55 protein-coding genes (1 of these 55 cut by a window edge) are annotated in these 56266 nt (G+C 70.6%); 47 read left to right on the top strand and 8 right to left on the bottom strand.

Features of this window, described 5'->3' with window-relative positions; translation table 11 throughout:
* The 10 genes from GXY35_01740 to GXY35_01695 form a co-directional block, all read left to right on the top strand.
* Positions 1-651: the 3' portion of a DNA-directed RNA polymerase subunit alpha gene (locus GXY35_01740; GenBank protein NLW93322.1), read on the top strand. It extends 348 nt beyond the left edge of the window; the window shows 651 of its 999 coding nt (coding positions 349-999); the start codon falls outside the window, past its left edge; it ends in the stop codon at positions 649-651.
* A 33-nt stretch (positions 652-684) separates the two neighbouring features.
* Positions 685-1104 (top strand): 50S ribosomal protein L17, encoded by a 420-nt coding sequence (gene rplQ, locus GXY35_01735; GenBank protein NLW93321.1) that lies wholly within the window; start codon positions 685-687, stop codon positions 1102-1104.
* 453 nt (positions 1105-1557) lie between these two features.
* Complete coding sequence (locus GXY35_01730) at positions 1558-2082, top strand: hypothetical protein (protein ID NLW93320.1); 525 nt, start codon at positions 1558-1560, stop codon at positions 2080-2082.
* A 76-nt stretch (positions 2083-2158) separates the two neighbouring features.
* Positions 2159-2527: a hypothetical protein gene (locus GXY35_01725; protein NLW93319.1), complete on the top strand. Its 369-nt coding sequence runs from the start codon at positions 2159-2161 to the stop codon at positions 2525-2527.
* 123 nt (positions 2528-2650) lie between these two features.
* Positions 2651-3064, top strand: coding sequence for a DUF1844 domain-containing protein (locus GXY35_01720; GenBank protein ID NLW93318.1), 414 nt, complete (start codon positions 2651-2653; stop codon positions 3062-3064).
* Complete coding sequence (locus tag GXY35_01715; protein NLW93317.1) at positions 3064-3603, top strand: hypothetical protein; 540 nt, start codon at positions 3064-3066, stop codon at positions 3601-3603. The genes GXY35_01720 and GXY35_01715 overlap by 1 nt, the downstream gene beginning before the upstream one ends.
* Positions 3604-3692: 89 nt before the next feature.
* Positions 3693-5501, top strand: coding sequence for an AAA family ATPase (locus tag GXY35_01710; protein NLW93316.1), 1809 nt, complete (start codon positions 3693-3695; stop codon positions 5499-5501).
* A complete protein-coding gene (locus GXY35_01705; protein ID NLW93315.1) occupies positions 5498-5953 on the top strand; it encodes a hypothetical protein in 456 nt (151 codons plus the stop codon). Before GXY35_01710 ends, GXY35_01705 begins: the two co-directional genes overlap by 4 nt.
* Positions 5954-6005: 52 nt before the next feature.
* Positions 6006-6311: a hypothetical protein gene (locus tag GXY35_01700; GenBank protein ID NLW93314.1), complete on the top strand. Its 306-nt coding sequence runs from the start codon at positions 6006-6008 to the stop codon at positions 6309-6311.
* A gap of 60 nt (positions 6312-6371) precedes the next feature.
* Positions 6372-7631 carry a tetratricopeptide repeat protein gene (locus tag GXY35_01695; protein NLW93313.1) on the top strand — a complete coding sequence of 420 codons (1260 nt, stop codon included), beginning with the start codon at positions 6372-6374 and terminating at the stop codon, positions 7629-7631.
* 48 nt (positions 7632-7679) lie between these two features.
* Here the strand turns inward: GXY35_01695 and GXY35_01690 are convergent, their stop codons facing one another.
* Positions 7680-8237, bottom strand: coding sequence for a polymer-forming cytoskeletal protein (locus GXY35_01690; protein NLW93312.1), 558 nt, complete (start codon positions 8235-8237; stop codon positions 7680-7682).
* Positions 8238-8542: 305 nt separating this feature from the next.
* Here GXY35_01690 and GXY35_01685 point away from each other — a divergent pair, with 305 nt between their 5' ends.
* The 11 genes from GXY35_01685 (at position 8543) to GXY35_01635 (ending at position 15836) form a co-directional block, all read left to right on the top strand.
* Positions 8543-9286: a nucleotidyltransferase family protein gene (locus GXY35_01685; GenBank protein NLW93311.1), complete on the top strand. Its 744-nt coding sequence runs from the start codon at positions 8543-8545 to the stop codon at positions 9284-9286.
* 37 nt (positions 9287-9323) lie between these two features.
* Positions 9324-10490, top strand: coding sequence for a methionine adenosyltransferase (locus GXY35_01680; protein ID NLW93310.1), 1167 nt, complete (start codon positions 9324-9326; stop codon positions 10488-10490).
* Between the two features lie 30 nt (positions 10491-10520).
* Positions 10521-11789: an adenosylhomocysteinase gene (locus GXY35_01675; protein ID NLW93309.1), complete on the top strand. Its 1269-nt coding sequence runs from the start codon at positions 10521-10523 to the stop codon at positions 11787-11789.
* A gap of 32 nt (positions 11790-11821) precedes the next feature.
* Positions 11822-12577, top strand: a complete 756-nt coding sequence (locus GXY35_01670; protein NLW93308.1) for a ComF family protein — start codon at positions 11822-11824, stop codon at positions 12575-12577.
* Between the two features lie 148 nt (positions 12578-12725).
* Positions 12726-13331: a M23 family metallopeptidase gene (locus tag GXY35_01665; protein NLW93307.1), complete on the top strand. Its 606-nt coding sequence runs from the start codon at positions 12726-12728 to the stop codon at positions 13329-13331.
* Complete coding sequence (locus GXY35_01660) at positions 13319-13507, top strand: hypothetical protein (protein ID NLW93306.1); 189 nt, start codon at positions 13319-13321, stop codon at positions 13505-13507. The genes GXY35_01665 and GXY35_01660 overlap by 13 nt, the downstream gene beginning before the upstream one ends.
* Before the next feature lie 40 nt (positions 13508-13547).
* The gene (locus tag GXY35_01655) at positions 13548-13799 is read left to right on the top strand and encodes a hypothetical protein (GenBank protein NLW93305.1); all 252 of its coding nucleotides are present in this window, start codon (positions 13548-13550) and stop codon (positions 13797-13799) included.
* Between the two features lie 10 nt (positions 13800-13809).
* The gene (gene folE, locus GXY35_01650) at positions 13810-14364 is read left to right on the top strand and encodes a GTP cyclohydrolase I FolE (GenBank protein ID NLW93304.1); all 555 of its coding nucleotides are present in this window, start codon (positions 13810-13812) and stop codon (positions 14362-14364) included.
* Positions 14365-14410: 46 nt separating this feature from the next.
* Positions 14411-14725 carry a divalent-cation tolerance protein CutA gene (locus GXY35_01645; GenBank protein ID NLW93303.1) on the top strand — a complete coding sequence of 105 codons (315 nt, stop codon included), beginning with the start codon at positions 14411-14413 and terminating at the stop codon, positions 14723-14725.
* Entirely contained in the window at positions 14701-14928 is a 228-nt protein-coding gene (locus GXY35_01640) for a NifU family protein (GenBank protein NLW93302.1), read from the top strand. The genes GXY35_01645 and GXY35_01640 overlap by 25 nt, the downstream gene beginning before the upstream one ends.
* A gap of 68 nt (positions 14929-14996) precedes the next feature.
* Positions 14997-15836, top strand: a complete 840-nt coding sequence (locus GXY35_01635) for a HesA/MoeB/ThiF family protein (protein NLW93301.1) — start codon at positions 14997-14999, stop codon at positions 15834-15836.
* Positions 15837-15931: 95 nt separating this feature from the next.
* Here the strand turns inward: GXY35_01635 and GXY35_01630 are convergent, their stop codons facing one another.
* The 4 genes from GXY35_01630 to GXY35_01615 all read right to left on the bottom strand — a co-directional run bounded on the left by GXY35_01630 (position 15932) and on the right by GXY35_01615 (position 20137).
* Positions 15932-16117 carry a hypothetical protein gene (locus tag GXY35_01630; GenBank protein NLW93300.1) on the bottom strand — a complete coding sequence of 62 codons (186 nt, stop codon included), beginning with the start codon at positions 16115-16117 and terminating at the stop codon, positions 15932-15934.
* Between the two features lie 313 nt (positions 16118-16430).
* Positions 16431-16871 (bottom strand): ATP-binding protein, encoded by a 441-nt coding sequence (locus GXY35_01625; GenBank protein ID NLW93299.1) that lies wholly within the window; start codon positions 16869-16871, stop codon positions 16431-16433.
* A gap of 4 nt (positions 16872-16875) precedes the next feature.
* Entirely contained in the window at positions 16876-18201 is a 1326-nt protein-coding gene (locus tag GXY35_01620) for a SpoIIE family protein phosphatase (GenBank protein NLW93298.1), read from the bottom strand.
* Positions 18191-20137 (bottom strand): adenylate/guanylate cyclase domain-containing protein, encoded by a 1947-nt coding sequence (locus tag GXY35_01615; protein NLW93297.1) that lies wholly within the window; start codon positions 20135-20137, stop codon positions 18191-18193. The genes GXY35_01620 and GXY35_01615 overlap by 11 nt, the downstream gene beginning before the upstream one ends.
* A 176-nt stretch (positions 20138-20313) precedes the next feature.
* Between GXY35_01615 and GXY35_01610 the strand changes: the two genes are divergently transcribed.
* Positions 20314-21786 (top strand): FecR domain-containing protein, encoded by a 1473-nt coding sequence (locus tag GXY35_01610; protein NLW93296.1) that lies wholly within the window; start codon positions 20314-20316, stop codon positions 21784-21786.
* Positions 21787-21817: 31 nt separating this feature from the next.
* Complete coding sequence (locus tag GXY35_01605; GenBank protein NLW93295.1) at positions 21818-22552, top strand: DUF3307 domain-containing protein; 735 nt, start codon at positions 21818-21820, stop codon at positions 22550-22552.
* Positions 22553-22698: 146 nt separating this feature from the next.
* On the opposite strand, the gene GXY35_01600 is transcribed toward GXY35_01605, so the two are convergent.
* Entirely contained in the window at positions 22699-23130 is a 432-nt protein-coding gene (locus GXY35_01600) for a thioesterase (protein ID NLW93294.1), read from the bottom strand.
* Positions 23131-23344: 214 nt separating this feature from the next.
* On the opposite strand from GXY35_01600, the gene GXY35_01595 reads away from it, so the two are divergent.
* From GXY35_01595 to GXY35_01505, 19 genes are all read left to right on the top strand, one after another.
* Positions 23345-24295 carry an NAD-dependent epimerase/dehydratase family protein gene (locus GXY35_01595; GenBank protein NLW93293.1) on the top strand — a complete coding sequence of 317 codons (951 nt, stop codon included), beginning with the start codon at positions 23345-23347 and terminating at the stop codon, positions 24293-24295.
* 31 nt (positions 24296-24326) lie between these two features.
* Positions 24327-25091: an undecaprenyl-diphosphate phosphatase gene (locus GXY35_01590; GenBank protein NLW93292.1), complete on the top strand. Its 765-nt coding sequence runs from the start codon at positions 24327-24329 to the stop codon at positions 25089-25091.
* Positions 25088-25723 carry a hypothetical protein gene (locus GXY35_01585; GenBank protein ID NLW93291.1) on the top strand — a complete coding sequence of 212 codons (636 nt, stop codon included), beginning with the start codon at positions 25088-25090 and terminating at the stop codon, positions 25721-25723. Before GXY35_01590 ends, GXY35_01585 begins: the two co-directional genes overlap by 4 nt.
* Positions 25724-25869: 146 nt before the next feature.
* A complete protein-coding gene (locus GXY35_01580; GenBank protein NLW93290.1) occupies positions 25870-28299 on the top strand; it encodes a dihydropteroate synthase in 2430 nt (809 codons plus the stop codon).
* Between the two features lie 166 nt (positions 28300-28465).
* Positions 28466-30709 carry a sodium-translocating pyrophosphatase gene (locus GXY35_01575; protein ID NLW93289.1) on the top strand — a complete coding sequence of 748 codons (2244 nt, stop codon included), beginning with the start codon at positions 28466-28468 and terminating at the stop codon, positions 30707-30709.
* Between the two features lie 30 nt (positions 30710-30739).
* Positions 30740-30943, top strand: a complete 204-nt coding sequence (locus GXY35_01570; GenBank protein NLW93288.1) for a hypothetical protein — start codon at positions 30740-30742, stop codon at positions 30941-30943.
* A gap of 25 nt (positions 30944-30968) precedes the next feature.
* Positions 30969-31877, top strand: coding sequence for a hypothetical protein (locus GXY35_01565; GenBank protein NLW93287.1), 909 nt, complete (start codon positions 30969-30971; stop codon positions 31875-31877).
* Positions 31874-32290, top strand: a complete 417-nt coding sequence (locus tag GXY35_01560; protein ID NLW93286.1) for a response regulator — start codon at positions 31874-31876, stop codon at positions 32288-32290. The genes GXY35_01565 and GXY35_01560 overlap by 4 nt, the downstream gene beginning before the upstream one ends.
* 103 nt (positions 32291-32393) lie before the next feature.
* Positions 32394-34988: an ATP-dependent chaperone ClpB gene (clpB, locus tag GXY35_01555; GenBank protein NLW93285.1), complete on the top strand. Its 2595-nt coding sequence runs from the start codon at positions 32394-32396 to the stop codon at positions 34986-34988.
* A gap of 249 nt (positions 34989-35237) precedes the next feature.
* Positions 35238-37409: a tetratricopeptide repeat protein gene (locus GXY35_01550; protein NLW93284.1), complete on the top strand. Its 2172-nt coding sequence runs from the start codon at positions 35238-35240 to the stop codon at positions 37407-37409.
* Complete coding sequence (locus GXY35_01545) at positions 37406-39187, top strand: hypothetical protein (protein ID NLW93283.1); 1782 nt, start codon at positions 37406-37408, stop codon at positions 39185-39187. Before GXY35_01550 ends, GXY35_01545 begins: the two co-directional genes overlap by 4 nt.
* Positions 39188-39285: 98 nt before the next feature.
* The gene (locus GXY35_01540) at positions 39286-39942 is read left to right on the top strand and encodes a hypothetical protein (protein ID NLW93282.1); all 657 of its coding nucleotides are present in this window, start codon (positions 39286-39288) and stop codon (positions 39940-39942) included.
* 10 nt (positions 39943-39952) lie between these two features.
* Entirely contained in the window at positions 39953-40684 is a 732-nt protein-coding gene (locus tag GXY35_01535) for an ABC transporter ATP-binding protein (protein ID NLW93281.1), read from the top strand.
* The gene (locus GXY35_01530) at positions 40681-42339 is read left to right on the top strand and encodes a hypothetical protein (GenBank protein NLW93280.1); all 1659 of its coding nucleotides are present in this window, start codon (positions 40681-40683) and stop codon (positions 42337-42339) included. The genes GXY35_01535 and GXY35_01530 overlap by 4 nt, the downstream gene beginning before the upstream one ends.
* Positions 42340-42397: 58 nt before the next feature.
* A complete protein-coding gene (ispH, locus tag GXY35_01525) occupies positions 42398-43324 on the top strand; it encodes a 4-hydroxy-3-methylbut-2-enyl diphosphate reductase (GenBank protein NLW93279.1) in 927 nt (308 codons plus the stop codon).
* A gap of 61 nt (positions 43325-43385) precedes the next feature.
* Entirely contained in the window at positions 43386-43898 is a 513-nt protein-coding gene (locus GXY35_01520; GenBank protein NLW93278.1) for a hypothetical protein, read from the top strand.
* Between the two features lie 93 nt (positions 43899-43991).
* On the top strand, positions 43992-45335 hold the full coding sequence (locus GXY35_01515; protein NLW93277.1) for a tetratricopeptide repeat protein: 1344 nt from the start codon (positions 43992-43994) through the stop codon (positions 45333-45335).
* 37 nt (positions 45336-45372) lie between these two features.
* Entirely contained in the window at positions 45373-46311 is a 939-nt protein-coding gene (locus GXY35_01510) for a hypothetical protein (GenBank protein ID NLW93276.1), read from the top strand.
* Positions 46308-46769, top strand: coding sequence for a hypothetical protein (locus GXY35_01505; GenBank protein NLW93275.1), 462 nt, complete (start codon positions 46308-46310; stop codon positions 46767-46769). The genes GXY35_01510 and GXY35_01505 overlap by 4 nt, the downstream gene beginning before the upstream one ends.
* A gap of 8 nt (positions 46770-46777) precedes the next feature.
* Here the strand turns inward: GXY35_01505 and GXY35_01500 are convergent, their stop codons facing one another.
* Complete coding sequence (locus GXY35_01500; protein ID NLW93274.1) at positions 46778-49165, bottom strand: tetratricopeptide repeat protein; 2388 nt, start codon at positions 49163-49165, stop codon at positions 46778-46780.
* 303 nt (positions 49166-49468) lie between these two features.
* Between GXY35_01500 and GXY35_01495 the strand changes: the two genes are divergently transcribed.
* Entirely contained in the window at positions 49469-51526 is a 2058-nt protein-coding gene (locus GXY35_01495) for a hypothetical protein (protein NLW93273.1), read from the top strand.
* Between the two features lie 127 nt (positions 51527-51653).
* Complete coding sequence (locus GXY35_01490) at positions 51654-52679, top strand: tetratricopeptide repeat protein (GenBank protein ID NLW93272.1); 1026 nt, start codon at positions 51654-51656, stop codon at positions 52677-52679.
* Between the two features lie 118 nt (positions 52680-52797).
* Here the strand turns inward: GXY35_01490 and GXY35_01485 are convergent, their stop codons facing one another.
* Positions 52798-53451, bottom strand: coding sequence for a tetratricopeptide repeat protein (locus GXY35_01485; GenBank protein ID NLW93271.1), 654 nt, complete (start codon positions 53449-53451; stop codon positions 52798-52800).
* A 189-nt stretch (positions 53452-53640) separates the two neighbouring features.
* Between GXY35_01485 and GXY35_01480 the strand changes: the two genes are divergently transcribed.
* The 3 genes from GXY35_01480 to hypD are packed head-to-tail and all read left to right on the top strand — an operon-like array spanning position 53641 to position 56091.
* Positions 53641-54816: a carbamoyltransferase HypF gene (locus GXY35_01480; protein ID NLW93270.1), complete on the top strand. Its 1176-nt coding sequence runs from the start codon at positions 53641-53643 to the stop codon at positions 54814-54816.
* Complete coding sequence (locus GXY35_01475; protein ID NLW93269.1) at positions 54792-55013, top strand: HypC/HybG/HupF family hydrogenase formation chaperone; 222 nt, start codon at positions 54792-54794, stop codon at positions 55011-55013. Before GXY35_01480 ends, GXY35_01475 begins: the two co-directional genes overlap by 25 nt.
* Complete coding sequence (gene hypD / locus GXY35_01470; GenBank protein ID NLW93268.1) at positions 54970-56091, top strand: hydrogenase formation protein HypD; 1122 nt, start codon at positions 54970-54972, stop codon at positions 56089-56091. Before GXY35_01475 ends, hypD begins: the two co-directional genes overlap by 44 nt.
* The last annotated feature ends 175 nt before the right edge of the window (positions 56092-56266 follow it).

Genomic DNA, 56266 nt, shown 5'->3' with positions numbered 1-56266 from the left:
ATCGTCACCGACGGGACCGTCGAGGTCGTGAACCCGTCCCACCATATCGCCACCCTGAACAAGAAGCTCTCCTTCGGGGCCGAGCTGACGGTCGAGATCGGGAGGGGCTACCGCCCGGCGGAGGGGAACAAGCGGGAGGGGCAGCCGATCGGGATCATCCCCATCGACTCGATCTTCACCCCGGTGACGCGGGTCGCCTACCATGTCGAGGATACGCGCGTGGGCCGGATCACCGACTACGACAAGCTGATCCTGGAGATCTGGACCGACGGCAGGGTCAAGCCGGTGGATGCCCTGATCCACGCCGCCTCGATCTTGCGGGAGCACCTCACGGTGTTCGTGGACTACACCGCGCATCCGGTCCGGATGGAGGACGAGGAGCAGCAGCAGAAGGAGAGGGTCGAGGAGTTTGAGCTCGATCGCAAGCTGAACACCCCCATCACCGAGATCGAGCTCTCCGTCCGCGCCGCCAACTGCATCAACGCCGCCGGGATCAAGACGATCCGGGATCTGACGCAGAAGAGCGAGGCGGAGATGCTGAAGTACAGGAACTTCGGGAAGAAATCGCTCGCCGAGATCAAGAACAAGCTCGGCGAGATGGGGTTGTCCCTCGGGATGGATTTTGCGGCGAAAAAGGAGCTGCCGGAATAGGGCGGCGCCGGGAGAGGGGATGGGATATCGACGATGAGGCACAGGAAGCGGACGCTGAAACTCAACCGGAAGCCGGCCCACCTGCGGGCGATGCTCTCGAACGCGGTCTGCAGTCTCCTCACGGTCGAGCGGATCCAGACGACCGAGGGGAAGGCGAAGGCGGTCTGCCGGCTCGCCGAGCGGATGGTGACGCTCGGGAAGCGCGGCGACCTTCACAGCCGGCGCTTGGCGATGCGCATCCTCGGCGACGGGCCGGCGGCGGCGAAGCTGTTCAAGGAGCTCGGGCCGCGCTACGCCGCGCGCGCCGGCGGGTACACCCGGGTGATCAAGACCGGGTACCGGCGCGGCGACGGCGCCCCGATGGCGGTCTGCGAGCTCGTGGACACCACGCGCCCGGTGAAGGTCAAGAAGGCGAAGAAGGAAGAAGAGAAGAAGAGGAAGGCCAGGGCGTGATCCCCCGCGCCCGCCGACGTTCGTGCGGGCGCTTCGCCACGGGGGGAAGGATATGGGCCGGACGCTCAGCCACCTGGGCTGCGACGGGCGGGCCCCGATGATCGGCATGGGCGGCACGCCGGATGCGGGCCGGGAGACGGTCGCCCGCGGCGCGGCCGCGACCCTCTCCCCCGCCGCGCGCGGCCGCGGCCCCGCGGGCGACGTCTTCGACGCGGCGCGCATCGCCGGCATCCCCGCCGCCGTGCGCCTGAACCAGCCGATCCCCCTCCGCCTCCCTTCGCGATCGCGCACGCCGCGGTCGACATCTCCCCGCGGCGGGGCAGAGAGGCGCCCGGGAGGCGATCGGGGCGACGGGGCGCGGAACGGAACGACGGGGGCCATGCGACGAGACGACCGCGGGGCGTTCACAAGGCCCCGGCGCCTTCTCCCGTCCGACATTGTTCGTCGAAAGCTATGGTCAACATCGCGATAAACAGGGCGGTGCATCTGGCGCGGCGCGACGCCCACTACCGGTGCTGCATCCGGCTCCTCGAGCAGCGTTTCGAGGAGACCCCGCTGGTGAAGAGACGCAGACGCCTCGAGGGGATCCTCCACCATATCGCCGAGGCGATCCGGGAGGCGACGTGCGCCCTCCGGGGGAGCCGCGGCTGGCGCGACGAGCGGATATTCCTGAAGTACCTTCTCCTGGTCTGCGACGGGGTGAGGGCGGCGCTGGTGATGCTGGAGCACGAGGCCCTCCTCAGGGAGGAGAAGGGCTTCCTCAAGCGGCTCCTCGGCGGCGGCGCCGCGATCCTCGTGACGTTCGAGGAGCGAAGCCGGAGCATGGAACAGGAGATACTGGACCACGTGGCGCAGCTCGTCCTCTACGCCAGTTCGACCTACAGCGCGCTCAAGAAGGCCAACCACGATTCGCTCCGGGGCGCCGACCGGGAGCGGTACCGCATCGCCTACGAGGCGGTGTTGCCGGAGAGCCGCTGACCCCGTCGCCCGGGACGGCGCGCACCAGCGCGGGGTGTGCGGCGGCGTGTCGCAATGCGGGAGGGGATCGAGACGGATGGGCAGGAAGAAGACGGCGGAACAGCTGGTGCGGGAGATCGTCAGGCGCGACGACCGGTACGCCTTCGACGCCTACCAGTTCGTGATGGAGGCGCTCGACTACACGTACCGGATGCTCGGCGAGAGGAGGCACGTGAGCGGGCGGGAGCTGCTCGAGGGGGCGCGCCGGCACGCGATCGAGCGCTACGGCCCGATGGCGAGGACCGTTCTCGAGCATTGGGGGGTGCGCCGGTGCGAGGATATCGGCGAGGCGGTGTTCAACCTCGTCAACGGCGGCCTCCTCAACAAGACCGAACAGGACAACCTCGACGATTTCCGGGGCGGCTACGACTTCAAGGAGGCGTTCGACCGCATCTTCGACGACTAGCGCGAAGAGCCGGTTGTTTCACCCCGGGGGGGCACGGAACGAAACGGAGGGGGAGGGGAGAGGCCCTCCGGCGGGGTCGTCTCCCCGCGGACTCCGCGGCGGGGCATCACACAGGGGGATGCAATGGACAGGGAAAAGGAGAAGGTGCACGAGGCGCGCTTCCTCTCGCTGCTGATGGGCATACACGGCTCCGCGTGGGTGGCGCTGGGCAAGGTGGCGAACCCGGTCTCGGGGAAGACCGAGAAGGACCTCGAGGCCGCGCGGGGCAGCATCGACCTGCTCGAGACCCTGCAGGCGAAGACGAAGGGGAACCTGACGAGGCAGGAGGAGCGGGTGCTCGCCAACGCCCTGAGCACTCTCCAGCTCAACTTTGTCGACGAGGCCGCCAAGGAGCCGAATGACGCCGCGGGGAGGCGGGATGCCGCTCCCGCGTCCGCGGCGGGGGGGGCGGAGGAGGCCCCCTCCCCCGCGCGGGGCGAAACGAAGGGGGAGCCGGGGAAGGCGTCTGGGGAGGACCCTGCGGCGGGCGCGGACTGATGGCCAGGAACCCGCAGGAGTGGCACAGCATCAAACGGGCCAGGCGGTGCGCCTGCTGCGCCCGGGAGTTCGCGGACGGGGATCGGTACGAAACCTTCCTCTTCGCCGTCGACGGGTCGTATCAGCGCGAGGATTATTGCGCGGCCTGCCGGGCGGCGCTCGACAGTTCCGCGGGGCCGGATCGCGCGGCGGAGGCCCTCTCATCCTGGAAGGGGCGCTTCAAACCGGAGCCGCCGAAAGAGAAGGAGGAGCCGATCGCCCGGAGCACGGTCGAGCGGCTCCTCAGGAAGTACCTCGATTCAGGCGAGCCCGCGCACGTGAACTTCTCGTACATCCTCGCCCTGATGCTTGAACGGAAGCGGAAGCTCCTGCCGCGCGACAGGATCGTCGAGCCGGGAAGCGGGCGCCGGCTCGTCGTCTACGAGTTCGCGGGGAGCGGGGAGACGCTGCTGGTCGAGGACCCCGGGCTCGCCGTCGGGCAGGCGAGGGAGGTGCAGAAGCAGGTGCGCGAGCTCCTCTCCCTCGAGGGCGTGCACTGACCGCGGGGCACGGCGGCCGCCGCGGGTGAGTCCGGATGAGCGCGGGAGGGCTCCGCGCGGCGCCGCGGCGAGGGGAGGGCGGGCGGCGGATGTACACCAACTTCTACAACCTCAAGGAGCGGCCGTTCAACCTCACCCCCGACTCCCATTTCCTCTACCTGAGTCCGTTGCACCGCGAGGCGATGGGGCACCTCCTCTACGGCATACGGGAGCGCAAAGGATTCATCCTCGTGAGCGGGGAGGTCGGCACCGGCAAGACCACGCTCTGCAGGGCGCTCATCGCGGAGATCGAGAAGGAGGCGGAGGTCGGGTTCATCATCAACAGCTTCCTCTCCGCCGAGGAGCTGCTCAAGAACATCAACGAGGATCTCTCCTGCCACCGCGGGGCGTCAACCCGGAAGGGGCTCGTCGACGAGCTCAACCGGTACCTCCTCTCGCAGCATGAGGCGGGGCGCAGCGTCGTCGTGCTGATCGACGAGTGCCAGAACCTCGCTCTCCCCGTGCTCGAGCAGCTCCGGATGCTCTCCAACCTCGAGACGGAAAAGGAGAAGCTGCTCCAGATCGTCCTGGTGGGACAGCCGGAGCTGCGGGATATGCTCGCGATCCCCGCGCTCAGGCAGCTCGCCCAGAGAATCGCCGTCACCTGCCATCTGAATCCGCTGACACCGGCGGAGACGGCGCGCTACATCCGGTACCGGCTCGCGGTTGCCGCCGGAGACGGGCCGCCCGCCATCCGCATCACCGACGCCGCCATGCGGAGGTTCTACCGCTACTCGGGAGGGATCCCCCGCAGGATCAACGTCGTCTGCGACCGGGCGCTGCTCGTGGGGTTCGTGGCCGGAAGGAGGAAGATCACGGGCCGGATCGCGCGGCGCGCGATCGAGGAGCTCCGGGCCCACCCGGGCCCTCGAGGCGCGGCCGCCCGGCGCCGCTGGATGCCGGCGCTGCCGGCGGGGGCCGCGGCGGCCGCCGTCGCGGCCGCCCTGGTGTACGCGACGCGGCCCGCCCCGCCGCCCCTCCCGGGTCCGCCCGCGGGGGGAGCGGGGGATGCAAAGGCTCCTCTCGCCGAAGCGGCGGCGGAGGCCGGGGGAAACGGGGCGGACGCGGAGGGGCTCCTCGGCACCGTCCTGGGGCCGGTCGCGGAGCGGCTCGACGAGGAGGCGGCGCCGGGTGCGCCCCCGACGCCCGTTGTTTCGCCGCTGGAGGCGCCGGCGCCGGACGACACGGCGCCGCTGGAGGAGGCGCAACCGCAGGCCGCCTCCGCTCCCATCGCCGTTCCCGTGAACCCCGAGGCGGAAGCCGCGGCGCGGCTTGCCGCCCTGTGGGGGCGCGGGGACACTGAACCGCCCGAGTTCGGCGAGAAGCGGGATCTTCACCGCCTCGCCGGATGCTTCGGGATGCAGGCGGTCGCGTGCTGGGGGGGGGTCGATTTCATCCGCCGGATGGACCTCCCCTGCATCCTGTTCCTGCGCGCGCCGCGGGGCGGGCGCCTCGCGGCCGTGCTCTCGGGCGTCAGGGGGGAGCGGGCGGCGCTCCGCATGCAGGGCGGAGAGACGCGGCTGCTCGCCGAGCAGGAGCTCGAGGAGGCGCTCTGCGGGCGGGCGGTCTATTTCTATCCCGCCGGGGTGACCCTCCCCGGTCTCTGCGCGCCGGGGATGCGCGGGCCGGCGGTAGGCGAACTGCAGCGGTCCCTCGCGGCGGCCGGGTTCCCGCCAGACGGGGAGGAGGGCGGCTACGGAGCCAAGACGACCGCCGCCGTGAAGCGGTTCCAGGAGGACCGCGGCCTCCCCGCGGACGGGGTGGCGGGCGCCGCGGAGTGGATGCTGCTCAGGAGCGCGGAGGCAGGCAGGGAGGTGCCGCGGCTCTTCGCCGGCGCCGCGGAGGGGAGGGGCGGATGAGCACGATCCTGAAGGCGCTGAAGAAGGCGGAGAACGGGAGGGCCAAGACGATCCTCCAGGAGCGGCTCGTCGCCGAGGAGCCGCCCGCCGCTTCCGCGCGCCGCCGCGCGGCGATCGCCCTCGCCGCCCTGCTCCTCGCCGCGGCGGTCGTCGCGGCGGCGATGCGGCTCCGCCCGCCCCGCTTCGCGGCGGATGCGCCGGCGCGCCCCGCGGCGCCGCACGGGGCGCGTTCCTTTCCGCCGCGCGCCGCATCGAACACAGCGGCGGCGAGCATCCCGTCCCTCCGCCTCTCGGGGGTGATCTGGGACGAGGAGAGTCCCCTCGCCATCGTGAACGGAAGGCCCGTCGCCGTCGGCGAGGAGCTGTCGGGGATACAGGTGGTGGGGATCAGCGTGGACGGCGCGACGTTCAGGCGCGGCGCGGAGGAGTTCACGCTCACGGTCGAGGAGTGACGGGGGGCGCGGGACACGGGATGCGGGCGAGGGCGGTGCGATGCGCGGGAAGATGAAATCGCGGGTCCGAAGGTGCGGTCTCCTCGCCGCCGCGCTCCTGGCCGCATCGGGCGGCTATGCCCGGGAGCGCTCCGCGATCGACGCGGAGCATGCCCTGCGCGCCGCCATCGACCTGACGGGGCGCGGGATGCGCCTCCTCGAACGGGGCGACGCGCGGAGCGCCGCGATGGAGTTCGAGAAGATCCTGCTCCTCGATCCGGCCAATAGCGCGGCGGCGGCGCTTCTCGCCGGGTGCGCGGAGGCCGTCTCCTGCCCCCCGGAAGAGGGGACCGCCGGCAGCCCCGAGGGGATCCGCTGACAAGGGGACGATTGTTTCTGCGGCGGGCCTGGAACCGGCGATGCGGGATACGGATAGGGGATGCGCGATCCGGGAGACGGGATCTGTGACGCCATCCGTGCTACACTGGTGCCGCCGATGAAGAGCCGCCCGTTCCGACACCTTGTCGCCGCCTGCCTGGCCGCCTGGTCCGCCGCGACGCCGGCGGCGGGAGAGCCGCCCGAGGCCGCGCAGAACGCGGAGTTCTACATCCGGCTCGGCAACACCTTCATCGACGGGGGGCAGTACGAGCAGGCGCTCTCGATGTACACCAGGGCGGTGGCGCTCTCCCCGGAGATAGAACTCCGGGAGAGCATCGCCCGCGCGCACGTCGGCCTCGCGGCGCTGCTGCTCCGCAACGGGGACCCCCGCGGGGCCGCGGAACAATACGAGAAGGCGCGGGCGCTCGACCCGAAACTCCAGATCTCGGGCCGGCTCGCGGAGGCGCACCGCCTCCATGCGGAGCGTGCGCTCCGAAACGGGGATGCGCCGGGCGCGCTCGCCGCGGCGGAGAAGGCGCTCGCGATCGATCCGGATGACGCGCGCGCCCGCCTGGTCAAGGGCGACGCCATGCTCGGCAAGGGGGATCTCGAGGGCGCCCTCGCCCAGTTCCAGGAGCTCCTCAGGATTGCTCCCGACAACCTCGACGCGGCGATGAAGGCGGGCCTCCTGAACGAGAAACTCGGGAGGAATCGAGCCGCCGTCCGGATCTACTCCGGCATCCTGGAGCGGAATCCCAGCTACATCCCGGCGTACCTCGCCCTCGGAGAACTCCAGGAACGGCTGGGGAACCTCGCCGCGGCCGCGGAGGTCTACCGCCGCGGCATCGAGAAGGCCCCCGCGGACGTGTCGCTCCGCGTCAACCTCGCCTGGGTCCGCATCGAGGCCAAGGAGTACCTCGCCGCCTACCGGGAGTGCCGCGCGGCCCTCGATCTCGACCCGGAAAACGCGGCCGCGTACAACTACCTCGGCCTCGTCTTCATGCACATCCAGCGCTACCAGGAGGCGTTGGAGGCGTTCGGCACGGCGCTCTCGAAGGATCCGGGATACCGGGCGGCGAGGATGAATCTGGCGTTCCTGCACGGCGTGATGGGGAACAGCGAGGAGGCGGTCAGGGAGTACAAGGGACTGATCGACAAGGATCCGCAGAACGCCGAGGCGCACTTCAACCTCGGCATCAACTACAAGAAGCAGGGCCGTTTCGTCCTCGCCGCCTACCACCTCCAGCGGGCGGCCGAGCTCTACGGCACGGATACCCCCCTCGGCCGCCGCGCCCTCGGCCATATCGAGGAAAAGAAATAGGGCGGCCCTGCGGCCGCCCCGCGTGTGCACCGTCGCGCCGCGAATCGGTCAGTCCGCGCCCCCCCCCATCCCGGACCGCTCGCCGCCGGACCTGTCGTCCCTGCCTTTCTTGAAGTCGGGGCGGGAAGGCCGGTCGGGCTTGAACGCTTCCGCCGCCGGCTTCTGCGAGCTCACGGAGCATTTGCCGACGATGTTGACCCCCTCGGCGATGGTCAGGCGGGCGGCCTGGATGTCGCCGAGCATCTTCGCGGTCGCCCGGAGTTCGATCTTGTCCTCGCAGGTGACGTTCCCCTCGATCTTCCCCTCGACGATCACGTTCCCCACGTGGACCTCGGCCTTCACGAGGCCGGTCTTGCCGACGAAGAGCGTTCCGTTGGAGTCGATCTCCCCCTCGAAGTTCCCGTCGATCCGCAAAGAGTCCTTGAACTTCATCGACCCCTTGAACTCGGCGTCCGGGCTGATGACGGTCTCCTTGAGCTCGCTGTGGGCGATCGGCTGCTGCAGCTTGTCCTGAATGGCCATCTTCTGTCCCTCCTCCCTGCCGGGGTAGTTGGGGATGCCCTGGCCCGCACCGTCCGCGCCGAGCCTCCTCAGGATATTGCTCATTCATCTCCTCCCCCGCGGCTCTCGGTATCCGCGGACACATCGCGTCCAACCCGTAGGCGCGATTACACCAGTTTCATACGCCGATGTCAAGCGGAATACCGCCGCGGGCGGGGCGTGGGGGGCCGTCGCGCCGGCCGCGTCGGGCGCACGGGGAGGGGGCGCCCGCGGGGCGGGGGCAAGGGGCTTGCCATCCGTTTCGACGCGGTATATACTGTACCCTCGTACCGTGGGTGGGAATGCGGGGACCCGGGTGTCTCCAGGGTCCTTTTTTCCATCTTTCGAGGAGGAGGGACGGGGTGAAGGCGCTGATCATGGCTGCGGGGTACGCGACGCGGCTCTACCCGCTCACCAAAGACCGCGCCAAACCGCTCCTCCCGATCGCCGGGAGGCCGATCATCGACTACATCGTCGACGCGCTCGACAAGGTGGAGGAGATAGACCGGATCCTCGTGGTGACCAACCGCCGGTTCGCCCCGTCGTTCCGGGAATGGGCTGAGAAGAGGCGCAGCCGCGCCCCGGTCGCCGTCATCGACGACGGGACGGTCTCCGACGCGGACAAGCTCGGGGCCATCGGCGACATCCGGTTCGTGATCGAGAAGGAGAGGATCGACGACGACCTGTTCGTCGTTCTCGGCGACAACCTCTTCGACCTCGACCTGGGAAGACTCATCCCGTTCTTCAGGGAGAAGGGGATCACCGTCGCCGCCTACGACGTCGGCGACCGGGAGGCGGCGCGGCTCTACGGCATCCTCCGGGTCGACGCGGCGCACCGCGTCGTGAACTTCGTGGAGAAGCCCGCCGACCCGCCCACGACGCTCGCCGCGATCGGGATGTACCTGTACCCGCGCCGGAAGCTCCCGCTCTTCGAGACGTACGCGCGGGAGGGGAACAAGATGGACGCGCCGGGTCTCTTCGTCAAGTGGCTCTGCCCCCGCGAGGAGGTTTATGCCTACGTCTTCCGGGGGATCTGGTATGATATCGGGGATCTGGAGATGTACCGGAGGGCCGACGCGCTCTACACGGCAACGAGGCGCGCCGAAACGGACTGACGGCACGCGGCAGGGACGCACAGAAAGGGAGGACGCAATGGCATCGCGGTATCTGTTCACCTCTGAATCGGTCACGATGGGCCACCCCGACAAGGTCGCGGACCAGATCAGCGACGCGATCGTCGACGCCGTCTACGAGAAGGATCCCCACGGCAGGGTGGCCTGCGAGACGATGCTCACCACCGGCCTCGTGGTGATCGCGGGCGAGATCACCACCAAAGCCGAGATCGACTACCAGGGGGTCGCCCGCAGGACGATCCGCGAGATCGGCTACACGACTGGCGACATCGGCTTCGACGCCGAGAGCTGCGGCATCCTCGTCTCCGTGCACAAGCAGTCCCCCGACATCTCGCAGGGCGTCACGGCGGGGCAGGGGCTGCACAAGGCGGCGGGGGCGGGGGACCAGGGGCTGATGTTCGGCTACGCATGCCGCGAGACGAAGGAGTTGATGCCGCTCCCGATCCACCTCGCGCACCGGCTCGTCGAGCGCCTCTCGTACGCCCGCGAGAAGGGGCTCATTTCGTGGCTCCGTCCGGACGGGAAGTCGCAGGTCACGGTGGAGTACGACGGCGGGAAACCGGTCCGCGTCCACACGGTCGTCGTCTCGACGCAGCACGCGGACGGGATCCCGTACGCGAAGATCCGCAGCGAGATCATCAAGAAGGTCATCCTGCCGATCATCCCGAAGCGGCTGCTCGACGCCAAGACGATCTACCACGTCAACCCGACCGGGCGTTTCGTGGTCGGGGGGCCCGCCGGCGACACCGGCGTGACCGGCCGCAAGATCATCGTCGACACCTACGGGGGCCGCGGCCGGCACGGCGGCGGCGCCTTCTCCGGGAAGGATCCGTCGAAGGTGGACCGGAGCGCGAGCTACATGGCGCGCTACGTGGCCAAGAACGTCGTCGCGGCCGGCCTCGCCGACCGCTGCGAGGTGCAGCTCTCCTACGCCATCGGCGTGGCGGATCCGCTCTCGATACACGTGGACACGGAGGGGACGGGGAGGATACCCGACGAGAAGATCGCCGGCCTCATCCGGAAGCTGTTCCCCCTGACCCCCGCGGGGATGATCGCCCATCTGAAGCTGCGCCGTCCGATCTACCGCGAGACGGCGCGGAACGGGCACTTCGGCCGCTTGCTTCCGAGCTTCACCTGGGAGAAGACCGACAAGGCGGAGGCGCTGCGGAAGGCCGCGGGGCTCTAGGCCGACGGGGGACAAGAACAGGGAGTGACGATGAGCGCACAGGGATACGACGTGAAGGACCTCGGTCTTGCGGCCGGGGGGACGAAGAGGATCGAGTGGGCGGACGCGGAGATGCCGGTGCTCCGCCTTGTCCGCGAGCGGTTCACGCGCGAGAAGCCGCTGAAGGGGTTGCGGATGTCCGCGTGCCTGCACGTGACGGCGGAGACGGCGAATCTGGCGCGGACGCTCCAGGCGGGCGGGGCGGACCTGCTGCTCTGCGCCTCGAATCCTTTGAGCACGCAGGACGACGTCGCCGCGAGCCTCGTGAAGCAGTACGGCATCAAGGTCCAGGCGATCAAGGGGGAGGACCGCAAGACCTACTACGCGCACATCCACGCCGCGATACGGCACTCCCCGCGCATCACGATGGACGACGGGGCCGACCTCGTCTCCGCGATCCTCTCCGAGCACCCCGAGATGGCGAAGCAGATCATGGGGAGCATGGAGGAGACGACGACCGGGGTCATTCGGCTCCGGGCGATGGAGAAGGACGGGGCGCTCAGGTTCCCGGTCATCGCGGTGAACGACGCGGCCACCAAGCATATGTTCGACAACCGCTACGGCACCGGGCAGTCGACGGTGGACGGCATCATCCGCGCCACCGACATCCTCCTCGCGGGGAGCACCGTGGTCGTGGCCGGGTACGGCTGGTGCGGCCGCGGCTTCGCCTCACGCTGCCGCGGGATGGGCGCGAACGTCATCGTCACCGAGGTCGACCCGATCCGGGCCCTCGAGGCGCTGATGGACGGCTACCGCGTGATGCCGATGGCGCAGGCGGCCCGCGTCGGGGACCTGTTCTGCACGCTGACCGGCGACATCCATGTCATCCGCCCCGCGCACTTCAAGGCGATGAAGAACGGGGCGATCGTCGCCAACTCGGGCCACTTCAACGTGGAGATCGACATAGAGGGGCTGCAGAAGATCGCGAAGAAGGTGAACCGCGGGGTGCGGAACTTCGTGGACGAGTACGTCCTGCCGAACGGCCGGAAAATCTACATCCTGGCCGAGGGGCGGCTCATCAACCTCGCCGCCGCCGAGGGGCACCCGGCCTCGGTGATGGACATGAGCTTCGCGGTCCAGGCCCTCAGCACCGAGTACTGCGTGAAGCGCCACCGGAGCCTCGTGGCGAAGGTCTACACCGTTCCCGCGGAGATCGACGACTGGGTCGCCCGCCTGAAGCTGAAGGCGATGGGCGTTTCGATGGACCGGCTCACCCCCGAGCAGAAGAAGTACCTCGCCTCGTGGGAGATGGGGACCTGACGCGGGGGCTCCCGGGGAGGCGCGCGGGAGCCATGAACGGCATCGGCACGCGGTCCGTGTGCGTCGCCTTCTGGCGGGGCCTCCTCGGCCTCCTGTTGCCGGCCCGGTGCGCCCTCTGCGAGGCGGCGCTCGCCCCCGCGGAACCGGGCGGCCTCTGCGGCCCCTGCCGCGGACGGCTTCCCGCGATACGCCAGCCGTACTGCCCCCGGTGCGGGACACAGGTGTACGGCGCCGTTCCGGTCCCGTTCGACACCCTCTGCGGCGGCTGCAGGGTCCGATCGCCGCGGTTCGGCACCTGCCGTTCCGCGGGGCGGTACGAGGGCCCGCTGCGGGAGTGCGTGCACCTGCTGAAGTTCCGGGACCGGCGGGACCTCGCGGAGCCGCTGGGGGCGTTCATGGCGGAGTCGTTCGCCCGCGAGTGCCCGGGGGCGTCGTACGACGCGCTCGTCCCCGTGCCGATCTCCCCGGAACGCCGCCGGGAGCGGGGCTTCAACCAGTCGCTTGACCTCGCCCTGGTGCTCGGCAGGTTCGCGGGGATCGCCGTGGAGAAGCGGGCCCTCGCGCGCAGGGGCGGACGGCCGTCGCAACGCGCCCTCTCGAAGGCGCAGCGGCGGCAGAACGTGCGCGGGGAGTTCGCCGTTTCGGACGCCCGCCTCGTGGCGGGCCGCCGGCTGCTGCTCGTCGATGATGTGTACACGACCGGGGCGACCGCGGCCGAGTGCGTTTCGACGCTCCTCGCCGCGGGGGCCGCGGGGGTGGATGTCTACACGCTCGCGCGCGGGGAGTGAGGGGGACGGCCGCGGACCCGCTCCCCGTCCGACAGTCCGCTTCACGGGGGTGTGGCCGATGCCGAGATCCGCGTCTCTCGCCGCCGTGGCGGCGCTCCTCACGGCCGCGACGGCCGCGGGGCCGGCGGGGGGGGCCGACGTCGCCGCGATCTGGGGCTTTGACTGGCGCCCGCGCGACCGGGCGGAGTCGGCCCGCGAGGTCGCCCGGTTCCGGGTCGAGGCGCAGCCGGTCGCCGGGGCGCCGATCCGGAGGCCCGAGGGGGAGTTCGGCGCGGCGCGCCGCAGCGGGATCTCCTACCACAAGGGGGTGGACTACCTCGCCCCGCCCGGGACCCCGGTGCGGGCGGCCGCCGCGGGGTTCATCTGCTACAACGAGATGAACGGCGGGCCCGACAGCGGCTACGGCTACACCGTGCTGATCGACCACGCGAACAACTTCTACACGCTCTATGCCCACCTCGACGGGCCGTCGCCGCTGCCGGTCGGGCGCCGGGTGGCGGCGGGGGAGCGGTTCGCGGCGGTCGGGCGGAGCGGCAACGCGATGCGGATACCGAAAGAGTTCCAATACCAGCTCCATTTTGAGATACTGCATGCGCCGTCGGGGCTCATCGACCTCGGGGGGCTTCGGATCATCGGCCTCTTCAGCCCCCACCTGATCACGACGCTGCGGCAGCTCGGCGAGGCGGTCTACGGGAGCTACCTGGGGGGGGTGCTGAACCCCGAGGAGTTCGGAGGGGATCGATGCGCGCCTTGATCGCCGCGGCGCTGGCCGCGGGGTTCTGCGTTTCCGTCGCGGGGTGCGGGACCGCGTCCCGGTACGAATACCGCGACTACGGCGGCGGGAGCGTCGACGAGAAGAACGCCGAGAAGGCCGACAGGATCGGCCGCACCTTCAAGAGGATCTCCCCGATGGCGGGCAGGCTCCGGTGATTCTGCGCCGGGCCCGGCCGATCGGGGGGCGGGGCTGCATATGAAAGACAGGAACGCGCTGAAACGCCTTCTCCTGGGGCTCGGCTTCGACTGCCGGGACGGCCTTTGGCGCGTCACGCGCGGGAAGAACTTCCGCCTCTACGGCGGCTCCGAGGAGACGCACGGGGAGATGCAGGAGAAGGCGATCAAGCTGAACGAGCAGCTCGAGAAGAGGAAGAAGACGCTCGACACGGTCTCGATCGACGAGCTGGCGGAGATCGCCCGCACACTGGACCTGTTCAAGGAGCGGTGAGGGGCGGCCGATGCGGGAGACGCTGAGGAGCTGGCTCAGGGAGCTCGGCGAGGACCCCGACCGCGAGGGGCTCCGACAGACCCCCGAGCGTCTCCGGCAGGCCTGGTCGTTCCTCACCGGCGGCTACCGCGAGGATATCGCCGCCATCCTCTCCGCGGAGATCAGCACCGACATCTGCGACGAGATGGTGCTCTTGAAGGGGGTCGAGCTGCTGAGCATCTGCGAACACCATCTGCTCCCGTTCTACGGCTGCTGCCACATCGCCTACCTTCCCGACCGGAAGATGCTCGGCCTCGGGCGGATCGCGCGCCTCGTCGACGCGTTCGCGCGCCGTCTCCAGATACAGGAGCGGCTCACGACCCAGATCGCGGACGCCATCCAGGAACACCTCCGGCCGAAGGGGGTGGCGGTGGTGATCGAGGCGCGCCACCTGTGCATGGTGCTCCACGGCGCCGAGAAGGGGCACTCGCGGGCGGTCACCTCCGCGATGCGGGGCTGCTTCCGCACGCGGCAGGAGACGCGGATGGAGTTTCTGAACCTCATCGGACATTCCGAGCCCCGTTGACATGGCCCGTGCGATGGCGAACCGCTGGCGGCGATACGCCGTGGTGATGATCACCTGCGACAAGACCGGCGAGGCGCGGCGGATCGCGCGCCGTCTCGTGCAGGCGCGTCTCGCGGCCTGCGCCAGCGTGTACCCGAAGGGCGAATCGATCTACCGCTGGAGGGGCGTTGTGGAGCGCGCCCGCGAGCATCTGGTGCTCGCCAAGGCGCGTCTCGACGCGCTCCCGCGCCTGGTGGAGGAGGTCAAGAGGATCCACAGTTACGAGGTGCCCGAGATCGCCGCGTTCCCCCTCGTCGGGGGAAGCGGGGAGTATCTGGAATGGCTCACGGAGGAGTTATGCGCGAAAAAGTCGAGAAGGTGATCAGGGAGGAGATCGCGCCGATGCTCGGCGCCCACGGCGGAAGCGTGGCGCTGGTCGAGGTGACGGCGGAGGGCGTGGTTCGGGTGCGGCTCGCCGGCGCCTGCGCCGGCTGCCCCGGGGCGAGGATGACGCTGTCGAACGTCGTGGAGTCCGCCTTGCGGAACCGGGTTCCCGAGATCAAGGGGATCGAGGCGGTGGACTGACGCGCCCCCGGGGCACCCCGGGGGTAGAGGGAATCCCGGAGGCGGAGATGGCGGATACGCTCGCGGCGATGGTGCGGTCCCGCCTTGACGACAAGACCCGCCCCCCCACGCTCGCGCTCCGCGACGTCGCGGCGATCGCCGCCGCGACGGGTGCGACACGGCGGGAGGTGGAGATCTCCGCGCTCGCAGGCGGCGCGGTTCCCCGCAGGTACCTCCGCCTCGTCGGCACCCTCGGCGTGGAGGGGCTGCTCGCCCTGCGCCGGGCGCGCGTGGCGGTCGTGGGGGCGGGGGGGCTGGGAGGCGCGGTCGTCGAGCACCTCGCCCGTTTCGGCGTCGGGGAGCTCGTGGTGGCGGACGCGGACCTCTTCTCCGAGGACAACCTCAATCGCCAGCTTCTCTGCGACGAGGGGAACATCGGGGAGGGCAAGGCCGCCGCGGCGGCGCGGCGGGCGGGGTGCGTCAACTCAGCCGTCGAAATCCTTCCCCACCGCCTGTTCGTGGACGACACCAACGCCGACGCGCTGTTCGCCGGCTGCCGCCTCGTCGTGGACGCCCTCGACGAGATCCCCTCGCGCCTCGTCCTCCAGCGCGCCGCCGCGCGTTGCGGGATCCCGTTCATCCACGGCGCCGTCGCGGGGTGGATCGGCGAACTGATGACGGTCTTCCCCGGGGACCCGGGCCTGGAGGCGCTCTACGGGGGGGAGGGACCGGCGTCGAGGAAGGGGATCGAGGTGGAGCTCGGCGTTTCGACCCCGACCCCCGCCGCGGTCGCGGCGATGCAGGCGGCCGAAGCGGTGAAGATCATCGCCGGGATCGGGGAACCGGTGCGGAACAGGGTCCTCTTCATCGATCTCGCCGCGGGGACGACCTGTTCCGTTCCGCTCGGTCCCGGGGGAGGCGCGGGGTGACGGCCCCGGCGGTTCCGCGGCAGCCCTGACCGTACAACAAGCGGCGCCGCCCCCCCGCGGGAGCGGCGCCCGTGTCGAAATCCTCAGCCCATCGCTCAGCCGGCGACAACCTGGAATGAGCTGCACTCCGCCAGGTTGAGCTGCCAGAGGTACTCCACGAAGAGGAAGGTCTCGCCGCACTCGTCGTTCGTGCAGCGCTTCCAGATGAACTTGCGGTTGCCCTCGACCTTCTCATCCTCTACCGCAAGCTCGCTGAAGCAGTACTCGCAAATCTCTTTCATGGCCAACCTCCAACCCGAAAGATTGTTAAGCAAGATAGATGCCAAGCTCTGATGGCAAATGTTAAGACATAACATATTGAACTCCAATGGATTAAGAATAGAGCCAAAAGATTGACAAAAATATTGCATTCAAAATAGCGCAATATACGATGAGATACTCGGTAAAACATACAATTCTTGCGTGCTTTCTGATGCGCACATGCAGCCGGAAGGAGCGGGCCCGAGCCGTTGCGATGCGGGGTCACCTGGGGGGCATGGGGTCGAAGATGTGCCGGGCGGCGGCGGTTTTGGCGCGGGGCGGGCGGGGGGGCGCCTACCTGCGTCCCGGTTTCTTCAGATACTTGACCATCGTCAGCACGGTCCCGACGCGCGGGCTCGTGTCGTACCAGACCAGGTCCATCGACTGCCGGATGAAATAGACGCCGAGCCCGCCGGGCTTGACGTCGTGCAGGTCCCGGGAACGGATGCGCGCCGGGTGGACCTTCTTGCCGAAATCCTTGATGGTGATCTCGAGCCGGTCGGCGCGCTCCCGGAGGATGAGCACGATCTTCTTGTCGAGGTTGCCGCCGTACCCGTGCTTGATGACGTTGGTGCACGCCTCGTCGACAGCGTGGACGATCTCGCTCCGCGCCTTCGCCGGGAACCTCATCTCGTAGGCGATCTCGTCGAGAAGGGAGCGCACCGCCCTGAGGTAGCGTGGATTGCTGGGGATGATCACCGTGATGCTGTCGGAAGCCGCGCGCGTGCCCGCCATGTCGTCACCCCATTCGCAGTGCCAGTGCCGTGAGATCGTCGTACTGAGGTACGCCGCGCGAGAACGTCTCGACCCGCCGCATCACGCGCCGCACCGCCGCCTCCGGCCCCGCCGCGGGACCGCCGAGGATGTTTTTGAGCCGCGCAATGCCGAACTCGCGCCCCTTCCTGTCCCGCGCCTCGATGATCCCGTCGGTGTAGAGGAACAGCAGGTCCCCCCTGCCGAGCGCGACGGTGTGCATCGGGTAGCGCACGCCGGCGGAGATGCCGAGCGGCATCCCCGACGGCCCCTCGAGGAGCTCCGTCCCGCCCCCGCTCCTCCTCCAGAGCATCGGCAGGTGGCCCGCGCTGCTGAAGGAGAGGAGACGCGCCGCGGCGTCCACGATCGCGTAGACGAGCGTGACGAACATCCCGCTGGTGCCGTGCACGAGCAGCCCGTCGTTCAACCGGCCGAGCACGGCGTCCGTCCCGTCGGCGGCCGAAGCCCTGAAGCGGAACTCGCTGAGCACCTGCACCATGTACAGCGCGGCCGGGACCCCTTTCCCCGAGACGTCCCCGACCACGACGCCCAGCCGCCGGGGGCCAAGCTCCACGACATCGTAGAAATCCCCCCCCGTCTCCCAGGCGGGGACGGTCCTGGCGTAGACGCGCGCCCCCGCGGGTTTCGGGAACGAGGAGGGGAGGAAGTTGCGCTGGATCTGGTTGGCGATCTTGAGCTCCTGCTCGACCCGCTGCTTCTCGAGCAGCCGCTCGTGCATCCGGGCGCTCTCGATGGCGACGGCGGCCTGGCTCGCGAAGGCGAGGAAGAGCGACAGGTCGTCGGGGGTGAAGCCGCCGGGGCTCTTGGAGTTTATCGCCTCGAGCACCCCGAGCAATTTCCCCTGGCCGCGCAACGGGACACAGAGGATCGAGCGGGTCCGGTGGTTGAGCGTTTTGTCGGGGGCCCCGTAGAAACGGGCGTCCCGGGCCGCGTCCGGGACGAGGAGCGGCTCGCCGTGCGCCGCCACCCATCCGGCGATGCCCTGGCCGATCTTCAGACGAAACCGCTCCTTCAGCCGCGACCCCTTCTCGCCCAGCGCGACGCGGTAGAGGAGCTCGTCGCCCCGCTCGTCGAGGAGCATCAGCGACCCGCTCTCGGCGTTCAGCACCTGCTTGATGATCTCCATGATCATCGTGAGCAGCGTGTCGAGGTCGAGCGTGGAGTTGATGATCTTGCTGATCTCGACCAGCGCGGACAGGTTCGCGACCCGCTGGTTCGAGATCCGGAGCTGCTCCTGGAGCGCCCCGAGCTCGGCGATCCGGTCCTTCAGGGGAGGGGTGTCAGCGTCCATCCGTCGGTTTCTCCGCCGCGCGGCCGAGCAGTTCGTGCAGCACCGCCGGTCTCTCCTTGCCCTTGACGGTCGCCTCGCCGAGGAGGCGCGTCTCGACGAGCCCCTCGACCCTGCGGCGGGTCGACTCGGTGACGATGATGTCGACGCCGTAGGCGCGCGTGAGCGCCTCGACGCGCGCGGCGAGGTTCACCTCGTCGCCGAGAACCGTGTAGTCCCAGAAGTCGTTCGACCCCATATTCCCGACGACCACCGTCCCGGTGTTGAGGCCGATCCCCATCGAGAACGAATCGGCGCCGCGCAGCCGCGCCTCCTCCCCCATCCGCCGCAGCTCGTCGCGCATCTCGAGCGCGGCACAAACCGCCCGGGCGGCGTGGTCCTCCTGCGGGAGCGGCGCCCCCCAGAACGCCATGATACCGTCCCCGATGTACTTGTCCAGCGTGCCGTCGTGCTTCCAGATGAGACGGGTCATCCGGTCGTGCAGCTCGTTCAGGCGCGGGGCGATCTCCTCCACCGCGCTCTTCTCGCAGAAGGCGCTGAACTGCTTGACATCGGCGAACATCACCGTGAGCTCGCGGCGCTCCCCGCCGAGCCGCAGCCCCCCGGGGTTCCGCAGAAGCTCCTCCATCACGTTCCGGGAGAGGTATTTCCCCAGCACCCCGCGGTAGAACCTGCGCTGGCGCTCCTCGGTCGCGTAGCGGAACGATGTGACGAGCGTGTAGACGAAGGCCACCGTCAGGACCCCGGGCACGACCGGCAGAATCACGGCGGCGGCGATGAAGACGGCGTAGGCGGCCGCGAGGTAGACCGCGAGGAAGAGCATGGAGAGCGCGAGGCTCGCGCCCGCCCTGAACGAGATCGAGACTACCGCCGCGAGCGCGGCGAGAAGGAGCAGCAGCGCCGCGGCGGCGCGCGGGGACGGGGCGGTCGGGAACGAGCGGGAGAGGATCGTCGCGATCGCGTTCGCGTAGACGGAGAGGAGGGGGCTTTCGGGCGCGAGCGGCGTCGGCTTCGAGTACGACTCGATCACCCCCGTGGCGGTGACGCCGACGAGGACGAGTTTCCCCTCGAAATCGGCCAGATCCACGGCCGCGGGGGCGCCCCTTGCGCGGAGGGCGTACGACTGGAGCACCTGGGAGAAGACGCTCCGCGAGAAGTCCTCCTCGCGGGCGGCGTAGTCGATCCGCATCGCCCCGGACCGGTCGATCGGGATCGACACCGGCGGTCCGCCGGGGGGGTCGAAGTCGATGCGCCCCCCGGGCGAGAAGCGCACCCGGGAGGGCTCGACGTTGAAGTAGCGGAGCGCCGCCATCAGGCAGAACGACGGGTAGACGCGGTCGCCGAAACGGAGGAGGAGCGGCACGCGCCGCATCACGCCGTCCTCCTCATCCCCCGGCGCGTTGGCGAAGCCGAGGGCGGCGCAGGCGGCGAGCGGTCGGATCGGGAGCATCGCCGCGGCGGCGCGGGGGAGGGAGGAGAGGGCGTCCCGGCCGGCGGGGATCGCGTTCCGGAGGAGGGGGTCGCCGTCTCCGCCCTCCGTTGTCTCGAAGTCGAAGTAGTAGGGGTAGACGACGTCCCCGAGCCGGCGGGTCGCCTCGGCGAGGTCCGTCTCGTCGCCGGCGTCCTGCCCGCTCGCGGGGAGGAAGAGGACGTTGTAGGCGACCAGCGCGGGGAGCTTTTCGGAGAGGGCCTCCAGCAGGAGGGCGTGCCAGCGCCAGGCGATCGGCCAGCGGCCGCCGAGGGCGGCGAGGGTCTGGTCGTCGATCCCGACGAGGGCGATGGACCGGTTCGGGCGGGGGCCCCGCAACCGGTACCGCCAGGCGAAGCGGGAGTCGACGGTCTTGGCCTCGTAGATCCTGAAGAAGGCGGTCCTGGAGAGGAGCGCGACCAGGGCGAGGCTGAGCAGCACCGTGAGGAAGGCGACCTGCCGGGTTTTCATGGGCGGTATCCCCGTGTATCTTACATCGGGCCCCGGCCGCCGCGCAACCCCGGAGAGGCGCGCGGGGGGGAGCGGCGGCGCCGCGGCGGCGGCCGCGTTCAGGATTCGATATGAACAGTCCCTGCGCGTATGCCGCGAAACTGGACGCGCACGCGGCGGTGTGGTAGGTTGAAACGATGACCGCGGGACGGGCGGTGAGGGGCGCGATGCGGCGGCTGTGCGCCGCGACTGTCGCCGGGGCGCTGGCTGCGGCGGCGCAGGCCGCTCCCCGCGCGCCGGACGGCGTCTCCCTCGTCAAGATCCACCGGCAGGCGGAGCGCCTGAATCCCCCCTCCGCCGCGTGGGTCCCCGCGGCCGCGGGGACGTCGCTCGCGGCCGCCGACTCGCTCCGGACGCTCAACAACTCCTACGCCGACCTCCAGCTCGATCCCCCCAACCGTTTCCGTCTCAAGGAGAATTCGGTGCTGAAGGTGGAGCGCCTCTTCGGGGAGTCGCGGGACCCGGACGGCTCGGTGGTGCGCCTGACGGACCTCGGGCTCCTGAAGGGCGAAATCATCGCCCGCCTCGACAAGCTGCCCGCCGGCGCGCGGCTCACCCTGAGATCGCCGGTCGCCGTCGCCGCGGTCCGCGGGACCGGATTCGCCATGTCGGTCGCGGCGGACGGGGAGACGACCGGCGTCGCCGTCGCCGACGGGAGCGTGCGCGTCGAGGCGCTCGGGGAGCCGGACAAGCACGTGACGGTTTTCCCCGACCGGCGCACGACGGTTGCCCCGTGGGCGCGCGCGATTCTGCGCGCCAAGGGGACGGGGCTCCCCCCCCGCCGCCTCCTCCTCAAGCGCCTCGGCGACCCGGCCGTCCCGCTGAAGGACGCCAAGGGGCTTCTCGACCGGCTCTCCCGTCCGTCGGCCGATCTCACGGGCCTCGCGCTTTCCGGGAAGGGCCGCGCCGCGGCCCCGGCCGGCATCGCCGATCCGGCGGAGGCCGAGGGGTGGGCGAGGGCGGAGGCGCGGCGCCGGGCGCAGAGGGAACTCGCCGGCAAGCTCGAAACGCTGATGCTCTCCGGGAACGAGACGGTCGGCGACCTGATGGAGAGGGACCCGAAGATCTCCCGCCGCCTCCTCGACGCGGCGCTCGACGCCCCCGTCTCGGCGGAGGACTACTCGGCGGCGGAGCGGGCGGCGTCGGTGTGCCTGGAGTTTCCGCTCGACGCGGTGCCCAGGATCACCGGGAGGGATCTGGCGCAGGCGTGGAGAGGGATCGCGCCGCTGCCGCAGGCCGACTACGCCGCCCTGTTCGGGGGGTTCATCCGCCTCGCCGCGGAGCGGGCGGCGGCGGTGGACGCCTACCGGCGGCTGGCGGAGAAGATCCACGGCACCGTGGTGACCTCGTCCACCACCCTGCGGGATTTCGCGGTCGCCGACGACCGGGTCGACATCGCCGTGAACGGCCTGGTGCAGGGCGCGGAGGAGGTGGCGAAGACGTACTACTCCGACGGCTCGATCGACGTGACGCTCGAGATCGGGGGCGCAACGCTGAAGGAGGGGCTCGCCTCGATCCCGGGGCTTTCCCTCGGCGCGCAGTACCTGGCCTCACCCGCCGCGCTCGACGCGGACGACTGTATCCGGCTCCTCGGCCTCGGCGGGATCTGAGAACCCGCCTGTCTGCCGCGCGGAGAAGACGATGCTCCTCTTCAAGCTCCTCGTGCTCGCGCACCTCGTCGCCGATTTCCCGCTCCAGTCCGCCCGCGTCTACCGGATGAAACTGACGCGCCTTGCGGGCCAGCTCCCGCACGCGGGCATCGCCTTGGCGACGACGGTGTGTGTCTGCTACCCGCTCGCGGGGGACTGGTCGTTCTGGGCGTTCGCCGCCGCGGTCGCGTCGCTCCATCTTCTGATCGACGCCTTGAAGGTGGATCTCTCCGCGCGCGGCGTCTTGGGGGGAGGCCTCTGGGCTTTTTGCGCCGATCAGGCGCTGCACCTCGCGACGCTCGCGACGGTCTTCCTCACCCCGCTCCCGGATTCCCCGGCGCTCCGGGGAACTCTCCCCGCCCGGCTCGACGAGGCGGGGATCCTGACCCCCGCGATCCTGTTCGTGGCGGCGACCTTCGGCGGCGTGTACCTGCTGAGCGCGGCGCGTCGGACGCTGTTCGAGACGTGCGCCGAAACGCCCCCGCCGGGGGGCGCCGAGAAGTACTACGGCGCGGCCGAGCGGGGCGCGCTCTTTTTGGCGATGGCGGCGGGCGGATGGTGGCTCGTTCTCGTCCCGCTCGTGCTGCTCCTCCGCATCCCGGCCGCGAACCGCGCCGCGAAGCGCTTCCGCCCGGAGCCGTTCCTCACGTCGTCCCGCAACGCCGCGGGCAATCTCCTGCTCGCCGCCGCGTGCGCCGCCGCGGCCGTCCTTGCCTCCCGCGCCTGAGACAGAGCGCGCACCGCTCGTCGCTGCACCAGCCGCACGAGAAGCAGTCCGCGCACGGGTGCTTCTTCGGGGCGGCGGGGTCCGCGTCGGGGAGATACACGAGGCCGGGCACGCCGCGCAGTCGTATGAACGCCATTCGCGGCTCCTCAGGAGGCGCCCGCGCAGCGCGCGGCGAACGCGTCCGGGACGCGCGCGATACGGCCGGCCCGGTAGTCGAAGAAGACGATGCCGGTCCTGGCGCGGGCGATCTCCCTGCCCGAGAGGCGGTTGGAGAGACGATAGACGAAGGCGGCGCCGCACCGCGAAAGGTCCGTCACCGCGACCTCGACCGTCAGGGGGTCGCCCCAGAAGCCCTGCGCGGCGTACACGACGGCGGCATCGGTCATCAGGATGCCCGGCCCGCCGATCCGTGCCTCCGTGAAGCCGTGGTGCCGGAGGAACCGGACGCGGGCCTCGTGGACGATGGAAAGGACCGCGTCGTTGCCCAGGTGGCCGCCGTAGTTGAGGTCGGCGACACGCACCGGGATCTCCGTGGAGAACGGAAACGCTTTCGGGAGCGCGATCTTGAGGCGCGGCATACAGGCAGTATAGCACGGGGGCGGGCGTGGGTACAGCGGCGGACGCGGCCCGCCTGAACCGCGCCGCGGCGGCGCCTTTCGTTGCGCGCCTGGACGGCACTGTGGTACCATACCTGCCGTCGCCGGCCCCGGGCGCAGGTTCGGGGCCCGGCTTCAGGATCCGGGAAGGGAGCTTCGCCCCGCGGATCGGCGGGGCGGGCGGGGGTGTGCCGTTATGAAGGTCCTCGTCACCGGCGGTGCGGGGTTCATCGGGTCTCATCTGGTCGACCGGCTGCTCGAGCGCGGCGACGAGGTGGTCTGCCTCGACGACTTCAACGACTCGTACGATCCCGCCGTGAAGCGGGAGAATATCGCTTCGGCCCTCAAGAACCCGTCGTACGCGCTCGTCGAGGGAGACATCAGGGACAGGAAGGTCCTCCGCGGCATCGCCGCGCGCCACAGGTTCAAGGTGATTGTCCACCTGGCCGCCCGCGCGGGGGTGCGCGCCTCCCTCAAAAACCCCCTCCTCTACGAGGAGGTGAACTGCTGCGGCACGCTCAACCTTCTCGAGTTCGCGCGCGAGCACGCGGTGGGGCGCTTCGTCTTCGGCTCCTCCTCTTCGGTCTACGGGGCGCGCAGCGAGGTGCCGTTCTCGGAACACGACTGCGCCGACCGCCCCATCTCCCCGTACGCGGCCACCAAGAGGGCCTGCGAGCTCCTCTGCCACGTCTGGCACCACCTCCACGGCCTCAGCGCCACCTGCCTCCGATTCTTCACTGTCTACGGGCCCCGGCAGCGGCCGGAGATGGCGATCCACCGTTTCACGCGCAGGATACTGCGCGGGGAACCGATCGAGGTCTACGGCGACGGGACAAGCCGCCGCGACTACACCTACGTCGACGACATCCTGGACGGCCTGGTGCGGGCCGTCGACACTCCGTTCCCGTTCGAGGTCATCAACCTCGGCGAGTCGAGGACCGTGGAGCTCAGGGCGCTCATCGCGGCGATCGAGCGCGCCGTCGGGAAAAAGGCGGTCGTGAAATCGCTCCCCGATCAGCCGGGGGACGTCCCGGTGACCTGCGCGGATATCCGCAAGGCGGGCGAGCTCCTCGGCTACAGTCCCCGCGTCCGGGTCGAGGAGGGGGTGCAGCGGTTCGTCGACTGGTATCGGCGCGTCAATCCGTGAACGCCCCTCCGCGCGCACGAGCGGCAGCCTTATGACCATACCGCAGGCCGTCGTGATCGGGATCGTGCAGGGGGCCACCGAGTGGCTCCCGGTGTCGAGCACGGCGCATCTGGTGCTCGCCGAGCGCCTGCTCGGCGTGCGGTCCGAGGGGGTCGCCCTCGAGCTGGTGCTCCATCTGGGGACGCTCGCCGCGGCGGTTGTCTTCTATCGCGCGGCATGGAGACGCATCCTGCTCCACCCCGCCGAGCCCCGCGCGCGGCGGGACCTCGGCCTCCTCCTCGTCGCCACGCTCCCCGCCGCGGCGGTGGGGGTGCTCGCTCGCGGGTGGCTGGAGGCGCGTTTCCACGACCCGCGGATGGCCGCGGCGGGGCTCGTCGCGGGCGGCGTCTTCCTCGTCGCCGCGGGGCGCGCCCGTCCGGCAGACGCGGAGATCGGGTGGGGGAGGGCGCTCCTCATCGGGTGCGCGCAGGCCCTCGCCCTTCCCCCCGGCATCTCGAGATCGGGCATGACCGTGGGGGCGGGCCTTCTCGCCGGGGTCGGGCGGCGGCGGGCGGTGGAGTTTGCGTTCATGATGGCCGCCCCCGCGATGCTGGGCGCCGCCCTCATGCACCTGCCCGAGATCGGATCCGCGGCGGAGAATTTCGGCGTCGCGGCGCTCGCCGCCTCCGCGGCGGTCTCCTGCGCGAGCGGTCTTGTGGCGATCAGGGTCCTCAACGGCGCGGTCGAGAGGGGCGGGATCGCCTGGTTCGGCTGCTACTGCATCGCGCTCGGCGTGGCCTGGGCGCTCTGGGGATGAGTTCCTCCGACGGCGTCTTCCGGGAGATCGGAACGGCGGTCGCGGCGGAGGCCGTTCTGCGGCGGATGGGGATGGGGCCCTCCGCCGCGCGGGGGGCGCCGGCGCTCGCGGCGCTGGTCGCCCGGGGCATCGGGGAGGGGGAAGCGCTCGCCGCCCCCGCCGCGGTGCGGGCGACGTTCCGTATCAGGCGCAACGCCGGCGGGGTCGTCGAATTCAAGGAGACGCCGTTCGCCATCCGGAGCGCCCGGGTGGCGGAGCTGCTCGCCCCCTGCAGCTGCGCGACGTTCATCGGGGCGACCGTCGGTGCGGCACTCACGTCCGCCGCGGAGCGCCTGATGCGAGAGAAGAGGATGACCGAGGCGATGATCCTCGACGCCTACGGCTCGGAGGCGGTCGAGGCGGTCGTGGAGGCCGCGGCGGCTTCGCTGGGGCGGGAGGCGGCGAAGGAGGGGTTTGAGCTCACCCGGCGGTTCAGTCCCGGCTACGGCGATTGGGCGCTCGATGCGCAGCCGGGGGTGCTGGCGGCGCTCGGGGCGGAGCGGATCGGGATCTCGGCGGGCCGGGGGTGCATTTTGGTCCCGGAGAAGTCGGTGACGGCGGTCGTGGGCTGGGTGCCGCGCGGCGGGGGATAGAGATATCTCGTGCCACGGATGTGTGCGGATAGACACGGGTAACGACACTATCCGGAGGTCACAAGACAGAATCGATCCATGTTCATCCGTGTCAATCCGCGGCAAGATTTTCTCTTCGTTCTGATCCGCGGTGATCCGCGACATACATCATGAAACCGTTTCTGGACGCGATGCGGGAGCGCGTGCTCCTTGTCGACGGGGCGATGGGGACGATGCTCCAGGAGGGGGGGCTCCCCGACGGCGGCTGCCCGGAGGAGGCCATCCTCGGCCGCCCGGCCCTCGTCGTCGACATCCACACGCGGTACCTCGACGCGGGGGCCGAGGTGATCGAGACGAACAGCTTCGGCGCCAACCGCCGCAAGCTCGCCGACTACGGTCTGGAGGCGGATGTCGAGCGCATCAACCGCGAGGCGGTGCGCCTGGCACGGAAGGCGGCCGGCGGCAGGGCCTACGTGGCCGGCTCGGTAGGCCCGCTCGGGGCGCAGCTCGCCCCGTTGGGCGCGCTGACGTTCGACGAGGCGGTCGAAACGTTCCGCGAGCAGATGCGCGCGCTCGCGCGCGCGGGGGCGGATGCCCTCTTCCTCGAGACCTTCTCGGATATCCGCGAGGCGAAAGCGGCGCTGGTCGCCGCGCGCGAGGTCTCCGACATCCCGGTGGTCGCCCACGCGACCTTCGGCGAGGACGGGAGGACCTTCTCGGGGACCCCGCCCGACGTCGCGGCCATCGTGCTCGCCGCCTCCGGCGCCGCCGCGGTCGGGGTGAACTGCAGCCTGGGGCCGGAGGAGATGCTCCCGCTCCTGGAGGCGATGGCGGGCGTCGCCCCGGCGTGCCTCTCCGTGCTCCCCAACGCGGGGCTCCCCGAGCTCGTCGACGGCAAAACCGTCTTCCGGAAGAGCCCCGCCGAGATGGCGGCGTTCGCCGATCGGTTCGCGGCCGCAGGCGCGAACCTGATCGGGGGGTGCTGCGGGACGACCCCCGCGCACATCAAGGCGATGGCCGCGGCGCTCGGGCGGAGGAGGCCGGCGCGGCGCGCGGTGCCGGACCGCCTCCGGCTGTGCAGCCGCGTGCGGGCGGTATCGCTCGATCCCTCCCGCGGACCGCTCGTCATCGGCGAGCGGATCAACCTGAGCGTCCAGGCGGAGATGGCGCGCCTCTTCATCCGCGGCGATACGGCCCCGGTGCGCGACGCGGCGACCGCCCAGGTCCGGGAGGGGGCGCAGCTGCTGGATCTGAACGCCGGCGCCCACGGCGAGACGCTCGGCGTGGGCGCGGTTTCGGAGACGGAGCTGATGGCGCGCGCGGCGCGCGTCGTGCAGCGTTGCGTCGACGCCCCCCTCGTCATCGACTCGAGCAGCCCCGAGGCGCTCGAGGCGGGGCTGCGGGAGGTGGAGGGGCGCGCGCTGGTCAACTCAATCACCGCGGACGGGGGGTCGATGCCGAGACTGCTCGCCCTCGCCCGCCTCCACGGAGCGGCGATCATCGTGCTGCCGCTCTCGGGGAAGGGGATCCCGGAGACCGCCGCGCGGAGGGTCGCGCTCGCCGAGGAGGTGGCGGCGAGCGCGGTCAGGGCGGGGCTGCGGCGCGAGGATATCCTGGTCGATCCGCTCGTGATGGCCGCCGCGGCCTCGCAGGCGCAGCCCGCGGTGACGCTGGAGACGTTGCGGATGCTGAAGGCCCGCGGCTGGCAGACGGTGATGGGCCTCAGCAACGTCTCCCACGGCCTCCCCGGGCGGAGCAGCCTGAACGCGGCGTTCCTCGCGATGGCGGTGGAGGCGGGCCTCGACGCGGTCATCTGCAACCCCGCGGACGGGCTCGTGATGCGCGTCCTGGGCGCCGCGCGCGTGCTCGCCGGGAAGGATCCCGGCGCGCGCGACTTCATCGCCGGCGCGCGCGCCGCCGGGCCGGCCGCGCCCTCCGCGCCCGAGGAGCCCGCAAAGGACGCCGCGCGGGTGCGCGAGCGGCTCCTCGCCGCTATCCTCGCCGGCGACCGGGACGGGGTCATCCCGCCCCTCGAGGCGGCGCTCTCGATGGGGATCCCGCCCCTCGAGATCAACGTGGCGATGCTGGCCCCCGCGCTCGAGGAGGTCGGGGCGCGCTTCGAACGCCGCGAGATCTTCCTGCCGCAGATGATCCTCGCCGCGGAGACCGTCCAGGCCGCCTTCGCGCGCCTGAAGCGCGAGATGAAGGGGGAGCGGATGCCGTCGCGGGGCAGGATCCTGATGGCCACGGTCCTGGGGGATGTCCACGACATCGGCAAGAACATCTGCTGCACCGTCCTCGAGAACTACGGCTACGAGGTCACGGACCTCGGCCGGAACGTGCCGGCCGAGCTGATCGCGGAGCAGGCGGCGGCGACCGGGGCCCAACTCGTCGGGCTCTCCGCCCTGATGACCACCACGATGCGGCAGATGGAGACGGTCATCGCCGAGCTCAAACGCAGGGGGATGGCCCAGAAGGTGATGGTGGGGGGGGCGGTCGTCACCCCCGCCTACGCGCGCAAGATAGGCGCGGACGGCTACGCGCGGAACGCCGGCGAGATCGTCCGCCTGGTGAAACGGCTGATGGACGGTCCCTGACCGCCGGCCCGGGGAGGCGGGGGATCAGAATGCGATTGACAACCGGGTGGGCGAGCGGCAATATTCACCCCGGGTGTGATCATTTAGAAGGAGGTCATACGTGAAGAACAGCATCGTGCGTCTGTGTGCGCTGGCGGCGGGGCTCGGGGCGCGCGCGGCATCGGCCCTGCCGGAGGCGGTCGCGGAGACGGCGCCGCTCCCCCTCTCCTGGCTCATCGCCCCGATCGCCTCCGTCGCCGCGCTCGTCGTCGCGGGATTCTTCTACCGCTCCATGATCCGCGCATCCGAGGGCACCGATCGGATGAAGGAGATCGCCTCGTACGTGCGCACCGGCGCCCGCGCCTACCTGCGGCAGCAGTACAAGGTCGTCTTCTGGTGTTTCGTCGTCGCAGGGCTCTTCTTCGCCTTCCTCGCCTTCGTGCTGCAGGTCCAGTCGAAATGGGTCCCGTTCGCCTTCCTCACCGGCGGGTTCTTCTCCGGCCTCTGCGGGTTCATCGGGATGAAGACCGCGACCCACGCGAGCGCCCGCACCGCGCACGCCGCCCGCAGCTCCCTCAACAGCGCCCTCCAGATCGCCTTCCGGAGCGGCGCCGTGATGGGGCTGGTCTGCGTCGGCCTCGGGCTCCTGGACATCTGTATCTGGTTCTACCTGCTCAACAGCATCGTCGGCCTCGGCCTCGTCGAGACCACGGTCACGATGCTCTGCTTCGGGATGGGGGCGAGCACCCAGGCGCTCTTCGCGCGCGTCGGGGGCGGTATATTCACGAAGGCGGCGGACGTCGGCGCCGACCTGGTGGGCAAGATCGAGGCGGAGATCCCCGAGGATGACCCCCGCAATCCCGCCTCCATCGCCGACAATGTGGGCGACAACGTCGGGGATGTCGCGGGGATGGGGGCGGATCTGTACGAATCCTACTGCGGCTCCATCCTCGCCACGGCCGCCCTCGGCGTCGCGGCGTTCTCCGGCAATTCCGTCCTGATGCTCAGGTCGGTCCTCCTGCCGATGATGATCGCCGGGATCGGCGTCTTCCTCTCTATCGTCGGGATCTTCTTCGTCCGGAGCGGGGAGACGGCGACGCAGAAGGAGCTGCTCAAGGCGCTCGCCCGCGGGGTGAACCTGAGCATCGTCGGGATTTGCGCGGTGTCGTTCTTCCTCGTCCCGTGGATGCTGCCGGGGCACTTCGGCCTCTTCGGCTCGATCGTCGCCGGGCTCTGCGCGGGATGGATCATCGGCAAGGCGACGGAGTACTACACCTCGCAGGACTACCCCCCGACCCGGCAGGTCGCATCGCAGTCGCTCACCGGATCCGCCACGGTCATCATCGAGGGGATGTCGGTGGGGATGCTCTCCACCTGGCCCGGGGTGGTCACGATCGGCGTGGCGACCATCCTGGCCTACGGCTTCGCCGGCGGTTTCACGAACCCCGAGCACGGGCTCTACGGCGTGGGGCTCGCCGCCGTGGGGATGCTCTCGACCCTCGGGATCACCCTCGCGACCGACGCCTACGGTCCGATCGCGGACAACGCGGGCGGCAACGCCGAGATGAGCGGGCTCGAACCGGGCGTGCGCGAAAGAACCGACGCGCTCGATTCGCTCGGCAACACGACCGCCGCGACCGGCAAAGGGTACGCGATCGGTTCCGCGGCGCTCACCGCGCTCGCCCTCCTGGCGGCCTACATCGAGGAGGTGCGCATCGGCCTCGTCCGCGTCGCCTCCACGAGCGCCGACGGGCTCGCCCGGATCGGCACGAAGGCGTTCGACGCCGCGACAATCCAGAAGGCGAACCTCGACTTCTTCATGGCCCAGTACGAGGTCACGCTCCTGAACCCCAAGGTGCTCGTCGGCCTCTTCCTCGGCGCGATGATGGTCTTCGTCTTCTGCGCGCTCTCGATGCTGGCGGTCGGGCGCGCCGCACGGCGGATGGTTGAGGAGGTCCGGCGCCAGTTCAAGGAGATCAAGGGGCTGCTGGAGGGGAAGGCGGTGCCCGACTACGCCTCCTGCGTCGCGATCTCCACGAAGGGGGCGCAGCGGGAGATGATGCTCCCCTCCATCAGCGCGATCGTCGTCCCGATCCTGGTGGGGCTCGTGCTGGGCGTCGCGGGCGTGATGGGGTTCCTCGCGGGGGCCACGGCGACCGGATTCGTTTTGGCGGTCATGCTCGCCAACTCGGGCGGCGCATGGGACAACGCGAAGAAGCATATCGAGCAGGGGCACCACGGCGGCAAAGGCTCGGCCGCCCACAAGGCCGGGGTCGTGGGCGACACCGTCGGCGACCCGTTCAAGGACACTGCCGGTCCCTCGCTCAACATCCTCATCAAGCTGATGAGCATGGTGAGCGTCGTGGTGGCGGGGCTCATCGTGAAGTTCGGCCCCCAGATCAGCGCCTTCCTGCACATGGGGAGGATGTGAGCGGCGCGAGAGGGGGAGAGGAGGGGCGTGATGGCGATGTTGCGGATCTACTCCGAGGTGAGTTTCAAGGCGGACCTTCCGCTGGAGGGCGTGGACGAGCGCACGCGCGACTTCGACGTACAGCGGCGGCGTAAGGAGGTGCTCGACTACCTCCAGAAACGGCTCGCCGCCGCGTTCAGCGACAGCCGGGACCTCACGGTGCACTACTTCGGGTTCAGCGTCGTCAACGACTAGCGGCGGTTCCGGCGGGGGGCGAACGATGAGTGCGCGGAAGAAGAGGCCGGCGGTCGAGTGGTACCGCTGGGCGCGGAAGCCGTTCCTCTACGCCTTCTACAGCGCGGGGGCGCTCCTCTTCTTCGGCTTCGAGAAGATCGAGGCGTTCCTCGGCGGCAGGAGCACGCCCGCCCGCCCCGCCCCGCTCACCGAGAAGCTCACCGTCACCTTCGGCGCCGAGGGGGACAAGGCGGACCTGATCATCCCCTTCGTCCCGCTCTTCGGCGGCGACAGCAAGTGGATCAAGCTGAAACCGGAACACATCTTCCGCGATCTCCGGCAGAGCGGCAGCACCCTGAAACTCACCGGGCACATCTACGGGAGGAACACCCCCGAGGGGCCGTACAAGGTCGCGGGCATCGTCTTCCTCTCGTCGCAGAAGGAGGTGGCGGCGTTCCTCCGGGATCTGGCGAAGAAGGCCCCCCCGCTCACGGTCGGCAGCGTGCTCGAGACGCGGCGGACCGGGGCGGTGCCGCACGCCAAGGGGCTGCTGCTCAAGATGGCCGTCGGGAGCCGCAAGACCGAGCTCGCCCCGGCCCGCGGCAGCGAGCGCCTCATCGGCGCGGGTATCGAGCAGACCGCCGCGTTCCTCGAGCGGGGGGAGGAGTACAAGCACCTCTTCATCGCCGCCGGCGCCGCGGACGGCGCCCGCTGCCTCGACGTGATCGACGACCGCGGGAAGTTGGGGAAGCGCCTCTCGGTCTATGCGTGCCTGAACCTCTCGCTCGAGGTGCTGGTGCCGATCTTCTTGATCGAACCGCCCGCCGAGAAGGTGAAGATGGAGGACGCGGCGCTCTTCCTCCTCGAGCTCCCCGAGGAGGAGCCCCCGCCTCCCGACGATCTCCCGGAGGAGGAGAGGGGAGGCCTTCGCGAGGAGGAGACCGCCCTCCGATGAGCCCCTCCGTCGCGAGGAAGGGCAGGATCCTGGTGATCGAGGACGACGCCCACGTCGCGGAGATGATCGCCAAGATCGTCGAACGGCACGGCTACGACGCGGTGACGGCGTCCGACGGCGTCGAGGCGATCCCCAAGGTGCTCTCCTCTCCCACGCGGATGATCATCCTCGACATCATGATGCCGTTCTTCTCCGGCTACTGGTACTGCGACGTCTTCAAGAAGAACCCGGCGACGCGGGAGATCCCGGTGGTCATCATCTCGGCGCTCGACAAGAAGGTCGACATCGAGAAGGGGCTCAAGCTCGGCGCGGACGCCTACGTGACCAAGCCGTTCACCGAGGAGGGGCTCGTCGCGACGATCGAGTCCGTCCTCCTGAAAAAGGCCGGGGGCGGCAGGAAGCCGAGGAGGTAGGGGGCGCCGCGGATCGGCGGATCTTCGCCGATCCGTGAAGATCCCCGGCATCGGCGGCGGAAGGATCGCATCCCGTCCGTTTCGCGGAGGCGCTGATATCCCCATGCGGCACGACACGCTGACGCTCAAGTCCCAGGAGGCGCTCGCCGAGGCGCAGCGCATCGCCGGGGAGGAGAACCAGCAGGAGCTCTCCCCGGGGCACCTCCTCCTCGCCATGCTCGCCCAGGCCGACGGGGTGACCCCGCCGCTCCTGGCGCAGGCGGGGGTGCAGCCGGGCGCGGTCGAACAGGAGCTCCGGCGGAGCATCGAGAAGACCCCCCGCGTCCACGGCGCCATGGCCGCGCCGCCCTCGCCCGGCAGGGAGCTCCGGTTCGTTTTGGAGGAGGCGTCCCGCGAGGCCGCCGCGCTCCAGGACGACTACGTCAGCGTCGAGCATCTCCTCCTGGCGTTGACGGCGAACGGGGCGGGCGAGACGGCGGAGATCCTGCATCGGCTCGGGCTCGACCGCGACCGCCTCCTCAAGGCGCTCGTCAAGATCCGCGGGAGTCACCGGGTCACCGATCAGAGCCCCGAGGGCAAGTACCGCGCCCTCGAGCGGTTCACGCGCGACCTCACCGCGCTCGCCCGCCGCGACAAGCTCGACCCGGTGATCGGGAGGGACGACGAGATACGGCGGGTGATGCAGGTGCTCTCCCGCAGGACCAAGAACAACCCGGTCCTCATCGGCGAGCCCGGCGTCGGCAAGACCGCCATCGCCGAGGGGCTCGCCCAGCGGATCGCCTCGGGCGACGTCCCCGAGGGGCTCAAGAACAAGCGCCTGCTCGCCCTCGACCTCGGGGCGCTCATCGCCGGGGCGAAGTTCCGGGGCGAGTTCGAGGAGCGGATGAAGGCGCTCCTCAAGGAGATCGGCTCCGCGGCGGGCGAGATCATCCTCTTCATCGACGAGCTGCACACGCTCGTCGGCGCGGGCTCGGCCGAGGGGGCGGTCGACGCCTCGAACCTGCTCAAACCGATGCTCGCCCGCGGCGAACTCCGCTGCGTCGGCGCGACCACGCTCGACGAGTACCGGAAGCATATCGAGAAGGACGCCGCGCTGGAGCGCCGTTTCCAGCCGGTCTTCACCGGGGAGCCGTCGGTCGAGGACACCATCGCCATCCTGCGCGGTCTGAAGCACCGCTACGAGGTGCACCACGGCGTCCGGATACGGGACGGGGCGCTCGTCGCCGCGGCGACGCTCTCGCACCGCTACATCGCCGACCGGTTCCTCCCGGACAAGGCGATCGACCTCGTGGACGAGGCGGCGTCGCGCCTGAAGATGGAGATCGACAGCCGCCCCACGGAACTCGACGAGGTCGAGCGGCGCATCATGCAGCTCGAGATCGAGCGGCAGGCGCTCGGCAAGGAGAAGGACAGGGCGTCTCGCGAGCGCCAGAAGAAGATCGAGCGCCAGCTCGCCGAGGAGAAGGAGTCGCGCGACGGGATGCGGGCGCACTGGGAGGCGGAGAAGGCCGCGATCGCCCGGATCCGCGAGGCGACACGCGGGATCGAGGACGCCAAGGCGCGCGAGGGGATCGCGGAGCGCGAGGGCGATCTCGCCAAGGCCGCCGAGTACCGCTACGGCGTCCTCGCGGGGCTGCAGAAGGGGCTCGACGAGGCGAACCGCCGTCTCGCCGAGATCCAGAAGGAACGGAAGATGCTGAAGGAGGAGGTCGACGAGGAGGATATCGCCGAGGTGGTCTCCTCGTGGACCGGCATCCCGGTCTCCCGCCTGGTCGAGGGGGAGAAGGAGAAGCTCGTCCGGATGGAGGAGCGGCTCCGGGAACGGGTCGTCGGGCAGGACGAGGCGATCGCCGCAATCTCGAACGCGGTCCGCCGGGCGCGCGCGGGTCTCGGGGACCCGCACCGGCCCATCGGCTCGTTCATCTTCGTCGGCCCCACCGGCGTCGGGAAGACGGAGCTCGCCCGCGCCCTCGCGGAGTTCCTCTTCGACAGCGAGAGCGCGATGGTCCGGATCGACATGTCGGAGTACATGGAGAAGCACTCGGTCGCCCGGCTCATCGGCGCCCCGCCGGGCTACGTCGGCTTCGAGGAGGGGGGGCAGCTCACCGAGAAGGTGCGCCGCCGCCCGTACACCGTCCTCCTCCTCGACGAGATCGAGAAGGCGCACCCGGACGTCTTCAACGTCCTCCTCCAGGTCATGGACGACGGGCGCCTGACCGACGGGCACGGGCGGACGGTCGATTTCAAGAACGCCGTGCTCATCATGACCTCCAACGTCGGCTCCCGGATGCTCCAGGAGTCGGCCGGCGCGGGCGAGGCGGCGGTCCGCGAGCGGATCATCGCGGCGCTCAAGGAGCAGTTCCGCCCGGAGTTCCTCAACCGCGTGGACGAGATCGTCGTCTTCCGCTCCCTCGGCGAGAAGGAGATCGCCCGGATCGTCGATATCCAGATCGGCCTCCTTGCCGCGCGCCTCCAGGAGCGGCGCATCGCCCTCACGATCAGCCCGGCCGCCCGGCGCGAAATCGCCCGCCTCGGCTACGACCCCGACTACGGGGCGCGCCCGCTCAAGCGGGTCATCCAGCGTTCCCTCCAGGACCCGCTCGCCCTCGCCCTGCTCGAGGGGGGGTTCCGCGAGGGCGACGCCGTCGAGGTCGACGTCGACGGGAAGGGCGCGTTCTCCTTCCGCAGGAAGCCTTGACGCCCGCGACGATCCCGGACCGCGCCTGAAAAGGGAACCGGCGCGCCCCGGGAAGCCGGCATCCCCATCGGCGCGCCCGTACGGCGCATGCGCCGGGTGAACCCGGACCTGCCGGCGGCGCCGCGCCTTCCCCGTCTCCCCCGCGGCGAACCGATGGCCCGTATTTCATTGCCCGCGCCCCGCGGAAGAGTGTACACTATCCCTTTGCGGGGACCGAACCGGTGCCCGCAGCCGATTTTCGGAGATCTGATGAACCGGGTCGTTCGCCTCATCGTCCCGTGCGTCCTCGCCGCCGCCCTCACCGGCTGCGGGCAGAGGGATGCGCGCCACTACGAGCTCGCGCTCCGCTACAAGGAGAGCGGCAACTACGAGCAGGCGATCGCCGAGCTCCAGACGGCGCTGCGGGTGAACCCGCGTTTCAGCAAGGCGTACAACCAGCTCGGCGTCTGCTACGGCAAGGTGGGGCTCTACGACAAGGCCGCCGACCAGTTCAGGCGCGCCGTGGAGCTCGACCCGTCGCTCGCCACCGGCCACTACAACCTCGGGATCCTCTACCAGTCGCACCTGGAGCGGCCCGCCGACGCCGTGATCGCCTACCGGCGCTACCTCGACCTCTCGCCCGGAGGGCCCCGCGCGGAGGCGGTGGCCAGGATCGTGCAGGGGCTGCTGGAGCGGCCGGAGGTCAGGACGGCGATCGAGGAGTCTCCGGAGGAACAGGAGCAGGCGGCGCGCGCCTTCGAGGAGCAGGGCGACCACGCCCGGGCGGTCGAGCTGTACGAGAGGATCGCCGCCAAGGGCGGGGCGGGGGCGGGGCGCGCGCAGCTCGCCGCCGCGCGGATCTGCGAGACGGAGCTGGAACGGCCGGGGGACGCGCTCCGGCACTACCAGGCGTACCTCGACGCGCATATCAATGCCCCCGACGCGGCGGATGCGATGGCGGCGGTGGAGCGGCTCCGGCAGAAGACGTCGGGGACGCCGCCGCCCGCGGACGACTCCGGCGCCGTCGCCGAGGCGGAGCGTCTCATCAAGGAGGGGCAGTGGGCGAAGGCGATCGAGCTCCTCTCCGGGAGGCGCGACGCCTCGCCCGACGACGAGCGGGTGCACGACCTGCTCGCGGAGGCGTACCTGCGTTCCGGGGATCTGCAGGGCGCCGAGAAGGAGTACGAATGGCTGAAGGCCCGCCAGCCGGACTTCGCCTACGCCAAGGATCTCTCCGGCATCTACGCCGCGCTCGGCGACGCCCACCTGAAACGCGGCGAGTTCGCCGACGCGGAGGACAGGTTCCTCAAGGCGCTCGAGCTCGCCCCCAACGACGCCGTCCTGCACAGCGCGCTCGCGCGTGCGTACGCGGGGAGCGGGAAGTTCGCGCGCGCGACGGACGAGGCCGCGGCCGCCAAGGCGCTCGATCCCGCGGCGGTCAGCGACGCCACGCTCGCCGAGATGGCGTTGCTCAACGCCCGCTGGCTCCTCGCGCAGGGGCGGCACGAGGAGGCCGCCCGCGCATTCGGGGACGCGAAGCGGCTGCAGCCGGCGCTCGATCTGACCCGGGACATGGCGGATATGTGCGAAGCGCGCGCGGACGTCGCCCTGAAGGAGAGCAGGTTCCCGGCCGCGGAGAAGGACCTCGCGAAGGCGCTCGGGTTCGATCCGAAGAGGACGCGCCTCCGCAGGAAGCTCGCCGAGGCGCACGAGGGGATGGGGAACTATGACGCCGCCGTCGCGGAGCTCGAGAAGATCGCGGCGGAGGGGGGCGACGAGGGCGGCGCGGCGGTGAAGGAGATCGCCCGGATACACGAGACCTTCAAGGGGGATTCGGCGAAGGCGGTTGCCTACTACCGGCGGTACCTCGACACGAAGCCCAAATCGGCCGACGTGAAGGAGATCGAGAAGAAGGTGAAGAAGGCCGACCGCGACAGGGATCAGGTCGCCGAGGTGAAGCGCACGCTCATGCGGAAACCGTCGAGCGTCCCCGACCAGTACAACCTCGGCGTCCTTCTCCAGCGCCAGGGCAGATTTCGCGAGGCGATCGACGCCTACCGCAAGGCGATCGAGCTCGGCCCCGACAATGCCCACGCGCATTTCAACCTTGCCTACAGCTACGACCGGCTGCGGATGTACGAGGAAGCGGTCGCCGAGTACCGCAAGGCCATCCAGCTGAAGCCCGACTATCTCAAGGCGTACAGCAACCTCGCGGCCATCTACAAACAGAAGCGCTGGTACGGGAAGGCCATCGTTTCGTTCCAGAAGGCGCTCGAGATCGACCCGAACTACGCCCACGCGCACCTCGGCCTCGGGTCGATCTACGCGGAGGGGGTGCGGGACCGGCAGAAGGCGGTCTACCATTACACCCAGTACCTCCGCCTCGACCCGCAGGGCGCCTTCGCCCCGCAGGTCCGCGCGTGGCTGAGGGGGAAGACGTGAGCGGCGGCGACGGGGCGGGGCTGGTCCGAGCCGCGGCGCTGGCGGCCTTCTGCGTCGCGCTCGTCGCCGGCTGCGGCGAGAGCGAGGAGGGTCGGGCGACCGGCGGCGCCGGGGCGCTCTACCAGTACCGTCTCGCGGCGGAGAAGTACCGCGAGGGGGATTTCGACGCGGCCATCGACATCTACGAGCGATCCCTCCAGATGAACCCGAAACTGGCCGAAGCCCACCTCGACCTCGGCATCATCCACGACGACTACCGGGGAGCCAAGGAGAAGGCGGTGGAGCACTACCGGGCGTTCCTCGCGATCGAGCCGCGTTCGGCGAAGGCGGAGATGGTGCGGCGTTGGATACGCGCCATCGAGGAGGGGCGGAGCGCCTCCGCCGGGGACGGCGCCGCGCCGCCGTCGGCCGCGTCCGAGGGGGGGGGCGCCCCGCCCCGCCCCGGGCAGGAGCGCCTCCGCGAGGACCTCGCCATCATGCGCGCGGAGAACGAGGCGTACCTGAAGACGGTCGAGGCGCTGCGGGGCGAGCTGACCCAGGTCCGCGGCGAGCTGGCCGCATCCCGCGACGCCGCCTCGGCGGAGGAGGGGGCCGCGACCACCGCCGCCGGGTGGGAAACGGAGAAACGGGATATCTGGCGGCGGTACCGCGGCGAGAAGGAGAGGTTCGAACGGGAGCTCGAGACGCTCCGGGAGGAGCTCGCCCACCTCAAGGCGCAGAAGGCGTCGGGCGACGATGCGTTGAGGAAGGCGCATCTGCGGATCGAGGAGGCGGAGAAGGCCGCCCCGTCCGCGGGGAAGGAGGCGCTGCCGGCGGAACTTGAGGCGGCGCGGGAGAGGCTGCGGGAGACGGAGGCGCGCGTCGCCGCCGGGGCCAAGGAGCGGGAGGCGCTCGTCTCCCGGCTGCAGAACGCGGAGAAGCGGCTCCAATGGTACCGGCTCCAGGCCTCGTCGGAGTCGCCGCTCCTCCTCTCCAAGGTCAAGGCGGATGCCGAGCGCGAACGGCAGGAGCTCAGGAAGGTCTACGAGAAGAAGATCGCGGACGTCGCCGCAGGGTTCGACAGGGAACGGGCGGAGCTGCAGCGCGAGCTCGTCGCCGCGCGCCGCGCGGCGGCGAAGAGCCCCGCCCCCCCGCCGCCTCCCGCCGCCTCGAAGGCCGGGGCCGACGCGGAGCGCCTGAAGGCGGAGATGAAGGAGGCGTACGAGCGGAAATTCGCCGAGCTGCAGGGCGCCTCTGTTCGCGAGAAGGCGGACCTCCAGAAGGAACTCCTCGAGGCGCGCAGGGAGACCGCGTACCTGAAGGCCGAGGCCGAGAAGGCCCGCGCCTCCGCGGGCCAGTCGGAGCAGTACACCTCCGACGCGATGGAGCGGCTCCGGGAGCAGTTCAGGCGGGAGAAGGCCGAGATGGAGGAGCGTTTCAGGAAGGAGCGGGAGTCGATCCTCGCGCGGACGGCCGCGCCGGGCGCATCCGCGTCGTCGTCGGCCGCCGTGCGTCCCTCGCCGCCCCCGCCCGCCCCCCCGGCGCAGAGGACCGCCGCCCGCGTCGGGAAACGCGCCCCTGCGCCGCGCCGGACCGCGCCCCCCGCGCGGCGGACGTCCGCCCCCGCCCCGGCGCGCCGCTACCGGACCGTGAAGGGCGATACCCTCCGCTCGATCGCGCAGAGATTCTACGGTTCGCCCGGAAGGTGGGAGAGCATCAATGACGTGAACCAAAACACGCTCCAGGGGTGGAAACCCTCGGCCCCGCTCCCGGCCGGATGGATACTGCTCATCCCCTGAGGGAGGGGAGCCGGGGGTCCCGGATCCTCCCCGTCCGGCGTCAACGATGCGGGGGGGGGCGGCGCCCGGGGTGACGTACGGGGGCCTCCGACCGTTCCATGCGCCGCCTTCTCCTCGCCGCATCGTTCGCCTTCTGGGCGGCGATGATGTCCCTCGTCTTCCAGAGGCACACCGCCGCCCGGCGGGTGAACGACGATTCCTCGTTCCTGGCCCTCGTGCGCGGGGCGCCCTCCTCTCCCGCCCGCTACCTGCTGCGGAGCGGCGAACAGGCGCTGGGAGAGGCGACGGTGTCCGCGGACGCCGACGTCGTCGGAAATGCGGTCGCATACCGCCTCATCCTTCGCGCCTGCGTGGTTCTCCCGGCCCTCCGGGAGCAGGTCTCTGTCGACGGTGAGGCGGTGGTGCGGGACCCGGGGGGGCTCTCGGGATTCTCCCTGATCTTGCGCGCGGGGGCGTCGGCGGTTTCCCTGCGAGGGACGGTCTCGGACGACGAGCTCCGCATCGAGCGAACGGGCGCATCATCCGGTCCCGTTCGGATCCCGCTCCCGAACGCCGCGGGGACGGTGCGGGAGGCGGGCGAGGCGGTGGTGGAGGCGTCGGGGACGTTCGTTTCGGCGAGAAAATATATCGTCGGCGCCGGCGCGGGCGAGGCGGAGCTCTGGGTGGACCGGCGGGGGGGGCTGCTCAGGGCGGATCTCCCGTCGTTGGGCTTCAGCGCCGTGCGGGAAGGGGCCTGCGGCGGCGAAGACAGGTAGGAAGACGGCGATGCTCGAGCTCTCCGGACTGACGAAACGATTCGGCGGCGTCACGGCGGTGGACCGCCTCGACCTCAAGGTCCGCGGCGGGGAGATATTCGCCTTGCTCGGGCCCAACGGCGCGGGCAAGACCACCGCGGTGAGGATGATCGCCGGGCTGCTGCGGCCGACCTCCGGCGTCATACGCATCGCCGGATTCGACGCCGCGGCGGAGGGGATGCGCGCCCGGGCGCGCCTGGGCTTCGTCCCCGACATCCCGTTCCTCTACGACAAGCTCACGGTCGTCGAGACGCTCGATTTCGCGGCGAGCGTGTACGGCGAGGCGGGCGGCGACGAGGCGCGGGCCAGGGAGGAGATGCTCTCGCGGTTCGGACTGAACGGGGTGCGGCACGACCTCGCAGAGGCGCTCTCGCACGGGATGCGCCAGCGCCTCGTATTCGCGATGGCGATGCTGCACGCCCCGTCGCTGATGGTCGTCGACGAGCCGTTCGTCGGCCTCGACCCCAAGAGCGCATGCGCGGTGAAGGACGCCCTGCGGGAACGGGCGCGGGCGGGGGGGGCGGTCCTGCTCTGCACGCACACGCTCCCCGCCGCCGAGGAGCTCGCCGACAGGATCGGCATCCTGCACCACGGCAGGATGGCGGTCGAGGGGACGCTCGACGAGCTTCAGGCGAAGGCCGGGAACGCGGGCAGCCTCGAGGAGATCTTCCTGACGGCCACCGCGGAGGAGGCGGAACCGTGAACGGAACCGCGGCGCTCCTTTCCGCGAAGAGGCGGATCCTCGCGGCGACGGTCCGCTCGATCGGGAAGGAGCCGCCGCTCAAGGTCGCCGTCGTGGGCCTCTTCGCCGCGGGGTGGGTCTGCGGCGCCTTCCTCATCTCCCGGGAGGGGTTCTCCTTCGTCGCGCGCTTCCCGGGGATCGGGGAGTACCTGCTGGACCGGCTGCTCTACCTTTTCTCGCTCGGCGTATTCGCGATGCTCGCACTGAGCTGCGCGCTCCTGGCCTACCCGCTCCTCTTCGTCAAGAAGGAGAACGAGCTGCTCCTCTCGATGCCGCTCGGCCGGGCGGGGATCGCCGCGTGCAGGATCGTCGAGACGATCTTCCTCGGCTCGTGGGCGTTCTTCTTGACGGGGACGCCCATCATGCTGGCGTACTTCCACCTGAGCGAAACGGGTCTGCGGGGCTTCGCCTTCTCGTGGATCTTCTTCATCCCGCTCGTCGTTCTCGCCGGCGCGGCCGGCCTCCTCGCGGCGCTCCTCCTGGGGAGGTTCCTTCCGCGCGGGCTGCCGCCGGCCCTGCGCCGCGCGGCGGCGCTCCTCTCCGCGGCGGCGGCGGCGCTGCTCATCGGCCGCCACGGCGGGCCGGCGGGGGCCGGGCGGTCGCTGGGGTTCGTCGACCAGGTCGTCTCGAAGTGCCGGCTCGCGTCGTGGTTCCCCCTCCCGAGCAGCTGGGCCGCGGAGGGGATCTTCGCGGCGGCGCGCGGCGCGCGCGGCGACGCGTGGCTCCTCTGGGGGGCGCTCGTGAGCACGGTGCTGTTCCTGCTGGCGGTCGGTCCGTCCGTCGCCGAGCGGCTGCTGCAGGCCGGCTGGGACCGGCGGGCGAGCGCGCCCGCCCGGCTTCGGGCGCGCGGCGCGCGCGGGCGCTCCTGGACGGAGCGGCGTTCGCCCGCCGTCGCCCTCGCACTCAAGGACGCGCTCAGTTTCGTGCGGGACTTCGGCCAGTGGGGACAGTTCGCCCTCTTCTTCGGCCTCCTCGGCCTCTATCTCCTCAACCTGCGGGCGATGCCGTACGACCTGGAGAGCGACTTCTGGAGATACCTCCTCTTCATCCTCAACCTCTCCGCGCTCGGCTTCACGCTCGCGGGGCTGAGCAGCCGCTTCTTCTTCCCTCTGATGAGCGTCGAGCTCGCGCGTTTCTGGTTCCTGGGGACGAGTCCGCTCGGGGCACGGCGGATCCTCGGGGAGAAGTTCCTGCTCTGCGCGACGTTCATATCGGGGATCACGCTCCTCCTGGCCCTGCTCTCGGGCCTGATGCTCGGCGTCCCGCCGATGCTGCTCGCGGGCTCGCTCGCGGCGGTCGTTTCCATGGGGTGCGCGATCTCGGGCCTCTCCGTGGGGCTCGGCGCCCTGTACCCGAACCTGAAGGCCGCCTCGCCCGCGGAGGCGGTATCGGGACTCGGCGGGGCGATCGTGCTCATCCTCAACCTCGGCTACCTCCTGTGCGCCCTCGCGCTTCTCGGTCTCCCCCTTCTGCTGCGGCTGCGCGGCGCGCTCCCGGGGGCGGCGTTCCCCTCCTGTTTCTGGGGGTGCGTCGGAGTCCTTGGGGCCGGGAGCGCGGCCGTGGCGGCGCTCGCGCTTCGCGCGGCGACGCGGTGGCTGGAGCGGGCGGATCTGTGATGCGGGAGCGGCGGCGGGCGCGCAGGAGCCCGGGAATCGTCGGGACGGGAGGGGGGGTATGATACGCGTCGCACGGAACGCGGGGTTCTGCATGGGGGTGAAGCGCGCCCTCGATCTCGTCCGGCGCCTCGCGGCGGAGGGCCGCGGACCGATCTACACCGACGGCCCGCTGATCCACAACCCCGGGATCGTCGAGACGCTCGCGCGCGAGCGGATCCGCGCCTTGAAGGACGGCGAGTCGCCGGGGAGCGGCCTCATCGTCATCCGGGCGCACGGCGTCTCCCCGAGGCGCCGGGAGGAGCTGAAGCGGATCGGTCTCCCGCTCTTCGACGCGACCTGTCCGGATGTCGCCAAGGTCCAGGCGATCGTGCGCCGGTACGCGAGGGACGGGTACGAGATCGCCATCGTCGGCGACCGCGGGCATGCCGAGGTCGAGGGGCTGCTCGGCTTCAGCGAAGGAGGCGGGCGCGTTGTCGGCTCGCAGAGAGACGTCGATACACTGCCGCCCGGCGCCAGGGTCTGCGTCGTGGCCCAGACCACGCAGGACGCGCAACTGTTCCGCGAACTGGCGGAACGCATTCGCCTGTGCGCCGCGGAGTGCGTGGTCTGCGACACGATCTGCCGCTCGACCAAGGAGCGGCAGGCGGAGGCGCTCGACATCGCCCGGCAGGCGGACGCGGTGATCGTCGTCGGGGGGAAAAACAGCGCCAACACCGCGCGCCTCGCCACGATCGTCGGGGCCGCGGGGGTGAAGGTCATCCACGCCGAGTCTGAAAAGGATCTCTGCGCAAGGGATTTCGCCGAGGCCCAACGAATCGGTATCGTGGCGGGCGCGAGCACCCCCCCCTGGTCCATCGAGCGCGTGGAGAAATGGTTGCGCCTCCATCGTTTCGCGTCCGCCCCCCCCGCCGCGCCCGGCTGTTCCGGTCCGTCCTGCGCCTCCGAGAAACCCGACAATCCCCACCCGGGGAAAAATCTGTGTTGACGGGGCCGAGAGGTGCTATACTGTATCGAAAGGCGTGCGACAATCCGATGGAGGTGCGCTGGTGAAACCGACTGCTGCGGTGGTGGTGGGAATGCTTCTCGTGTGCCTGCTTGCGTCGTGCGGGACCAGGAGAGGGTATCGGGCCGACGATCCGTACCTGTACAGGCGAGGGAAGTGGAACTTCGCCAAAGGCGGGATCTTCGACGATATCCCGCAGTTCAGCCTCCAGATGCTCGAGAGCATGTTCGACTACGGCGTCCAGCCGGTGGACCCGCCCTCCGAGTACGAGACCGCCACTGTTCTTGACACCGCCGACGCGGGGGGCCGGTACCTGTCCGCGGACGCCGCGATCTCTTCCGGGACCCGCGCGATAGACGCCGGCGCCTCCCGCGGCGTGGGCGGCGTCATCGCCGGCGAGGCGTCCGCGGCCGCAGACGCCGCGATTTCCTCCGGGACCCGCGCGATAGACGCCGGCGCCCCCCGCGGCGTGGGCGGCGCCATCGCCGCCGAGGCGGCCGCCGAGGCGGCGCGCGCGGCGGCGTCCGCGGCCCAGCCCGAGATGACCTGGCGCTAGGGAAAGGGTTCTCACGGGGGGGATCTCTCTGCGTCGCAGCCGCGTTCCACGCTCCGGTCGGCTCCGTCGTTTGTCGAGCGCGGGGAAAACGGGATGAGCGACAGGAAAGCTTCTCGACGGCGCCCCCCGGTGGGGCGCACACGGCCTCCCCGCCGTGCCTCCCTCTCCGCATCCTCCTGCGCGCGCCTCATCCGGCGTTGCGTGGCGGGGGGTGATTTCGACGGCGCCCTCAGCGCCTATCGACTCTTCTCGGAGAAGACCGCGGAGATCCGGGTCCCCGCGCACGCCCTCGCCTCCGCCTGTGCCGAAGCGGGCAACGTGCGCATCGCGGTCGCCGCCTACCGGGGGCTCCTGCGTCGCTATCCCGCCGACTACCCGTTCTACAAGGAGCTCGAGAAGCTCTACCTCCGTTCGGGGCAGCCGCGCCGCGCGCTGGCCCTCTACGAGGGGATGGCGCCGGACAATCCGCTCAGGAGGAAGGGCCTGAAGCGGATGACCGGCATCTACTGGCGCCTCGGCGACCTCTCCAGGGCCGTCTCCTGCCTGAAGCGGGAGATACGGGAGTACGGATTCACCGCGCGCCTCGGGAGGGAGCTCGGCAAGTTCTACCTGCTGCAGAAGCGCTACGTGGGGGCCATCGAGCAGTTCGGAAGCGCCCTCGCCGAGGACAAGGGCGACCGCGAGACGCGGACCTGGCTCGGGATCGCCCTCATGGAGAACGAAAACTACGAGCTCGCGGAGTACGAGTTCTCGGAGCTGCTGCGCGAAAAACCGAACGATTTTCAGGCCCTTGTGCATATCGCGGAGCTGCGCATCCGGCAGAACCGGCTCGTCGAGGCGCGCCGCGTCCTGGAGGAGATGGACCGGCGCTGGCCCGGCAACTCCCGGGTGACACTCTGCCGCGCCGAGATCGAGTTTCTGGAGGGCCGCCCGGATGAGGCGGCGCGCCTCGGCGAGCAGGCGCTCTCCCGGACGCCGTTCTACTACATCTGGGAACAGGTGCGCTGCCACCGGATCCTCACGCACGCCTATCGGGCGCTCCGCGAGCCGGCCCGCGCGCGCCTCCACAAGGAGATGCAGGGAGCGCTCCAGCAGTCCCGCGACGTCTTCGGGGGACTGATACGGATCGCCGAGCTCAAGATCAGCACCGGGGCGCTGGACGAGGGGAGGGGGATACTCGAGCGCATCCTCGATCTGTACCCCGGCAACGCCCGCGCCCGGGTCGCGCTCGCCGAGCTCTCCCTTCGCGACCCGGACTGCCGCAGGGCCGTGGAGATCGCGGAGGGGGTGTTGCGCGACGCCCCGCGGCGCTTCGGCGCGGATATCCTCCGTGCCCACGCGGTGCTCGCCCGCGCCTATGCGCGGCTCGGCCAGAAGGTGCCTGCCGCGTTCCACCGCCGCCGGCGCGCCGAGGCGAAGGCGCGCCTGGGCGCGTGAATTGTCTGACCGGGCATGGCCAGGGAGGGGATCGCCGATGAAGATGTGGATCTGCGCCGCCGCGGCGCTGGCGCTCGCCGCCTCGGCTGCCGGGGCGGTCGTTGGCCCGGAGCAGGGGTACCGCCACGCGTACCGCCTTGTCCGGGAGGCCAAGATGGCCGACTACCGGGGCAACGCCGAGCTCGCGGCGTCGAAATGGGACGAGGCGAGGAGACTGCTCCAGAAGATCAGCCGCGACTTCCCCGACTGGAACCGGAAGATAGTTCTTTCGCAACTCGGCGAGGTTACGCGCTCGTTGCGCACGGCTCCCGTCGCCGACCTGGGATCGTTCGAGATGATGATCGTGGAGATGCGGGGGGTTGCGGAGGATCTCGCCGAGCTGGACGGGAGGAAGGTCGCGCTGGCAACGCAGATGGAGTGGGAGAAGAAGAAGCTTAAGGAGATCGAGGGGTCTGCGCGCGACTTCAACCGGATCGAGCACGCGCGGAGGATCCTCGAATTGGACAGGGACGCTCCCGTCACGCTTGCAGACATTCGGCGCGCCGAGGACGGCCGGTCCGCCTCCGCCTCGGAGTTGGCGGCATGGCCCTTCGAGAGCGAAGAGTGGGACGAGACGCTGGGCCTGGACATCGACGACCTGTCTGGTCTGGAGGGGCTCGATCTCGAAGTTGATCTGAACGATCTGGACGCCCTCGCCCCGGAGTCCGCGGACTTGTCCGGCGTGATCGAGGAACAGGCGTTGGAACTCGATACCGACGACGACGGCCTGCTCGATCTCGAGGAGCTCGAGCTCGGCACCGACTTGAATGACCCTGATTCGGACAACGACGGACTGCTCGACGGCCAGGAGGTCAACGACCACGACACCGATCCGATCGACCCCGACACGGACGGCGACAACTGGGACGACGGCGACGAGGTCGAGCTCGGGTACGATCCGAACGATCCGAACGATCCCGGGTTCGAGGAGGAATGAACGGCGGCGCGAAAGACGGGAAGGAGGCGGCGGTGAAGGTGTGCGGTGCGGGAGCGGCAATCGCAGCGGCGCTCTGCCTCTGCGCGGCGCGGGTGCACGCCGCGGAGGCGGCGGACGCCGGCGCCCTGATGGCGGCGGCCGAGAAGGCGAAGGTGTCCGGCGACAGGATCAGCGCCCTCAAGAACTACACGGAGGCCCTCTACGCGCTCCGCGCGGCGGGGGCGGCGCAGCCCAAGATCGATGCCTGCAGCGCCGAGAAGGACCGGCTCACGGTGGAGATCCTCCGTCAGATCCCGGAGATGCAGAAGCAGCAGGCCGAGGCGCTGCAACTCCAGCGCGGGATCGCCCAGGGGATCGTGAGGATCGTCCAGATCGATACGGACGTCCAGGCGCGGGTCAAGAAGAACGAGGATCTCATCAAGGAGATCGAGTCGATGCTCCTCGATGTCGTCAAGTGACCCCCCCGTCAGCGGAGGCGCCTGAGGCGTGACAGGTTCCTCCGGGGCTCCCTGGCGTGCGGATCGAGCCGCAGGGCCCGGGCCCACGCCGCCTCCGCCTCCCCGCGCATCCCGATCTCGGCATAGCACGCCCCCATCCCCGCCTGGATCGCCGCGGAATCCGGCAGGAGCCGCGCCGCGGCCCGGTACTCCTCCAGCGCCCGCCGGTGCTCGCCGCGCTCGGCGAGCGTGCGCGCGAGATTGGCCCGCGCCTCGCCGTTTCGCGGGTCGAGCGCGATGAGCGCCTCGAAGCATCCGATCGCCTCCTTCGTCTCCCCGGTGCGCGCGCAGTAGATCCCCTGCGCCTGAAGCAGCGCCGCGTGCGCGTTTGCGATCCGCTCCCACGCGCCCGGGTCGAGCCGGGTATTTCCCGTCAGATCGAGCAGCCGGCCGACCTCCTTCCGGAGGCCGGCGTGTCCGGGCCGAAGCGCCGCGGCCTGCATCAGGGCCACCACGGCCTCGGCGAGGCGCCCCTGCGCCTCGAGGATCACCGCCGCGTTGTAGCGCGGGGCCCAGCGGTCCGGGCCCGCTTCAGCGGCCTCCCTGTAGATGGCGAGGGCCTCCTCGAGGCGCCCCCGTCGCTCGAGGAAGAGGCCGAGGTTGTTGAGGAGCGCCGGAGAGGACGGGTCGAGGGAACGGGCCTCGGTGAAGAGCCGCTCGGCCTCGGCGTCCTCGCCGCGCGCCGCGTGCGCCGCGGCGGCGGCCGCGAGCGCCTCGACGCTGCCCGGATGCCGAGCGATGACCCGCCGGAGCGCGTCGAGAGCCGCCGCATGATCGCCCCGGGCGCTGAACACCCCTGCGGCGAGGAGAAGCCCTTTGCCGCTGTCGGGACGCAGACGCCCGACCGCCTCGAACTCCCGGAGCGCCTCGTCGAACCTCCCCTCGAGGCGGTACGCCTCACCGAGGCATAGCCGCGCGACCGGGTTGTCGGGGCCGGCGGCAGCCGCCCGCTCGAACGCGGCGCGCGCCCGCGCGCTCCACCCCAGCGCGCCGTAGGCCCGCCCGAGATCGACGAACGCCATCGAAGGCCTGGGCTCCGAGTAGCGCAGGATCCCCTTGATGAGGCCGATCGCCTCGTCGGGGCGGCCCTCGCGGGAGTAGATCCGGGAGAGGAACAGCTTCGTCCGCCAACTGAACGGCGACGCCTCGAGCGTCCGCTCCCAGAGCACCCGCTCGTCGAGCCAGTAGCCGGTCCGCGCGGCGGAGGCGACGAACCATGCCGCCGCGAGGGAGGCGGCGAGCGCCGCGGCGAGACGGCGCGCGGCCGGGCGTCGCGCCGCCCGGTCGATGAAGAGAGCGGCCCCGAGACAGAAGCCCGCGGAGGCGAGATACAGCCGCCCCTCGGAGAGCGGGCGCCCGGAGAGGAAGACGATATTGGACGCCGGCAGGAGCGGCAGCAGGGTGAGGGCGAGGGCAACGCCCCACGGTCTCCGGCGGACGAGGCCGCGGAAGGCGGCGGCGAAGACGAGGGAGATCGCCGCGAGCGCCAGGAGCGGCGCCGCCTCGGGGGGGAGGACCGGCACCTTGAGGAGGCGGTCGAGACAGAAGCGGGCGGGGAAGAGGAGCATCCCGAGGTAGAGGGCGAGCGTCGTGGCCACCACGGTCAGGCGCGGGTACGCCCCCGCGAGGAGGGCGGTGGCGGGGGAGGGGCGGCTGTGGGAGAGGAGGCCGAGCTTGACGGCCGCGAACAGGACGGCGAGCGCGAGAAACGGCGCGAGACCGCGCCAGGCGCCCCGCCGCGCGGGGACGGCGACGGCAAGCAGGGAGGCGAGGAGGAGCGGCAGGATCGCCGCGTTCTCCTTCGACAGGAGGGCGAGCGCGAAGGCGGCGAGCGCGCATGCGTAGAGTCCCGCCCCGCCCCGCGTGTCGCGCGCCCAGCGCAGGAAGGCGCACATGCAGGCCAGCGAGAAGGCTGCGGCGAGGAGTTCGGAACGGTTCTGGATCCACACCACCGGTTCGCTGTGCATCGGGTGCACGGCGAAGAGGAGGCCCGCGAGGGCCGCCGCGTGGGCGTTCTCGAAGAGGAGCCAGGCGAGGGTTACAAGGGCGGCGCAGTTGAAGACGTGCACCAGGAGGTTGGTGAGGTGGAAGCCGGCCGGCCTGGTGCGCCAGAAGGCGTGGTCGAGGCTGTAGGAGAGCATCTCGACGGGGCGGTAGTCCTCGGCGAACGAGATGCCCCGCCAGAACGCCGGGAGGAAGAAGCGCGGCACCCCTCCCGGGGTCCCCAGCCACGGGTTCGTGACGATGAGTGCGTCGTCGTCCCAGAAGAACGGGGCCTCCAGCGCGCGGCCGAAGGCGAGCGCCGCGAGGAGGGCGAGGCAGGGAACGAGAACGACGAGACGCGCACGAGGGTTCATGACGGCGCCTCATTATGCCAGAGCGGGGCGGGGGAGCGAAAGGGCATTCGGGCTTGCACGGGATCCGGGAAGGCGGCGACATTGTTTTTACAATCAGGTGACACGTTCCAGAGGCGGATCTGAGAGACTGCGCACAGGCCGGTCGTACCACGCGGCGAAAAAAATCGCACTGGCGGCTTGACAGTTCTTCGAACGGGGTGTTAGCATATCGTAACCTGTACTGTGCGCGCGGGAACCGCCGTGCGGAGGGCGTCCGGGCGCCGGCCCTGCATCGAACCTGGGCTCAAAGGAGGGGTATCCAGGATGAAGATCGCATTGCGTCGCCGGGGCGTTCCGTTGGCACCGCGTCACCTCGCGGCCGCGCTTGCCGTAACCGTCTGCCTCGCCGGCGCGGCGCTTCGCGTCGCGGCGTACGGGAGCGAGTGGGCGAACCTCTCCGCGGGCACCGAGGAGAAGGGGCTCCGCGCGGTCGCGGTCGACCCGATGGATTCGCGGCGCGTCTTCATCGGCTCCACGAAGGGCGTCTTCACGAGCGCCGACGGGGGGAAGGTCTGGGTCAACTGCCTCGATCTCTCCGGCGCCCGCCGCGAGATCCCCGCCGGGCTCGACCCGTCCCGGAAGGCGCTCCTCGAAGGGCTCCAGGCCTCGGGCGATTCCGGCCGTATAGGCGGCGTCACCGCGCTCGCCATCGACCCGTCGAACCAGCGCAAGATCTTCGCCGGGAGCGTGGACGGGATCTACACCTCCCTCGACGGGGGGAAGAGCTGGGCGAAGGCGAACGGCGCGATGAAGGACGCGGAGGTCACCGTGCTGGGGCTCGCCATCGACCTCTCGAACCCCGACCTGGTCTACGCGGCGACGCTCGACCGGGCGCTGTTGAAGTCCGGCGACGGCGGCACGACCTGGAGCGGGATGGAGCTCCCCGGCGGCGGCGGGATCGTCTCGGCGGTGGCGGTCCATCCGTTCGATTCCAACATCCTCTACGCGGGGACCCCCGACGCCGTCTACAAGACGAAAAACGGCGGGGCGGCGTGGGAGAAGGTCGCCTCCCAGCCCAGGATCGCCGAGAGCATCGCGGTCGACCCGGTGAACCCCGACGTGGTCTACCTCGGGACCTCGGCCGGGGTATTCAAGAGCACGGACGGCGGCGCGAACTGGAAGGAGATCGGCGCGGACGCCTTCGGACAGAAGAGGGTGCGCCGCGTCGCCGTCTCCCCCTCGGATTCCAACGCGGTCTACGCGGCGTCCTCCACGGGGATCTACGGTTCGAGCGACGGCGGGGCGAAGTGGCAGGAGCTCTCCAGGGGGACCAGTCTCGCCAACGCGATGGCCATCGCCTTCGACCCGCTCGACAGCGGTACGATATGGGCGGCGTCGTCCGGCGGCCTCTACCGCACCGCCGTCGCCTCCGCCGATGCGTCCGCCGCGCCGGCCGCCACGGAGCCGGCCGCCACGGAGTCGGCGAAAACCGAGGCGCCGGGCCCCGTTGCGGAGAAGGAGGAGAAGCCCGCCGAGGAGATCGTCCCCGCGCAGACCGTCCCGGCCCAGACCGCCCCGGACGAGGAGCAGGTGGCGGTCGTGTCGCTCGAGGAGCCCCGCGCCTTCCGCGACGAGGCGCCCCCCGGCCCCGCGATTCCGACGATCGACGACGTGCAGACGGTCCTCGGCCAGTTCACCCACGAGCCGTCGGTGCAGGAGATCCAGGAGGTGGCGATGCGCTTCGCCGAGGTGCACCCCGACCTTATCGAGGGGTGGCGCAAGGGGGCGAAGTACCGGGCGCTCCTGCCGAAGTTCAGGCTCAAGTACGACATCGACCGCCAGAAGCAGATCGACGAGAAGGACGGACAGGGGTTGCAGATCACGCGGCAGGAGGATCTCGGGGACACCGTCCAGTTCGACTCCACCTCCGAGGGGCCTGCGACCGGCATCGCGATCGGCGAGAAGGTGATAAGCTCCACCGACAACAAATACAAGCACAGGACCGAGAGCACAAGCGAGGATCAGGACAAGCGCAAGTACACCAACGACCTCAGCTTCCAGTTTGAATGGGAACTCGGCGACTTCCTCTACAACCCCGACCAGGTGCGGATCAGCGACGAGGCGCGCGACCTCGTGGAGCTCCGCAACGACGTGCTGGAGGAGGTCACGCAGTTCTACTTCCAGCGCCGCAACCTCCAGATCGACCTGCTGCTCTCCCCCGCCGAGGAGCTGCGGGAGCGGCTCCGCCTCGAGCTGCAGCTCCAGGAGGTCACGGCGAACATCGACTATCTGACGGGCGGTTATCTCACCCAGCGCCTGAACGACGCCAAGGCGAACAAGCCCGGCACCTCCAGCGCCGTCAAGCGCCTCTTCGCCATCTGACGCCGCGTTCCCCTTGTCCGGGACGCTGCCGGCGGGGAGCCGGTGGGCGCGCCGCGGGGCGTTCCCCCGCGTGCGGGGGTTCGCGGCGGGCGCGTCCGATGCGGCGACCGCCTCTTTGCGATCCAGCGTGATAACCTATGCAGCTGCGCTCCTCCTCTCGTGCGCCGTCCCGGCGCAGCAGCGGGACGCCCCGCTCCTGAGATTCCTCTCCCTCCGACCGACCCCGGCGCCCGCGCCAAACGCGGCCCCGCCAGGCGGAGAGCTTCCGCTTTTGCGCTTCATCGAGCTCAAGGCGCACAACGCCTCTTTGGCGGGGCCCGGGGAGCAGTGCCGCGTCGCGGTCCTCGCGTTCCGTCTCGAGTCCGGGCAGGCGCGCGACGAATGGCTCGCCGTCGAACTGGCCGATTCGCTCGGGCGAAAGCTGGATTCGTTCGGCGGCTTGGCGTTTCTGGACGCGGGCGAGGTGCGGTCGCACGAGCGCCGTCGCGCAAAGGGGGAGGAGGCGCTCGACGACAGGGAGACGGCGCGTCTCGCGCGCCGCATCGGGGCCGACATCGTCGTCTCGGGCACCGTGAGGCGGAGCGGCGACGCCGTTTCCGTGGCGCTGGAGGCGCGGCGGCCGTCCACCGCGGCCCCGCCCGGCAGGTTCCGAGTGGAAGGGCTCCTCGGCCGCCTCTGCGAGCTCGAGGCGCGGATGGCCGCCCGGCTCGCGGCCCTTCTCGGCGTCCCGCCGAGCGACGCCGAGATGGAACGGCTCGCGGCGTGCCCGACATCCTCGCCCGCCGCGTTCGAGGAGCTGGCGAGGGCCCGGCAGTCGCCCGACGGATCGCACGCGAGGATACAGCACCTCCAGAAGGCGGTGGAGGCGGACCCCGGGTGCGTCGAGGCGCGTCTGATGCTCGGGGACGCGTACTACGGCATCGGGGCGACGTACCGGTACGTGGAGTGGTTCAATATGGCGCTCGCCGAGTACCGGAAGGCGGTGGCGCTCTCCCCCGGCTGCGGGGAGGCCTACCGCGGGATGGGGCTGGTCTACATGATGAACGGCCGCTACGACCTCGCCCGGCGCGCGCTCGAGAAGGCGGTGGAGACGGATCCGGACCCCAGGGCCGCGAGGAGCGCGCTGACGCGGCTGGAGGGGATGGGGCGCTGAGGACAGAGGAGCCGGAAGTCGGAATCCTGGATGAAGCAGAGACGCGCGGCGTCGCACCGGCTTTCGCGGCGCCTCCCCTGAATCCCGGATCCCGGCCCCCGGAGCATCAAAGGGCCGGTCACCCGCCCATCCGCTTCATCAGCAGTTCGACCTTGAGGGCGTTGCGGAGGGCGTCCTCGCCCTGCGAGGTCTTCTCCCCGAAGATCTCGGCCGCCTTCTCGTAGTGCAGTTTGGCGTTGGGGTAGTTTTTCGTGATGAAGTAGGCGTTCGCGAGCTCGAAGTGGGCCTTGGCGTTTTTCGGGTTGTCCTTGACCGCCTTCCCGTAATGGATGATGGCCAGCTCCCACTGCTGCTTCACCGCGTGGCAGTGCCCGAGGTTGAAGTAGGCCGAGCTCATCCCGGGGTCGTGCGCGACCGCCCTCTTGAACGCCTCGATGGCGAGATCGATCTTCTCCTGCGCGTAGTAGCAGTTGCCGGCCCCGTTGTAGGCGTCGGCGTTCTTCGGATCGAGCGCGGCGGCCTTCGTGAAGGCCTTCAGCGCCCCGTCGAAATCGCCCTCCGCGAGGAGCCGCTCCCCCTCCGCGACGGCCGCTCGTGCGGCGTCGGCGCCGGACTCGGACGGCGCCGCAGGAGAAGAGGAGGGCGTGGCGCCGGATGGAGAGACCGCGGACGCGGGGGCCGGGGCGTTGCCGGGAAAGAGCGGATCGAGCCCCTGCAGCGGCTGGTGCACGGCAACGGCGGCGACGACGGGGAGGGCGATACGGAGGATCATGGGCGTATTCTCCTTGGACCGGGACGGATTCCACGATACGGGATGCGCCAGGCGTTGTCAAAGCAATTCCGCCGGGGCCGTCCGGCGCCTTGTCACTCCCGGCCGGCGTCTCGTCCTCCTCCCGCGTGCGTGTGTACTTCACGCGGCGCCGATGCTACCATTATGGACGGTGAGGGCGGGGGCAGGCCGGTGAGGATCGTTTCCGAGGCGTTGGAGGGGCTGCGGTCCCCGCCGCGGCGCATCTTCGCCTGCGGCGCGGATTCGAAAGGGTGCTGCGGGCTGCTCTCCGGCGGGCGCCTGCGCCTGTCGGGGGGGCACGGCGACCTCGCGGAGACCGACAACCTCGCCCGGTTCCTGGCCGCGGCGCGGGGGATGGTCGAGGAGGAAGAGGTCGAACCGGGGCTCGTCGCCCACGATCTCCATCCGCACTATTTCTCGCGGGCCGCGGCGGCGCTCTTCCCCGCATCCCCCCGTCTCGCCGTCCAGCACCATCACGCGCATGTCGCGGCGGTGCTCGCGCAGCATTCCTGCGCCGAGGAGGTTATCGGCGTCGTCTTCGACGGCGCCGGCCTCGGCACGGACGGGGCGGTCTGGGGGGGGGAGTTCCTGGCGGTCTCCCCGCGCGACTGGAAGCGCTGCGGGCACCTCGCCTACCTCGGGATGCCGGGCGGGGACGCGGCGGCGCGCGAGCCGTGGAGGATGGGCCTCTCCCTGCTCCACGCCGCGATGGGGACGGCGGCGTTCGACGCCCCGGTGCTGTTCAGGGACCGTTCGGCGGCCGCGCGGAGGCCGCTCGAGGCGATGCTGGAGAGGGCGGTCCTGGCCCCCCGCACCTCGAGCTGCGGCCGGCTCTTCGACGCGGTGGCCGCGATCCTCGGGATCGCCCCCGCGACGCAGCGGGAGGCGGAGGCCGCGATCGAGCTGGAGCGGCGGGCATCCCTCTCCGACGACCGGGAGGCGTACCCGTTCCCCCTTCTCGCGAAGGGGGACGGGTTCGAGGCCCGCTGCGAGGATTTCGTGGCGGCCCTGATGGCGGATCTGCGCCGCGGCGTTTCGACCGAGGTCGCCGCCAAAAGATTCCACAACGGGCTCGCGGCGCTCATCCTGCGCGCGGCGCGGGAAATCAGGCGCTCACGCGGCTGCCGTGCGGTGGCGCTGTGCGGGGGGGTGTTTCAAAACCGGCTGCTCGCGGACGGGGCCTCGGGGATGCTCCGGGAGGCGGGCTTCGAGACGCTCGAGAGCCCCGCGGTCCCGCTGAACGATTTCGGGATCTGCGTCGGCCAGCTGTGGGTCGCGCTCCGCGCGGATCGCGGCAACGAGCCGGAGGGGGGGACGGACCGATGTGCGTGGCGGTGCCGGGACTGATCGTGGAGGCGCGCGGCGACGGGTTTGCAGTCGTGGACTTCATGGGCGCGAGGAGGCGCGTGGCGCTCGACCTCGTCCAGGACGCGCGCCCGGGCGACTACCTGCTCGTCCACGCGGGGTTCGCCATCCAGAAACTCGACAGGGAAGAGGCGCATGCCACCGTCGAACTCCTCAGGGAGCTTGCCGGAACTTTTTGAGCGCCTCCGGGGCGGCGCGGCCGCCCGCGCGCTGCTCGACCGGCTGCGCGCGCGCGCCGCGCCGGCCTCCCTGATGGAGGTGTGCGGCACGCACACGGCCGCCCTCTTCGCCACGGGGGTGCGCGGCGCCCTGCCCCCGTCCCTCCGCATCGTCTCGGGCCCGGGTTGCCCGGTCTGCGTCACGCCGGGACGCGAGGTCGAGAAGGCGGTCCGCCTGGCGTGCACGCCGGGGATCGTCCTCTTCTGCTTCAACGACATGCTCCGGGTCTCCGGCCTCGACGGTTCCCTGGAGGACGCACGGGCTTTCCGCGGCGCCCGGGTGCGGTCGATGTACAGCCCGCTCGACGCGCTCGAATACGCCGCAGGCGAGCCGGCCCTGAAGACGGTGATCTTCGGGGTCGGATTCGAGACCACGATCCCCCTCTTCGCCTCCGTCGTGCGGAGGGCGCGGGCGCGGGGGGCGAGGAACCTGTTCCTCCTCCCGGCGTTCAAACTGCTCCCCCCCGCGCTTGACGCCATCCTCGGCCGTCCGGGGGCCCGCCTGGACGGGCTCATCCTTCCCGGGCACGTGAGCGCGGTGCTCGGCGCCGACGCCTTCCGCTTCCTGGCCGAGCGGCACGGTGTGCCGGGCGTCGTCACCGGTTTCGAGGCGGCGGATCTGCTCCGGGGGATCCTCATGCTCCTGGAGATGATCGCCGGGAGGAAGGCGGAGATCCGCAACGGCTATTCGCGGTTCGTTTCCGCGCGCGGGAACGAGGCGGCCGTGGCGGCGATCCGGGAGGTGTTCGTCCCGCGGGATTCGATCTGGCGCGGGCTCGGCGCCATCCGGTCGAGCGGGCTCGGCCTCCGGGACGAGTACGCGGCGTTCGACGCGGAGGCGTTGCTCGAGGGGGAAATCCCCGACGTCCCCGAGCCCGCCGGGTGCGCATGCGGCGACGTGCTGGCGGGGGCGAAGGAGCCGGAGGAGTGCCTCCTGTTCGGGGGGCGCTGCACGCCGTCGAGCCCCGTGGGCCCCTGCATGGTCTCCGGCGAGGGCGCCTGCGCGGTCCACGCACGGTACCGGGGGCGTTGCGCATGAGGGGGGCATGCGCGCCGGGCGGCGGCCCCTCAGGCGGCCTCTCGGGGATGTAATCGCAATACGATAATGTCCTATTCGTGCAAAGTTAAAATGTCCTATTCGGGAGTTGGTAAACTGCCCGCTTTCCGTGACGGGGAAGGGGGGCAAAGTGACCTGGAAGGGCATGCTGGTTATG

It is taken from the genome of Chlamydiota bacterium (genome assembly GCA_012729785.1).
In the GTDB taxonomy this organism is placed as follows: domain Bacteria; phylum Auribacterota; class Tritonobacteria; order UBA1439; family UBA1439; genus UBA1439.
This window is presented reverse-complemented; position numbering and strand designations above follow the sequence as displayed.

Excerpts from the sequence above, each read along its gene's own strand:
- GXY35_01485 (NLW93271.1), bottom strand. The coding sequence starts at position 53,451 with ATGATCCTCCGTATCGCCCTCCCCGTCGTCGCCGCCGTTGCCGTGCAC.
- GXY35_01475 (NLW93269.1), top strand. The coding sequence starts at position 54,792 with ATGTGCGTGGCGGTGCCGGGACTGATCGTGGAGGCGCGCGGCGACGGG.
- GXY35_01600 (NLW93294.1), bottom strand. The coding sequence starts at position 23,130 with ATGCCGCGCCTCAAGATCGCGCTCCCGAAAGCGTTTCCGTTCTCCACG.
- GXY35_01620 (NLW93298.1), bottom strand. The coding sequence starts at position 18,201 with ATGGACGCTGACACCCCTCCCCTGAAGGACCGGATCGCCGAGCTCGGG.
- folE (NLW93304.1), top strand. The coding sequence starts at position 13,810 with ATGCGGGAGACGCTGAGGAGCTGGCTCAGGGAGCTCGGCGAGGACCCC.
- GXY35_01605 (NLW93295.1), top strand. The coding sequence starts at position 21,818 with ATGCTCCTCTTCAAGCTCCTCGTGCTCGCGCACCTCGTCGCCGATTTC.
- GXY35_01615 (NLW93297.1), bottom strand. The coding sequence starts at position 20,137 with ATGAAAACCCGGCAGGTCGCCTTCCTCACGGTGCTGCTCAGCCTCGCC.
- GXY35_01640 (NLW93302.1), top strand. The coding sequence starts at position 14,701 with ATGCGCGAAAAAGTCGAGAAGGTGATCAGGGAGGAGATCGCGCCGATG.
- GXY35_01635 (NLW93301.1), top strand. The coding sequence starts at position 14,997 with ATGGTGCGGTCCCGCCTTGACGACAAGACCCGCCCCCCCACGCTCGCG.
- GXY35_01515 (NLW93277.1), top strand. The coding sequence starts at position 43,992 with ATGAGCGACAGGAAAGCTTCTCGACGGCGCCCCCCGGTGGGGCGCACA.
- GXY35_01730 (NLW93320.1), top strand. The coding sequence starts at position 1,558 with ATGGTCAACATCGCGATAAACAGGGCGGTGCATCTGGCGCGGCGCGAC.
- GXY35_01560 (NLW93286.1), top strand. The coding sequence starts at position 31,874 with ATGAGCCCCTCCGTCGCGAGGAAGGGCAGGATCCTGGTGATCGAGGAC.
- GXY35_01550 (NLW93284.1), top strand. The coding sequence starts at position 35,238 with ATGAACCGGGTCGTTCGCCTCATCGTCCCGTGCGTCCTCGCCGCCGCC.
- GXY35_01630 (NLW93300.1), bottom strand. The coding sequence starts at position 16,117 with ATGAAAGAGATTTGCGAGTACTGCTTCAGCGAGCTTGCGGTAGAGGAT.
- GXY35_01585 (NLW93291.1), top strand. The coding sequence starts at position 25,088 with ATGAGTTCCTCCGACGGCGTCTTCCGGGAGATCGGAACGGCGGTCGCG.
- rplQ (NLW93321.1), top strand. The coding sequence starts at position 685 with ATGAGGCACAGGAAGCGGACGCTGAAACTCAACCGGAAGCCGGCCCAC.
- GXY35_01680 (NLW93310.1), top strand. The coding sequence starts at position 9,324 with ATGGCATCGCGGTATCTGTTCACCTCTGAATCGGTCACGATGGGCCAC.
- clpB (NLW93285.1), top strand. The coding sequence starts at position 32,394 with ATGCGGCACGACACGCTGACGCTCAAGTCCCAGGAGGCGCTCGCCGAG.
- GXY35_01595 (NLW93293.1), top strand. The coding sequence starts at position 23,345 with ATGAAGGTCCTCGTCACCGGCGGTGCGGGGTTCATCGGGTCTCATCTG.
- GXY35_01690 (NLW93312.1), bottom strand. The coding sequence starts at position 8,237 with ATGAGCAATATCCTGAGGAGGCTCGGCGCGGACGGTGCGGGCCAGGGC.
- GXY35_01565 (NLW93287.1), top strand. The coding sequence starts at position 30,969 with ATGAGTGCGCGGAAGAAGAGGCCGGCGGTCGAGTGGTACCGCTGGGCG.
- GXY35_01695 (NLW93313.1), top strand. The coding sequence starts at position 6,372 with ATGCGCGATCCGGGAGACGGGATCTGTGACGCCATCCGTGCTACACTG.
- GXY35_01535 (NLW93281.1), top strand. The coding sequence starts at position 39,953 with ATGCTCGAGCTCTCCGGACTGACGAAACGATTCGGCGGCGTCACGGCG.
- GXY35_01705 (NLW93315.1), top strand. The coding sequence starts at position 5,498 with ATGAGCACGATCCTGAAGGCGCTGAAGAAGGCGGAGAACGGGAGGGCC.
- GXY35_01540 (NLW93282.1), top strand. The coding sequence starts at position 39,286 with ATGCGCCGCCTTCTCCTCGCCGCATCGTTCGCCTTCTGGGCGGCGATG.
- GXY35_01710 (NLW93316.1), top strand. The coding sequence starts at position 3,693 with ATGTACACCAACTTCTACAACCTCAAGGAGCGGCCGTTCAACCTCACC.
- GXY35_01570 (NLW93288.1), top strand. The coding sequence starts at position 30,740 with ATGGCGATGTTGCGGATCTACTCCGAGGTGAGTTTCAAGGCGGACCTT.
- GXY35_01645 (NLW93303.1), top strand. The coding sequence starts at position 14,411 with ATGATCACCTGCGACAAGACCGGCGAGGCGCGGCGGATCGCGCGCCGT.
- GXY35_01495 (NLW93273.1), top strand. The coding sequence starts at position 49,469 with ATGAAGATCGCATTGCGTCGCCGGGGCGTTCCGTTGGCACCGCGTCAC.
- GXY35_01655 (NLW93305.1), top strand. The coding sequence starts at position 13,548 with ATGAAAGACAGGAACGCGCTGAAACGCCTTCTCCTGGGGCTCGGCTTC.
- GXY35_01720 (NLW93318.1), top strand. The coding sequence starts at position 2,651 with ATGGACAGGGAAAAGGAGAAGGTGCACGAGGCGCGCTTCCTCTCGCTG.
- GXY35_01510 (NLW93276.1), top strand. The coding sequence starts at position 45,373 with ATGAAGATGTGGATCTGCGCCGCCGCGGCGCTGGCGCTCGCCGCCTCG.
- hypD (NLW93268.1), top strand. The coding sequence starts at position 54,970 with ATGCCACCGTCGAACTCCTCAGGGAGCTTGCCGGAACTTTTTGAGCGC.
- GXY35_01670 (NLW93308.1), top strand. The coding sequence starts at position 11,822 with ATGAACGGCATCGGCACGCGGTCCGTGTGCGTCGCCTTCTGGCGGGGC.
- GXY35_01505 (NLW93275.1), top strand. The coding sequence starts at position 46,308 with ATGAACGGCGGCGCGAAAGACGGGAAGGAGGCGGCGGTGAAGGTGTGC.
- ispH (NLW93279.1), top strand. The coding sequence starts at position 42,398 with ATGATACGCGTCGCACGGAACGCGGGGTTCTGCATGGGGGTGAAGCGC.
- GXY35_01590 (NLW93292.1), top strand. The coding sequence starts at position 24,327 with ATGACCATACCGCAGGCCGTCGTGATCGGGATCGTGCAGGGGGCCACC.
- GXY35_01675 (NLW93309.1), top strand. The coding sequence starts at position 10,521 with ATGAGCGCACAGGGATACGACGTGAAGGACCTCGGTCTTGCGGCCGGG.
- GXY35_01700 (NLW93314.1), top strand. The coding sequence starts at position 6,006 with ATGAAATCGCGGGTCCGAAGGTGCGGTCTCCTCGCCGCCGCGCTCCTG.
- GXY35_01500 (NLW93274.1), bottom strand. The coding sequence starts at position 49,165 with ATGAACCCTCGTGCGCGTCTCGTCGTTCTCGTTCCCTGCCTCGCCCTC.
- GXY35_01625 (NLW93299.1), bottom strand. The coding sequence starts at position 16,871 with ATGGCGGGCACGCGCGCGGCTTCCGACAGCATCACGGTGATCATCCCC.
- GXY35_01715 (NLW93317.1), top strand. The coding sequence starts at position 3,064 with ATGGCCAGGAACCCGCAGGAGTGGCACAGCATCAAACGGGCCAGGCGG.
- GXY35_01660 (NLW93306.1), top strand. The coding sequence starts at position 13,319 with ATGCGCGCCTTGATCGCCGCGGCGCTGGCCGCGGGGTTCTGCGTTTCC.
- GXY35_01725 (NLW93319.1), top strand. The coding sequence starts at position 2,159 with ATGGGCAGGAAGAAGACGGCGGAACAGCTGGTGCGGGAGATCGTCAGG.
- GXY35_01610 (NLW93296.1), top strand. The coding sequence starts at position 20,314 with ATGACCGCGGGACGGGCGGTGAGGGGCGCGATGCGGCGGCTGTGCGCC.